Consider the following 55,831-nt stretch of genomic DNA (forward strand, 5'->3'; position numbering starts at 1 on the left):
GAGGTGGTGGCGCTGGCGCTGGTGCGGGAGGTGGTGGCGCTGGCGCTGGTGCGGGAGGTGGTGGCGCTGGCGCTGGTGCGGGAGGTGGTGGCGCTGGCGCTGGTGCCGGAGGTGGTGGTGCTGGCGCTGGTGCCGGAGGTGGTGGCGCAGGTGCTGGTGCCGGAGGTGGCGGCGCTGGTGCTGGTGCCGGAGGTGGTGGCGCTGGCGCTGGTGCCGGAGGTGGTGGCGCAGGCGCAGGTGGCGGCGGAGGTCCCGGTGGCGGAGGCGGTGGGCCCGGCGGTGGCGGTCCCGGCGGCGGCGGCCCTGGAGGCGGAGGTCCCGGTGGCGGCGGTGGTCCCGGCGGCGGAGGCCCCGGTGGCGGTGGCGGTGGACCCGGCGGTGGCGGTGGCCCAGGCGGTGGCGGTCCCGGCGGCGGCCCGGGAGGCGGTGGGCCCGGCGGCGGACCAGGCCGTTGACCGTTGAACACTGCCCGAGGCAGCCCTTCAACCCCTCGATCTCACGACCCCGCTTTCAGGCAAGCCACTGCACCTCAAAAACATGACAGCCCCATGCCGCCACGTCAAGAAACAGCCCCCGGTCGAGCAAATCATCCCCGGGCCGGTCATACACAGCCTGCCCGAGCAGATCCTTCAACCTCCACATACGACCAGCAAGCTGCGACAAGGGAAGGCTCACGAAGCACTGGCACTGCTGAGGCGAGTAGTTCACCACGCCCAGCAACCACTCGCCCGATGAGAGGTTCCAGCGAAAGGCGATGAAGCTGTCCCACGTCGGATTCCCGGCCCACGTCGGAACGCATTCCAGCAAGCTCCAGTTGCCATCCCGAAGAAGCGGCCGATGCAGGATCTCGAGGAGCCGGGCGTAGAACTGCGCGATGTCTTCGTCCACCGCCTCGACCGGCGCGCGGACCAGATGCGGCGAAATGCGTGCGCGCCGCCCCTCCAATTGCCCTTGGTGAAAGAACCTCATCCCGGGCGACATGAAGGTCACCACTGCCGCAGCCTTGTGAACTTCAGGCGCAAAGGCCGAGGCCGCGCGAGGCTCGTCATGGTTCTCCAGAAAGCGCGCCAGCTTGTCCTGATAGTCCAGCCCCGCCAGCAGATGCTCTCGGACAGGCCGCGCATGCTGCTCGCGCAAACGGTCATACAGGCGCTTGTCATAGGCGTCGTCGAATCCCTCCCGCTGCAGCGTCCACTCCATATCCCAATAAGCTTCCGCGATGAAGAGAAACGCAGGACTTCGAGCGCGCACCGAATCGATCGCGTGCCGCCAGAACGGCGCGGCGCGAATGCCCCAGGTGCGCTCGAAGACCTCCGGCAGCACGAGCATCGCCATATCGCAGCGCACGCCGTCGCATTGACTCGAGATTCGCTCCAGCTCGATGACCATCGCCGCCTGCAACTCCGCGTTGCCATAGTTCAGCTGCAGCGTGTCAGGCCATCCATCGAAGTACGGATCACGGCCATAGGCGAATACCGCCTCCCCGCTCTTCGTGGTCAAGCGGCAGTAGTTCTGCGGAGCGCGCGCCAGATCGGCTTCGCTGCCATGGACAAAGTAATCGGGATGTTCATCCACCCACGGGTGGTCCGGTGCCATGTGATTGGGCACGAAGTCAAGCATCAGGCGCAATCCTCGCTGGCGCATGCGCGCGCGCAATCTCGCGAGTGCGGCATCACCCCCGAGGCCCTGGTGCACGGTATAGCCGGTGATGGCAAAGCCAGAGCCTGCGATGTCTTCCTCGCGAAGGTCGGGCAAGGTCTGCTCGAATTCGCGGCGCCATTGCGGGTTGCTCCGCGAGATGCGTTGAGCGGCAGCGCCCGTCTGCCAGACGCTCAACAGCCAGATCCAGTCGAACCCCATCTGCGCCCAGCGATCGAGTTCGGCGTCCGCGATATCGTCCAGCGTCGCCGCGCGCCCCAAAGAGGCGGACAACCCCGTCAGCGTGACGCGCGTGTTGATCTGATAGAGGGCCGGGTAGCGAGGGTTGGCCACCGCATCACCGCGCTGAATTCTCTGGCCCCGCCTTGCCTCGAAGCGCCCGCGCCGCCGCGGCTTCAGCACCGGGCATCAGCAGCAGGTCTTTCGTCAGCACGGCGTTCGTCTGAATGATGCGCGCAACACAACCCGTCCAGCCGGTCTGGTGACTTGCACCGATGCCCGCTCCCGTGTCTCCATGAAAGTATTCGTAGAACAGCACCAGATCGCGCCAATGCGGATCGTCGCGGAACCTCTGGGCGCTGCCGTGCGCAGGCCGCTCGCCTTCGCTGTCTCGCACGAAGATCCGGCTCAGGCGCTCGCCCAGTTCCTTGGCGACTTCGAGCAGCGTCATCATCCGCCCCGAGCCCGTAGGGCACTCGACCTTGAAGTCTTCGCCGAAATAGGCATACAGGCGCAGCAACGATGTGTAGAGCAGGAAGTTGATGGGCATCCACACCGGGCCGCGCCAGTTCGAATTGCCGCCGAACATTCCCGAGTCGGAATCCCCCGGCACATACGCGACCCGATACGACTGGCCCGAGTGCTCGAAGACATAAGGGTGATCGCGATGGACCCGCGACAGCGCGCGAATGCCGTAGGGGCTGAAGAATTCGTCCTCGTCCAGCATGCGAGCGAGGATGCGGCGAAGCTTCTCTTCATTGACGATCGACAGCATCCGGCGATTTGCGACGCCGGGCTCCTGCGGCAGATGCACATTGGCCGCAAGCTCGGGATGGCGCATCAGGAACATGCGCGCACGTTCGCGAAACCTCGGCATCTTCTCGACGATGTTTTCCTCGAACACCGCGACTGCTGCGAGCGGCAAAAGGCCGACGATGGAGCGCACCTTCAGGCGCGTGGCGCTGCCGTCGGGCATTCGCAGCACGTCATAGAAGAAGCCATCCTCTTCGTCCCACATCTCGTCCTGGCGGTCTCCCACCCTGTCCATCGCTCCGGCAATGAAGAGTGTGTGCTGAAAGAACTTCTCGACGAACTCCTCGTAAAGAGGCTCGCTGAGTGCCAGTTCGACGGAGATGCGAAGCATCTGCTGGCTGAAGAACACCATCCAGGCGGTGCCGTCTGCCTGATCGAGATAACCACCCGTGGGCAGCGGCGCCGAGCGATCGAACACGCCGATGTTGTCCAGCCCCAGAAAACCACCCTCGAACACATTGGCGCCGGTGCGGTCCTTTCTGTTGACCCACCAGGTGAAGTTGGCCAGCAGCTTGGAGAAGGCGTACTTCAGGAACTCGATGTCACCGCTGTCTCCGCGGCGTTCCTTGTCGACCAGAAAGAGCTGCATCGTCGCCCACGCATGCACCGGCGGATTGACGTCGCCGAAGTTCCATTCGTAGGCCGGAAGCTGACCGTTCGGATGCAGGTAGTCGTTGCGCAGCATCAAGTCGAGCTGCTGCTTCGCGAAGTCCGGGTCGACCATGCCGAGCGGAATCATGTGGAAAGCCAAGTCCCAGGCGGCATACCACGGGTACTCCCACTTGTCCGGCATCGAGATGATGTCGTCGTTGAACATGTGCGACCAATCGACGTTGCGCACTTTGCGGCGCTCCGATTGCGGCAGCTGGCTGCCGGCGCCGTGCTCGTCCAGCCAGAGATCGAGGTCGTAGTAGAAGTACTGTTTGGTCCACAGCATGCCGGCCAGCGCCTGCCGCATGACGTTCGCCCGGTCAGGATCATCCTGAACGGTAGGAGGCGTCAGCGACGCGTAGAAATCGTCCGCTTCCTTCAGCCGATTCGCAAAGATGACGTCGAAGTCGCCGAAGGGCGCCGGCAACGCCTCGGGCCCTCGCGTGGTCAACCGCAGCCGGACCGACTTCGATTGGCCCGCAGCCACGCTGAGTTTGTAGTGGGACGCGACCTTGGTCCCCTGCCCTGCCAAATTGACTGCATCCGAGTCTGCGTTGACGACGAAACGGTGAAAGGCGTCTTTCACATAGGCCGAGGCATTGGTTCCGCCGAAGAGGCGCGCGTTGTTGGTTTCGTTCTCGGTAAAGAGCAGCGGGACTTCGGCGTTGCCATCACCATCGCAATAGAGGTAGTACTCGTCCAGCGATTCAAGAAAGAGCGGATCGGTATGGCGCGCATGAACCGTCGCAATCCTGCTTGAGGCAACACGCTCCAGGACCGGTTTGGAGCCGCCACCCGACTGCGTCCACGTGTTGCGGAACCACAGTGTCGGCAAGAGATGAAGGGGCGCCGCTTCAGGTCCGCGATTGAACGCAGTGATGCGCACCAGGACATCGTCGGGCGCCGCCTTCGCATATTCGACGAAGACATCGAAATAGCGGTTGTCATCGAACACGCCTGTATCCAGCAGTTCGTATTCAGCCTCCTGCTTGCCGCGCCCACGGTTGGTGGAAACCAGGTCGTTGTACGGGTAGGCCGCCTGCGGGTACTTGTACAAGTACTTCATGTACGAGTGCGTCGGCGTCGAGTCGAGATAGAAGTAGTACTCCTTGACGTCCTCGCCATGGTTGCCCTCGCTGTTGGCAAGTCCGAAGGCTCGCTCCTTCAGGATCGGATCGCGCCCGTTCCACAACGCCAGCGCAAAGCACAGGATCTGATGGTCGTCGCTGATGCCTCCAAGGCCGTCTTCACCCCAGCGGTAGGCGCGCGAGCGGGCCTGGTCATGGGTGAAGTAGTTCCAGGCGTCGCCGTTGTCGCTGTAGTCCTCGCGCACCGTTCCCCATTGCCGCTCGCTGAGATAGGGACCCCACTTCTTCCAGGGCGCACGCTTGGCATGCGCGTCATCGAGCCGTCGCTTTTCCGCAGGTTCAGTGCTCATGGGAGGTCTCCTGGAGGAACGACCACGATTGGGCCTCATCCCCGCATGTTTGATCAAGACAAACATGGAAGCACCGGAACAAGGTGAAACAAGCGAAGTCGGGTTTATCCCGTAGGCGCGCCCGTGTAGTGGCTTTTACCGTTGCCAGCCAACCTGGAGGAGACAAGCCCATGATGCGCAATGCGATACGTAGTGCCTGCTTTGTAGCCGCGTGTGCCGCGCTTCTCGCGCAGACGCCGTCCTGGGGTCGGGACGACCACGACGATCGCAGCGATCACGGCGATCACGGCAATCGCCCGGACCGTGCCGACATTGCCCGGCGCACCCACTTCGGCAAGATCGTTGGCGTGGACGACTCCAGCAACACCGGGACGCTCGCATGGAAGGGCGTGCCCTTTGCCAAGCCGCCAGTGGGCGACCTGCGCTGGAAGGCTCCGGTCGATCCCGATCCATGGAAGAAGCCCAAGGCGACCCAGCAGTTTGCCAATGCGTGCGCGCAATACGGCCGCATCTACGGCCCGGGCGTCAACAACCGCTACGACGCGACCATCGGCACCACGCTGAACCAGGCCGTGGGCAACGAGGATTGCCTCTACCTCAACATCTGGCGTCCGGCGAATGACCGGGACGACTTGCCCGTCATCGTCTTCGTCCACGGCGGAAGCGACGTGTCGGGCTATACGGCCGACCCGGTCTACGACGGCGCTGCGCTCGCCAAGGCGGCGCAGGCGGTCGTCGTCACGGTGAACTACCGGCTCGGCATCTTCGGCTTCCTCGACGTGCCGCAACTCAAGTCGGGCACCCAGCCGGAGGAAGACTCTGGCAACTTCGCCTTGCTCGACATCGTCAAGGCGCTTGAATTCATTCGAAGCGACATCGATGAATTCGGCGGTGATCCACGCAACGTCACATTGATGGGACAGTCAGCGGGGGCCATCAACGTCTATGCGCTCCTGGCTTCGCCCGTGGTCACGAACGCGCGCCACAAGCTCTTCCACCGCGCGGTGCCGCTCAGCGGCGGACTGTCGCTTGCCACGGACCTGCCTCCCGGCAGTATCCCGACGCTGAGCCCAGAGCCGGTGTATCTCGCCCAGGGCAATGCCCTGCTCACGAACCAGCTTATTGCCGACGGGCTCGCCAGCGACGCCGCCTCCGCCGCCGCCTATGTGGCCAGCCAACCGCCCGCGCAGATCGCAGCCTATCTGCGCTCCAAGAGCCCCGCGACGCTGTTCGGCACGCTGCTCACCAAGCTCGCGCCGCTCGGGCTCGCAGGCTCCGGCCCCATCCCCGACGGCGCCGTCCTGCCCGTCGATCCCATCGCCGCCATTCGCGCCGGGAACTATCTGCGGGTGCCCGTGCTCGCGGGCAACACTCGCGACGAGGCGAAGCTGTTCCCGACCTTCCTTGCGCTGTCCCCCGCGCTCGGCGGCGTCAGCGGCCGGCTCGTGAGCGATGCAACTTTGTTCTCGACCCAGTTCAGCTACAACCCCGACGCACCGCCCGCGGTGAGCATCGGCCAGTGGATTCCGGCGCAATACCTTCCGGTGACGACGCCCGTCACGGGCTTCAACGCAAAGACGGACTTGCTGAACCAGATCTTCTTCATCGCCAGCCGCGACAACATGCTCAACACGCTGAAAGCGCAGCAGCACGAGGTCTGGTATTACCGCTTCGACTGGGACCAGGAGCCGGCGCCCTGGAACGACATCTATGGCGCGGCGCACGCTTTTGACTTGCCGTTCATCTTCGGCACTTTCGGGCCCTCGCTCTTCTCGAACATCGCGAACTCGACCGCGAACAAACCGGGGCGGCTGCAACTGTCCGAAGCAATGATGAAAAGCCTGGGCGCCTTCGCCCGCCGAGGCGACCCGAACGCGCAGGTGCTGGGCGTCACCTGGCAACCGTGGCCTTCGATGCTTCTCTTCGACGCGACGGCGACCAGCAAGGCGATTTCCGTACAGTAGCGCAGGGGCCCAGGGTCCATTGAACCGTTTCCTCGTGGGCTGGAATGAACCGTTCCAACCCACGAGAAGCGCATGGGCCCACGAACACGTCCCACGAAGGCAGGCTGCCCCGTCCCGGAGCACGAGGAGTACAGTGCGCTGGAGCCCCTCTCTCATGAGCTTCCGATGCCGAGCATGCCCCTCGATGCCATCCGCACGCAGGCCGAGGAAGCGTCCTTGGCCGAGCGCGCGGAGGTGGGCTTGCTTGCCCGAACGACCAGGGGCGACCTGCAGGCTTTCGAGCAGCTTTATCGCGCCTATCACCCGCGCCTCACGCGCTTTCTCGATCGCCTGACGCGCCGCCCCGGCCTCGTCGAAGAAGTCCTCAACGACACGATGCTGGTGGTCTGGAACCGCGCCGCGACCTACAACGGCCGCAGCAAGGTGTCGACCTGGATCTTTGCGATCGGCTATCGCAAGGCCATGAAAGCGTTGAGCCGGCTGGATGAGCCCATTTCGGAAGAAGGCGACGACGATCAGCCGGCGCCGGCGGAGGCCAATCCCGAGTACCGCGCCGCGCAGTCGCAGATTCGCGAAGTGCTGGCACAGGCCATGGACCAGCTCTCGTTCGAGCAGCGCGCGGTCGTCCACCTGACCTACTTCCACGGCATCGGTTGCCGCGAAATCAGCGAGATCGTCGACTGCCCCGTGGACACCGTGAAGACGCGCATGTTCCATGCCCGTCGCAGATTGAAGAACCTGCTCGTCGGTCGATTGGAGGATTGGCTGTGAGCGGGCGCGTCGTTCCCCTCGGCACGGACGTGCATCAGAAGGTGCAGGCGCTGCTGCCGTGGTATGTCCGCACCGGCGCAAGCCCCGGCGAAGAAGATCGACAAGCCAGGGACGAACGCGCCTGCGTCGAAGCGCACGTCGCCGAATGCGCGCGCTGCCAGGCCGAACTGGCCTGGGAAAGGGAGATTCAGGCCGCCTGCGCCAGTTCGGAACCTCCGCCCATCGGCAACGCCGACCACGGATTCGCGCTATTGCGCGAGCGCATCGCCGCCGATGCATCGCCACCACGACGCCAGGGACTGCTGGCGCGCCTGAAGGCGCACTGGCGGGACACTCCCGTGTTGACTCGTTGGGCGCTTGCCGGTCAATGCGCGCTTGTCGCGGCGTTGAGCGGCGTGCTCGTGATGGCCGTGGTCCCGGAACAGCGCTTCCGGGCACTCGGCGGACCCGCGCCGCGTGGCGCCGCCACTCATGGCAACCTGATCGTGCGCTTCCGACCCGAGGCCACGGAGCAGCAAATGCGACGCGTGCTGCGCGAAAGCGAAGCCCGGTTGGTCTATGGGCCGACCGCCACCGATGCCTACCTGCTGGCGGTGCCGGCCGGCCTCGAAACAGCGGCGGTCAACCGTATGCGCAAGGAAAGCACGGTGATGCTCGTCGAGTCGCTCGATGGCCGGGCGCCGCCATGAAGCGCCTTCTCGTGGTGCTGGCATGGCTGCTTTCCCTCGCCGCAGTCCAGCCGCTCGCGGTAGCCGCGCCGACCGAGCCGACCGTCACGACGCCCGCTCCCGATCAGCAAGTGTTGCTGCTGTTGCGCCTTCCGCCGGAGCACTATCGGCCCGAGAGCGCCTATTCAGGCGGCTACGGCGACGGCCCGGCGCACGGTGCGCGGCGCCGCGTGGCTGCAGCGCTCGCACGCGAACATGGCCTGACACTGATCACCGACTGGGCGATGCCGCTGCTGGGTGTGGACTGCTTCGTGATCGCCGTGCCGGACGGCCAATCGCCCGAACGCGTCGCGCAGGACTTGTCGCGCGATCCACGCGTGGCCTGGGCGCAGCCGATGAACGTCTTCCAGGCACAGGCGGGCCACGACGACCCGCTGTACCCGCTTCAACCGGTAGCGCAAGCCTGGCACCTTCAAGACCTGCACGAGATCTCCACCGGCCGACAAGTGCGCATCGCCGTGGTCGACAGCGGCGTCGACGAACTGCACCCCGACCTGGTCGGCCAGGTGGTGCTCAGAGAGAACTTCGTCGTCGGCCGCCGTGACGTCGCCGAGGACCATGGAACGGCGGTGGCGGGCATCATCGCCGCGCGCGCAGACAACGGCGTCGGCATCGTCGGCATCGCGCCGAACGCACGTCTGCTTGCCTTGCGCGCATGCTGGCAGCAAAGCAGCGACAGCACCTTGTGTACGAGCCTGAGCCTCGCGATGGCGCTTCACTTCGCCATCACGCACGATGCCTCGGTCATCAACCTGAGCCTCAGCGGGCCGCGCGATCGCCTGCTCGACAGGCTGCTCGATGTCGCGCTCTCGCGCAGCATCAGCGTGATCGGCGCCTTCGACCGGAAGTTGCCCGACGGCGGATTTCCGGCATCGCACGCGGGCGTCGTGGCAGTCGCCGACGACACCGGCGAGCCTGCACTGCGCGGCACGCTGGTCGCCCCCGGTCGCGACGTGCCAACCACCCTGCCGGGTGGCCGCTGGAATCTCGTGTCCGGTTCATCGTATGCCGCAGCCCACGTGACGGGCTTGTTCGCCCTGATGCGCGAACGATCGCCGGCACCGGCAGCGGCGCCTTCCTTCGCCAGCGTCGTCGCCTTCCCCGGCGGAGACATCGACGCTTGTGCCACACTGGCACGCGTCGCAGGCGATGCTGCCTGCGTCCGCACCGTGACGCGATCCACGACACCCTTCAACATGCGTCAGTGACATGCCGACCGCCGGTCTGCGTGCCGCGCTCTGCCCCTCGCTCTTCCTCGCCTGCGGCGTCGCTTTCGCACAGGTCGGTGCAAGCGTCGCGCTCCTCTCCGACTATCGCTATCGCGGCATTTCGCTCAGCGACGAGCGGCCGACCCTTCTCCTGAGCGCCGCCTATGACGATCCGGGCGGCTGGTTCGGCGGCGGGTCGCTGACTGAAGTGATGCTGTATCGGCCGCGCTGGCAAGTGCAGGCGCTCGGCTATGCGGGGTACGCGAGCCGGCTTTCGGATCGCTTCGGCTGGGAAGCGGGTGTGACCGGCGTTCACTTCGGCACCGACTCGCGCTACGACTACTACGAGGTGTTCGCTGGGCTGAATGGCGAGAGATGGAACATGCGGGCGCACTACTCGCCCGACTATTTCGGCAGCGGCGCGCGTACGGTGTATGGCGAATTCAACGTGGGCGTGCCTCTTTCAGCCCTGATGCGCGCAACGGCGCACGTCGGCGCGCTGATGCGAGTCGGCGGCACCCGCACCGAAGACGCCAACGCGAGCTTCGATGCAAGCCTGGGGGCCGCCGTCGCGCGCGACGCGTGGGAAGTGCAGCTCGCCTGGGTGGCAGGCGGCCGCAGCGCCGTCTACCCGACTGCCTATGGACGCGCATCGCGCGGTGCGCTGGTGCTGAGCGCTTCGCTCGCCTTTTGAACGATGGCGGCATGAACCTTTCGGCGCCGGCCCGGAATACACCGAGCCCCGTCCCAAAGGAGATGCGCAATGAGAGCCAATCGCCTGAAGTTGTACGGTCTCGCCTGTGCGAGCGCGTTCCTGCTGGCCGCCTGCGGAGGCGGTGGTGGCTACTCTGGCAGCCCGTTCGTGCCAGGCGCCGGATCAGGGATGGGCACCGGCACCGCAACCGGCATGGGCCCAACCACCGGCATGAGCTATGCCGCGACCAACCTCGTGTCCGATCTCTCCGCGGCCAACAACCTGTACGGCAGCTCGAGCAGCGATGCACGCCTTGTCAACGCATGGGGCGTGGCCTTCAACCCCAAGGGATTCGCCTGGGTCGCGAACAATGGCTCATCGACCTCCACCCTCTACGACGGCAACGGCGTTGCGCAATCGCTGGTCGTATCGATACCGCCAGGCGCTGCCGGCAATGCGATGCCGACCGGCATTGTCTTCAACGGCCACCAGAACTTCATGGTCACGCAAAACGGCGTCACCGGCGCGAGCGCCTTTATCTTCGCGGGACAAGGCGGCACCTTGTCCGGCTGGTCGCCCAGTGTCGATATGACTCACGCGGTCACGGTTTTCGACAGCGGACCCGCGGGCGCGGTCTACACGGGCCTGGCCATCGCCAGCCAAGGCTCCGCGGACTTTCTGTACGCAGCGGATTTCCGCCACGCGAGAGTCGACATGTTCGATTCGACCTTCAAGCAGACCCGCGTCGCGGGCACCTTCGTCGACCCGGCATTGCCGGCCGGTTACGCGCCATTCGGCGTCCAGGCGATCAATAGCCTGATCTACGTGAGCTATGCCATGCAGGACGCGCAAGCGGCCAACCCCATCGCGGGAGCCGGTCTTGGAGCCATCGACGTCTTCGACACTGCCGGCCGGCTCGTCAGCCGCCTCGTTCCGCCGGGCGGCCCGGTCAACGCGCCATGGGGCATGGCGATGGCGCCGGCCGACTTCGGTCCCTTCAGCAACGCTTTGCTCGTTGCCAATGCCGGTGACGGGACGATCAATGCGTTCAACGCGACCAACGGTGCGTTCATGGGGACGCTCTCGACAGCGGCAGGAAGCCCTGTCGTCGTTGATGGCTTGAAAGGCATTGCCTTCGGCAATGGCATCGACAACCAGCCCACGAACACACTATTCTTTGCCGCAGGCCCCGGCGGAGGAAGCCATGGCGTCTATGGCCGCATCGACAACCGTTGAATCTCGTGTTGTGAAGGAGAAACTCACCATGAAACATGCAGTCGTGATGTTGATTTCCAGCCTGTCCTTGGCCTTCAGCCTTTCCGCGCTGGCGGCCGGTGGTGGTGGCGGCGGCGGAGGAGGCGGTGGTGGTGGGGGCAGCGAAGCCGTCAACGTCAACCCGGACCCGGACTTCCGTGCAGGAATGGCGGCGGTCGGCAAGGAGGACTGGCAGCAGGTCCAGACCCACATGACCGCCTACGTCGCGCGCAGTCCCGGCGACGCCGACGCGTGGAACGAGCTGGGCCATGCGCAACGCAAGCTGGGCAATACCGAGGGCGCGCTGAGTTCCTACGACAAGGCGCTGAAGATCAACCCGAAGCACAGGGGCGCGCACGAATACCTCGGCGAGGCCTATCTACAGATGGGTGACCTCGCACGGGCCGAGCAGGAACTCAAGGTGCTCGACAAGCTCTGCTTTCTCCCGTGCGAAGAGTTCACTGACCTGAAGGGCGAGATCGCGAAGTACCGGAGCCAGCGCGCGGCGAAGACCGGGACGTGATGCTTCCACTGCTCACGGCGACAGTCGGGGTACCGACGGACAAGACCGCAAACTTGCCGGTGCCGAGGACCTCGTGCAGTCGCTGCGGCGGCGTTCATCGCGTCCTGCATGCCGGTGTTCATGCCTTGACCACCGGCCGGACTGTGCACATGCAACGACGCGAAAGCGACCATGTCCGATCGGGAAGAACACCAGCGGGCTGCCCCGCGCCGATGATGAGGACCTGAGGGTTCATTGCATGTACTTGCTTGAGGCGCAGACAGCTTGCTCGGCTTGAGGGTTTACCCCAGCCATCCGCAACCCCGGCACTCGTTCGGGCCAGCTTCGGGTTAGCGAGAGCATCCTGTCACGCAGGCGAAGGCGTATCGTCCGTGGCAGGATTAAATTCGCGGCCAACGACACGAGTGAGGAGGCGGCGACGCGGAAACCGGAGAACAGGGCCGGGCGCGATCGCCACAGACAGTGAATAAGCTTCGAATCACTGGCCCTGGAGGGGCTCGGTACTGCCTGGGCGACCCGATGCTGGTCCTGGACGGGGAGGTCCTGGTTTGCACTGTCGACCCGGTGCCAGTCAGTTCGTCCGGCAACGAGATATGGGTCGAGCATTTCACGCCGCCCTTGTTCAGCCTGGAAGAAAGCCGGCATCTCAGCCGGCTCATCTTTCTCGAAATCTGCGCCTTCGTCGCCGAACAGGTCCAGCAGGTGCAGGCGGTGTCTTTTGCGTTCTCGCGCCCGGCGGGGCTTCTGTCGAACCCTTCGGCGGATCGCGTGGAGACCATGCACCGCATCGGCATCGAGAACGTTCAGGTCTCGCCGAAGCCATGTGCCATCCCTGGGCACTTCGTGGTCAGCGGCACCTGGCACTACAGCGAGCGCAACCTGGCGGCCCTGAACGAGGTACTTGCGGAGCTGCGTGGGCTGTACCGCGATCGGCCGATCGGCACCGATCCGGAGGGCAGCGCGCGCGCGATCAAGCGTCTCGTCGCGCGCTGGCGCAAGCAGTAGCGGCCCCGGCCGCTAGCGGCGCCCGCGCATCAGCGACAGCAATAGCGCCGTCAGGACCGCGCTGCCGGCTGCGGCATAGACCACGGCCTTCATCGGCTCGTCGGAGGCGAACTGCATGCCGCGCTGTTTCAGGTCGACCGCCTGCCCCTTCATGCTGTCGATCTTCTTGCCGGCCGCGTTGACGGCGTCCTTCGCATAGGCCTTGCCGGCTTGAGCTGCCGCGCTCGCCTTGGCCTGGGCATCTTGCAAGTAGCCCTGAGCCGCGTCCGCGGCCTTGCGGCCCATGCTGTCGGCGTCTTCCGTTGCCCGGCGAACGGGGTCCTCTTGAGTACCGGCTGCGCCCGTGGTCCCCATGGTCTCTGAGCGCGTGTTCGATGAATTGCTTTCCATGATGTCGTCCTGGTTGTGAGTGTGTGAGCGGCGGTCGTGCACGGTTGTGTATCGCTTCGTTAGCGCCGCTGATTGATCAGCCGTCATGCCCTGCCCGTGTAGGCGCCGGCTCGCTTGGATGTGCATGGGCCGGCCTCCGCGCACGGCGCGCGAGGCGCCTACGCCGATGCGGGTCGAGGGCTCACGCCCGTTGGCGGCTCGATGCGCTATTGCTGTTGAAAAGTGTTGCAATCCAATGGAAGAGCACTGTGATGACCATCAGCTTCGCACATCTTCAAAAACATCTTCAAAACCAGAACGGACTGGCGTTCGCGCCATTGTTCTTCGCCATGACGCTGGCGTTCGCCCAGCAACCGCCCGCGCCGGGAGCGCCATCGCAGCCCGCCGAGATCTCGAAGGAATCGCCTGCTCCGGCCCCGCAGCGGGCCAAGGACGCGGCGGCGCCAAAGGCGCCGGCATTGGAAACCCATCCGAGTCCGGCTGCAGCAGCCAACGCGCAACGTGCCGCGCGCCAACCGTACGATCCGGCCCATGCCGAGCCCAAGGAACCCGGCCCCTCCGACCCTGAACCGATCACGCATCCGGACAAGGCGCCTTCGCCAACGCCGCCGCGCTGACAACGACCTACTGTGAGGGCGCAATGCCTTGCATCAGCAGTGACAGCGCCTTCTGCACGCCCTGCGAAGACAGCGCTTCGCCCTTGTCGTAGCCCAGCCGCACGACCACGAGGTCATGCGAGGGAACGATGATCACCACCTGCCCGCCTGCTCCGAGCATGTAGTAGGCCGACGCGGGCACGGGCCACTGCCCCATTCCGTTGATCCAGAAGAAGCCGCCGTAGATGGGCCGCTTGTCGGCCGCCCACGCCGGCGCGACGGTGCTCACGAACTTGACGAATCCTTCGGGCAGGATGCGCTCGCCGTTCCACACGCCGTCCTGCAGATACAGATTGCCCAGGCGCGCCCAATCGCGTGCGGACATGAAGTCGTGGCCTTGCGTGAGGAAATTGCCGTAGGGGTCGGGTTCAATGCTCATCGAGCGCACGCCGATCTTGTCGAAGAGCGCGCGTTGCGGAAATGACAGGTAGTCCTCGCCGCGCGCTTCGACAGCAAGCCGGATCAGGTAGTTGGCCAGCACAGGATCGGTGTTGCGATAGCGGCCGATGGTGTTGGGCGGCCATTGCTGCGGTCGAGTTGCCGCGTAGTTGAAGGCGTCAATGCGGCCCGTGTAGAAATAGATGTGATCGGGGTAGGTGCCGTTCGGGTCGAAGTCCGGATCGTTGGGCGCCTTGATGCGCAGGCCGCTCGACATGTGCAGCAGGTCCGAGATGCGGATCTGCTGGCGCTTGTCGCCGGGGGCTTGCCATTCGGGAATGGGCGCGGGCTGGTCCAGCGTATAGACCCCCTGCTTAATGAGAATGCCCATCAGAGTGGCCGTGACGCTCTTGCCCATCGACCAGGATTCGAGCGGCGTCGTCGCAGTCGCGCCGTTCGCGTAGCGCTCGCCGATGATGCGTCCCTTATAGGTCACGACGAAAGCGGTGGTGTATGCGCCCGACGCCTCGAAGGGCGCGGCCATCGCCTGATCGACCTTCGCCGTGTCGATGCCCGTGGCGCGGTCGGTCGGCAGCACGTCGCCCATCGGCCACGGCTGCGTGGCGGGATCGGGCAGCGCGCTGGTCACGGTCTCGGGCTTGAAGGACACCTCCCTCGCGCCCGGCGCCAGCGTCACGCATCCCTGCGAGCCGTAATACCTGGCGGTCAGCGTCTTGCCGTTGGGCATGGTGATGCGCACTTCCTTGTTGGCGCGGTCGACCACCGGCTTTCCCACCTTGCTGCGCTGCGCATAAGGCCCGGTGAAATACCCGGTGGCTTCGGCAGCCACATCCGGATCCATGCCGGTGATGAAGACGTTGGAACACACCGTCTTGGCGAACCCGGCGGTGTTGTGCTCCAGCGGATCGCCCGGCGGCGGAACGTAGGGCGTGTCGATCTCGAAACTCCGGGCGCGTGCGATCAACGCGTCGCGCGCGGGCAGTTGGGAAGCGGTCGCTCCTGACCCGGCGGATCCCGCGCCAGCGAGCCCGCCGCCTCCTCCTCCACCACCACCTCCGCACGAAACCAACGCCAGCGCCATCAGCGCCCCTGCCATCGCCGCGAGTGCGATGCGCACCGGCCTTTTCATGAGCTTCTCCTTTTTGTTTCGACCGTGAGTCTCCACGACAACCGGGACATTGCTTCAGCGGAGGACTCAGGGTTTGCCCTCGCGGGCAGGGCCCTTGAGCAACACGCCCGCACCGGGGCTCGTTCAGCGCCTTCTGAGACGGGGGCGTGTCATCGTGCTTACATCGCGGCGTCACGGTCCGCGCCTAGTCTTGGCACGCCCAAGTTATGGAGTACCCCACTATGAACCCGTGGTTTGTCCTGCGCGCACCTGTCGCGCTTTCGATCCTGGCGTGCGCCCTGACCGCTTGTGGCGGCGATGGCGGCGGCAGCGCCCTTGGCGGAGCAACCGCTGCGACCGGCACCACCGCCAGCAGCAGCACGCCGAGCAAGACCGATTCCGCCGCTTCCTCATCCGACACCAGCCAGCCGAACGTCAGCTACGCCCCCTGACCCTCGCGCCATCACTCCCAAAGAAATCCAAGTCAAACACATGACGACACGACGCAAGTTCCTGCAAAGCACCACTGGCACCGGCATTGCCGCCGCTACCTTGGCGACCTTTCCGCCCAGCATCCGCCGCGCGTTGGCCATCCCTGCACACCACGAGACGGGCACCGTCAAGGATGTGAAGCACGTCGTGCTGCTGATGCAGGAGAACCGGTCCTTCGACAGCTACTTCGGCACCTTCAAGGGCGTGCGCGGCTTCGGCGACCGCTTTGCAGTCCCGTCGCCCAACGGCAAGAACGTCTTTTCGCAGACCTATACGAAGACGACGCCGCCCAGCACCTTCGTGCCCTATCACCTCGATGCGAGCAAAGGCAATGCACAGCGCGCCGGCAGCACGCCGCACTCCTGGTCCGACTCGCAGGCGGCATGGGACCACGGCCGCATGTACAAATGGCCCGATGCCAAGGGCCAATTGGCCATGGGCTACTACGAGACTGCGGAAGTCCCCTTCCAGCGTGCGCTGGCGGATGCCTTCACGCTGTGCGACCACTACCACTGCGGCATGCACACGGGCACGATCGCGAACCGGCTCTTCTACTGGAGCGGCACCAATGGCCCCAACGGCATCAGTCCGATCGATGGCAGCAAGGTCCGCGTCGCCGGGTTGAACAACCAGTTCAACGGTGGCAACGACATCGGCGCCTCGACGGCCGGCTGGACGTGGACCACCTATGCCGATCGCCTGGAGAAGGCCGGCGTGAGCTGGAAGGTCTACCAGAGCCTGATCGACAACTACGGCTGCAACGAGATGATGGGCTTTCGCCATTGGCGCGCCGCCATCGAGCAGATGCCGCCGGCGCGCCGTCCGGTTTACGTCGCGGCAACGGACATCACGCAGCCCGTCACCGCGGCCGGCCCGTTTTACGACCCCGTGGTCGACGACGCGCTCAGCCCGCTCGCCAAGGGTTTCGGCAACACCATGCCGTATGGCTTTCTCGAAACCTTTCGCGAAGACATCAAGAACGGCACGCTGCCGGCGGTGTCCTGGATCATTTCACCTTCCGCCTACAGCGAACATCCCGGACCGTCGAGTCCGGCAAAGGGCGGCTGGTACGTGCAGCAAGTGCTGGACGCACTGACCGCCAATCCGGAGGTCTGGAGCAAGACCGTGCTGCTGGTCAACTTCGACGAGAACGACGGCTTCTTCGACCACCTGCCCTCGCCTGCGGTGCCCTCGCGCAATGCCGATGGTTCCTTGTCCGGCGCGCACACGTTCGCGGAGGCGGACGTGGCGGTCGAATATCACGACTTCGCGCCAGCGACCACGAGCCAGCCCGCAGCCGACGGACGGCCCTATGGTCCAGGGCCGCGCGTGCCGATGTGGGTGGTCTCGCCCTGGAGCCGCGGCGGCTGGGTCAACTCGCAAGTCTCGGATCACACTTCGACGCTGCTCTTTCTCGAGAAGTGCTTCGGCGTGGTCGAGCCGCAGATCAGCAACTATCGCCGCGCGATCTGCGGCGATCTCACCAGCGCCTTCAACTTCGAACGGCCCAACGACGAGCCGCTGCCCACGCTGGCCGGACGCAAGACCAAGGAAGAAGCCGATGCGCTGACTGCCGAACAGCAGGCACTGCCGAAGATCGTGCCGCCGGCCGACCCCACACTGCCGGCGCAGGCCAGCGGCGTGCGCCCTTCGCGCGCGCTGCCGTATGAGCTGCACACGAGCGCGCGCAGCGATTCGGCCAATGGCCGGATCCAATTGCTCTTTGCCAACAGCGGGCGCGCTGCCGCCGTTTTCCACGTCTACGACAAGCTGCACCTGTCGGACCGCCTGCCGCGCCGTTACGCAGTCGAAGCCGGCAAGCAACTCAACGACTACTGGAGCGCGATGACCGACAACGCGGGCCTGTACGACCTGTGGGTGCTCGGCCCCAACGGTTTCCATCGCGAGTTCAAGGGCGACTTGAATGCACTGCGCGCGGCAGGCGCGCCGGCGCCCGAGATCCGCGTGGGCTACGACACGCGAAGCGGCAACATCCACCTGCAGCTGCGCAATGATGGCCGGCGCGATTGCCGCTTTACCGTCAAGCCGAACAAGGCCTATGCCCGGCCACAGGTCCTGGGCCCCGGCGGCGGGAGGGACGACCGCGGCGACCGTCACGATAACAAGGGCCACGGGCACAACAATCATGACGACCACGACGACCACGACGATCACGGTAACCACGGCGGAATCGGCACCAACCCCGACGGTTCATGGAGCGTTCGAGTCAAGGGCGGCGATGACGCCGGCATGCGCTGGAGCCTGGACGACAGCGGCCAGTGGTATGACTTCGTGGTGACCTGCGATGCGGACGCCAGCTTCTACCGGCGCTTCGCGGGCCGTGTCGAAACCGGACGTCACCTAGTGAGCGATCCAGCCATGGGGCTTGCAGACCGCTTCTGAGCGGCAACGCCGCCACGCCCGCGTGGTTGCAGCTCAGCGTGCCCGAATGACGTCGGAGACGACGCCGTTCTCGTTGACGGTGCAATTCACGTTGGGCTTGCCAGGGCCGATGCCGAGCGTCACGACGTAGAACCCATCGTTCATGGTCTGTGCATCGGTGATGGGTGTCACGCTTTCCTTGGGCACCTTGTACTCGCGGGACACGGCGTCGATGCAACTCGTGCGTGACACCAAGGGCGACATGAAGCCGCCGACGAGAGGCGGCAGGGGTTTGTAGTTGGCGCAACCGCTCGCAACTGTGATGAAGGCGATGACCGCCAGTGATGAACGACTGCGAACCCACATGCTGACTCCTTGGTATGCCGGCCGCTCCGGCGGAATGGTTTGCCGATGGCTCACTGGAAGGTGAAGTCGACGGCCTTCGGTGCGCCATCGATCGCCACGCGCTGCGACTTGGTCTTGCCCAGCGCTTGTCCTTCGACGGTGTAGCTGCCGTTCGGCAGCTTGACCAGGCAGATGGGTCCGGTCGAAGGAACACTCAGGACGCTGGCACCCTTGGCATCCTTGATCGTCAGATTGACGGAAGCCATGTATTCGCCATTGGACGATGCAAAAAGCAGCGACAGCGGATAGTCCTTCCGCGCAGCAAGCATCGCCTTGGAAGATCCCAGTCCGATGCCGCCACATGTGAAGCTCGCCGTGCCTTGTGTTTGGAGGGGCGGTATTGCAGGCGCATCCTGCGCCGGCACGGTGACTGACGCACAGGTCAAGACAACAGCGGCAATGGGAAGGGTCAAGAATGAAAGACGCATGCCAGTCTCCTTGAATTGAGGTGGGGTGTCGGACCGCTGCGTAGATTCTCAAAAAGCGGGGCCAGTTGCGCCATCCCGGCGCCCACCTAGCCGCACGTACGTGGCAATCACCCGAGGCCCACATAGACGCCGCGAACCAGCAACGCCGCCATGGCGGCCATGGTCAGGCCGACGAGCGCGTCCAGCACTTGCCATGCCTTGGGTCGCCTGAACATCGGAGCCAGCCAGCGCGCCCCGTAGCCCAGGAGCCCGAACCAGAACAAGCTGGCCACGCTCGCGCCGGCCACGAACCATCCGCGCATCGATGCCGGCTGCTGGGCTCCGATGCTGCCCACCAGCAGCATCGTGTCCAGGTAGACGTGTGGGTTCAGCAACGTGAATGCGGCCGCCTGCGCCATCGCGGCAGCCCGCCCGAGGCGCACGCCCCCTTCGGATGGCAACAACGCGTGCGCGTGTCGCGCGCGGCGCAATGCCTGCAGGCCGTAAACGGCAAGGAAGGCGGCGCCGGCCAATGCCAGTGCCCGAGTCAGCCCGGGGTGGTCACCCAGCGCGCGCGCCATGCCCGAAACCCCGGCGACGATCAGTACGCCGTCGGCCAATGCACAGAACAACACGATGCTGCCCACATGCTCGCGCCGCAGTCCCTGGCGCAAGACGAAAGCGTTTTGCGCGCCGATGGCAACGATGAGTCCCAGGCTCAGGAAGAGACCTTGCGCGAAAGCCGAGGACGCAAGCGAAGCGGAGTCAGAAAAGTTCAACATCAGGGAATCTTGCCTCCATGCATCAATGAAGACAAACTATCTTTACTAACGTCAATTTAGGATTGCTAATTTCATGCTGGACTATTCAGCGCTTTCGGCACTCGCTGCCGTCGTACGCGAAGGCAGCTTCGAACGCGCGGCCCGCGCGCTGCACGTGACGCCATCGGCCGTGTCGCAACGCATCCGGCTGCTGGAAGAGCGCGTCGGTTGCGCCCTGGTGGTGCGTGATCAGCCCTGCCGCGCCACGGAAACGGGTCGGCGCCTGTGCCAGCACGTCGATCGCGTCCGCCTGATGGAGCAGGAACTCGAAGGCGCCGTCGCGGCACTGGCGCCGGAGGGAGTCACGCGGGTGCCGCTGCCGGTGGCGGTGAATGCCGACAGCCTGGCGACCTGGTTCGCTCCTGCCGTGGCCGCCTTCGCCGCCGAAGCGCCGGTGCTCATGGAAATCGCCATCGACGACCAGGACCACACGGCCGAATGGCTGCGCAGCGGCACCGTGCTGGCAGCCGTGACCGGCACCGCGCGCCCTGCGGTCGGCTGCGACAGCCGTCCATTGGGATCGATGCGGTACGTGGCTGCCGCCACCCCTGCCTTTATGGGTCGTCATTTCGCGGATGGCGTGGGAGCCGGCAGCCTCGCGCGCGCGCCCAGCCTGGTGTTCAATGCCAAGGACGAACTGCAAGCACAGTGGGCGCGCCGCCTTTGCCATCGCCATGTCGAACTGCCCCGTCATACCTTGCCGTCCACGCAGGCTTTCGTGACCGCGACGCTGGGCGGCATGGGTTGGGGCCTGCACCCTCGGGCGCTGATTGCGCCGCACCTCAAGAACGGCTCGCTCGTGGAGCTCGTCCCCAAAACCCCGCTCGACGTCCCCTTGCACTGGCAGCAGGCCCGCGCAGCGTCCGCCCTTCTCGATGGACTCACGCGCCAACTGGTCGCGGCCGCGCAGCGCGCCCTCTTGCCGCACCAGTGAGCGAGTCTCCGGCGGGAGTCATGCGACATACTTCGGCTCGCATTTTTCGCTTTCGCCCATGTCACTCGCGCTGCTGCTCCTGCAACTCACCGTCATCCTGATCGTCGCCCGCGGATGCGGCCTCTTGCTCCGTGCCTTCGGGCAGCCGATGGTCATCGGCGAAATGACGGCGGGCGTGCTTCTGGGGCCGGTGGTGCTGGGTGCGCTCTTTCCGCAATGGCATGCGCAGCTGTTTCCGCCCGCCTCGCTGCAGGGTTTGTCTTCCCTGGCATCGCTGGGTGTCGTGCTTTTCATGTTCGTGGTCGGTGTGGAGCTTCGTGCGCCAGTGGGCGTCGCCGCGCAAGTGAAGGCGGCGGGGTGGGTCGGCGTCTGCAGCATGCTGTTGCCCATGGTTCTGGGCTTGTCGATCGCCCCGGTGCTGCATCCTTCACTGGCGCCAAGCGGGTTGCCTTTCTGGCCGTTCGCGCTTTTCCTTGGGGTGTCGCTGTCGATCACGGCCTTTCCGGTGCTGGCGCGCATCCTGAAAGACCGGAACATGACGCAGACGCGGATCGGGCAATTGGCACTGGGTGCGGCGGCCGTGGTCGACTCCCTGGCCTGGGTGCTGTTGGCGCTCGTGGTCGCTTTTGCGAGTTCGCACAGCGGTTTGGAGGGCTTCGTCCGGATCAGCCTTGGCCTCGTCGGACTGGTTCTGACAATGTTCGTGGTCGTCAAACCCCTGCTGGCGAGGGCACTGCGCCTGCATGCGCCCGAAGGCGAGTCGTCTCCGATGATGCTGGCGATCCTCATGATCGGGCTGTTCATCTGCGCGATGGTCACGGAGTGGCTGCACCTGCACGCGGTGTTCGGCGCTTTCCTGTTCGGCGTGAGCCTTCCACGCGACGATCGTCTGCTGAAGCATCTGGTCGACCGGCTCGAGCCTCTGTCGGTCGTCGTGCTGATGCCCATCTTCTTCGCGTTGGCGGGCTTGGGGACCACCCCGGGCGCGTTCGCCGGCGCGGGCCTGGGAGCGCTGGCGCTGATCCTGCTGGCGGCGATGTCCGGCAAGATCGCAGGGGGCGCGGCCGGCGCTAAAGTGTGCGGCTATGGCTGGCGCGAAAGCCTCGCGACCGGCACGCTGATGAACTCTCGCGGGCTGATGGAGCTGATCGTCATCAAGGTCGGTCTGGACGCGGGCTTGATCGGCGCCGAGCTTTTCACGATGCTGCTGGTGATGGCGCTGGTGACGACCGCCGCGACCGGTCCCTTGCTCACGCTCATTGCCAGACGCAGCCACGCCCCCGTGGGCACCACGAATTGAAAGAGAAAAGAGAAGGAGACTTCGCTCATGCAGGCAAACCAGGAACAGGAACGCACTCAGGACTGCGATGTTCTCGTCATCGGCGGAGGACCAGGGGGTTCGACCATCGCCGCACTTCTCGCGCGCGAAGGACGGCGCGTGGTGCTGCTGGAGAAGGAGCATCACCCGCGTTTCCACATCGGCGAATCGCTGTTGCCGGGCAACGTCGACCTGTTCGACAAGCTGGGCGTGCGCGCCGAGGTAGAGAAGATCGGCATGCCCAAGTTCGGCATTGAATTCGTGTCGCCGGACCTCGACTACTGCAGCTACGTCGATTTTTCCGAAGGCTGGGACCCGTCCAAGGATTCGGCATGGCAGGTCCGCCGTTCGGAGCTCGACGAGTTGCTCTTCCGCAATGCCGCCAAGGAAGGCGCGCTGACGATGGAAGGCGCCAGGGTGCGCGAAGTGGATTTCGACGACAGCGGCGCGACCGTACAGGCAGTGCTCGACGACGGCGGAAAGCGCACCTGGCGCGCACGCTTCGTCGTCGATGCCAGCGGCCGCGACACGGTGCTGGCCAACAAGTTCAAGTCCAAGAAAAAGAATCCCAAGCACAACAGCACGGCGCTCTTCGGGCACTTTCGCAATGCACGGCGGCTCGAGGGCAAGCGCGAAGGCAACATCAGCATCTGCTGGTTCGACCACGGCTGGTTCTGGTTCATTCCGCTGGCCGATGGCACCACGAGCGTCGGCGCAGTGTGCTGGGCCTATTACCTGAAGGCGCGCGACAAGCCGCTGAAGGACTACTTCTTCGACACCATCGCCATGTGCCCTGAACTGCACGACCGCCTGAAGGACGCGACGCTCGTGGACGACCAGGTTCACGCGACGGGCAACTTCTCGTACTCGAGCACGCATGCCGCCGGCGACCGCTACCTGATGGTGGGGGACGCCTTCACCTTCATCGACCCGATGTTCTCGTCGGGTGTTTTCCTGGCGATGCAAAGCGCCTTCGACGGCGCCCAGCTGGTGCAGACAGCGCTCGACAGGCCGGCGAATCTACCGAGGGCGCGCGAGGAGATGGAGAAACGGATGCGCGTCGGCCCGAGCGATTATTCGTGGTTCATCTATCGCGCCACGAACCCGACCATTCGCGACATGTTCATGCACCCGCGAAACATGTTCAACGTCAAGCAGGGGCTCATGTCGCTGCTCGCCGCGGACATTCATCAGGGGCGTGGCTACCGTCGTTCGTTGTGGATGTTCAGGGCGGTCTATTACTTCGTCTCTCTGATCAACTGGCGCCGGACGTACCAAGGATGGAAGCGGCACCACTTCAATGTCCGCGACCTGGGGCTCCTGCGCGGCGAGACCATCCAGAAAGCGGACTGAACGGCGGATCAGGCCTGCCCCGAGATCCTGGCCCAGGCCGCGCGCAGCCGCCTGGCCCGGTCTTCGAAGAGGAACGAGCCGGCGAGCGTGATCAGTCCCGAGATGACGCCCGTCACGATCGCCTCGGCAAAGGGAATGTCGTAGTGATTGGCGTGCGAGTAGGCATCGCCCAGCATCGTGAGGCAGCCGACCACCACCGCATTGCCGTACCGGTTCGAATAAAGCCTGGCCGCCGGCGTGAACGTCAACAGCAAGGCGAGTATTCCAGTGGCCAAGCCGGTCTGCAGCGCGGTCGCCCAATGCGCGAGGCTCATCAGGTTGCCCCAGCTGCCCGGCATGCAGGTCATGCAGGCGCTGGTCGGCTGCCAGAAGCGCTGGACGAACAGCCTGAAGCGCAGCTTCCAACTGACGGACATCATTCGTCTCCGGTCGCTTGGGTCACTTCTTCTCCCGCGCCTTGCGCTCGAACTTGCGCCAATACTGGAATTCGTCTTCATGGACTTCGATGTCCAGTTCGGAGATCCTCGCCTGCAGGCGCTCCTGAACGTCGGCCACGGCCCGGTTGTAGATGACCGGGCCGACTTCTTCAAGAAAGAAGCCCAGGAGAGCACCGGCGGCGATGTTGCCGATGGGTTCTTCCATGTTTTCGCGGAAGTACCTCTCGATGGACACGATGGCTTCCTTGCGGGCTTCCTTGTCCAGCTCGATGGTCATGATGGTTTTTCCTACTGCAGATGCGCAAGATCGCGCACGTCCGAACGCATCGCCGCCGCGTCGGCGCCATGCAGCGGAAGGCTGACCAGCAATTCGAGGCGTCGGCGCAGGGCGTGCAGCATCTGGATGGCCGCGTGCGCGGCTTCTTCGGCGTTGTCCAGCGCCGCAATGTCCGGAAATGCCCACAAGGCGGCGGCCGGCTGCCCCGGCCAGCGCGGCTGATAGGCGAGCGTCGCCTCATCGAGCGTGATCACGAAATCGGCCCGGTGCGAGCTCGCCCGCGCCAGTTCGTCCCAACCGCGAGGGTGAACCGGCGGGACCGGCATCCCCGCGCTGGCGAGGGCCCCGAGCGCGGCCGGATGCAGCTCTCTGCTCACCTGGCCCGGCTGGCCGCAGGACAGCGCCGTGAAGCGATCACCACCCAGCTGCATGAGGCACGCTTGCGCCAGGATGCTCCGCAACGAATTGCGGCGCGACACGAATATCACCTCAAAGCGCTTTGCGATCATTGAAACCCTGTGCGACCACGACAGCACGTAGCGTAGAGCCGACGATGCACTCAGCGCAAGGGCGCTGCATGCCGCCCCTTGCATTGGCGTGTCACTCGCCACAAAGCCCTCCTCCACTTCGAGATGTCGCACGGGATCGGCCTTCGCGACACCATTTCGTAATCAGCCTCCGGTCTGCGTCACTATTTCTGCCCCGACGCCCTTGGGTTGGCATGACGACCGATAACGAGAGGCAGCGGCTGCTTTGGCGCGCCAAGTTCTTCGGTGGCCGCCCCATCTCCGCTTACAGGGACCAGGTTGCTTGCAGGGAGGGCCGCTTCGAGTGCTCGGCGTACCAACTCGCGACGACAGGATGGCGATCGCGCCAGCCAACGTCACCGAAGCGAAGGTCCAGGTACCACAGGGCGCAGGCCACCGTCAGGGTACCGATGTCCACGCGTTGCGGCGCGATGAGCGTGGGGTTGGCCGACAGGTGGGCCAATGAGGTCTCGGCCTTGTCAAGCTGGGCGGCGCGCCACTCGCGCCAGCGTAGAGGCTCAGGTCGGGCTACGTCCTCATAGCGGGCGATCAATGCGCCGTCAAGGATGCCATCGCCTAGGGCCTGCAGCGTGAGCGCGTTCCAACGCGCATCGCCACTGCGCGGAAACAGCGCGCCGTTGCCAAGCATGTCAAGGTATTCGCAGATCACTCGGCTGTCATAGAGCACGGCACCGTCGTCGGTGATGAAGGTCGGCACCTTTCCCAGCGGGTTCTTCGCGATGATGTCTTGATCGCGCGCGACCGGATTGGCGTTCGACGGAAGCAATTGCACGCGGTCGGCAAGGCCCAGTTCATGTGCCACGACCAGGCACTTGCGCACGTAGGGGGAGAAGGGGGAGAAGTAGAGTTGCATGAATTTCACCTATTCATAGTTTGTTGGCTTATGCATGCGCCAGTTGGCGCCCGGCGATCCAGCCGAAAGTCAGAGCCGGGCCGAGCGTGATGCCGGGTGCCGGGTATTCGCCGCCCATCACCGAGTGCATGTCGTTGCCCGCCATGTACAGGCCCGGGATCGGCCGGCCGGCCGCATCGAGCGCCTGGGCGTGTTCGTTGCAGGCGATGCCCATCGCGGTGCCGATGTCGCCAGCCACCACCTTGACCGCGTAGAACGGCCCTTGGCGCAGCGGCCCTAGGCAGGGATTCGGCTTGTGCTCGCCATCGCCGAGGTAGCGGTTGTACTCGGTGCTGCCCTTGCCGAAGTCGTCGTCCCGGCCCTTTTCGGCAAGCGCGTTGAAGCGCGCGGCCGTTGCCTCGAGCGCCGCACCGTCGAGGCCCAACGATTCGCCCAGTGCACGCAGCGTCTGCCCCTTATGCAGGTAGCCAGCCTTCACCAGGTGTTCGCGCGGGCGGCCACCCGGCAGGGCCAAGCCCATTCCCCACTTCTCCATGAAGTCGTGATCGCACACCAGGTACGCGGGCACCGTCGGCACGGTCTCGTGCGAGCGGTACATGGCTCGTACGAACTCGTGATACGACGTCGATTCGTTCACGAAGCGCTGCGCGGCGCCGTTCACCGCCATCAGGCCTGGCTTGGCGCGGTCCCACACTAGGTGCGGGTAGCGGGTCACACTGCCGTCCGCCCGCTGCAGCACGGACACGGGCGCCCAGAAAGCCGGGTTGGTGTGGCCGTGACCGAGCACGGCGCCGGCATCCCGGGCCACAGCGATGCCTTCGCCGCGGTTGTCCTGGGGCGACATTGACCAGGGGCCGCTCGGCTTCGGGTAGTGCGTCCCGCGCAGCGCTTCGCCCCACGGGAACCCGCCGGTCGCGACGACGACGCCATGTCGTGCCCTGATCCGCGTGGGTCGGCCCTCGCGCACCACCGTGACGCCGTTGACAGCGCCGTCGGTGAGTTCGAGCTTCTGCAGCGGGGTGCTGAGCCAATAGTCGATCTTGCGGTCGAGCACGCTCTTGAAGAGCCGCGCCGCCAAGGCGTTGCCCAGCACGAGACGGGTGCCGCGGTGGTAGCCGCGCAGCCGGTCGGAACCAAAACGCAGCACAAGCTTCATGCCCTCGCGCCAAGAGGTGAACGACCGCGTGACCGCCAGCAGGTGATTGGCGTCCGTCATGTTGATCATCATGCCGCCGAGCACCATGAACTCGGGCAGCGGGTCGCGGAGTTCCTTGAACTTCGAGCCGAGTTCGCGGCCGTCGAACATCGCGGGGTCCAGCGAGCGGCCACCCATGGCGGCGCCATCGCGGTCGGGGTAGTAATCGGGCGAGAAACTGCGCGCGACCAGGCGCACGGCCGTGTGCTTCTCGAAGTAGTCCACCATACCGGCGCACTCGCGCACGAAGGCCTGCTGCAGCGCGGCCGGGGCGGCGTCGCCCACCGTGTTGCGCATGTACGTCCACACCTTCTCGAAGGTGTCGGGGTGACCAACTTTGGCCGATTGGGCGTTGAGCGGCGCCCAGACCGCTCCACCTGATACAGCGGTTGAGCCACCGACCTTGTCGGTCTTTTCAACCAGCAAGACGCTGCAGCCCTCGATCTTCGCGGTGAGCGCGGCGGCCATGCCCCCGGCACCTGCGCCGATCACGACCACGTCGTACTCGGCGTCCCAGGCAGAACTCGTCATGAACCCGAGCCTCCCAGCGATTTGCCACCGTCGACAAAGAGCACCTGCCCGGTGATGAAGCCCGTCTGCGGCGACACGAGGAAGGAAACTGCCTGGGCAATGTCCTGCGGCCGACCAGCCTTGCCGGTGGGCTGCAGCGCCAACTGCGCCGCCAAGCGTTCGGGTGTCAGCGCGCGCAAGATCGGCGTGTCGATGAGACCTGGTGCAATGGCGTTGACGAGGATGCCCCGATACGCAAGTTCCATCGCGCTGGCGCGCGTGTAGCCCACCACCGCCGCCTTGGAAGCGACATAGTGTGGGTGGTTCTTCGCGCCAAGGTAGGCGCGCGAGGCGATGTTCACGATTCGGCCGCCGTCCGGCATCGTCTTGGCTACCTCCTGCGTGAGCGTTGCTACGGCGATCAGATTGACCTCGTAGGCGCGCCGAAAGTCGGCATTGGTGACATCCATGAACTTGCGTTCGTCGAAGATGCCTGCGTTGTTGACCAGCGCGCTCACAGGCGGAAGCGACTGCACCAGACCGCGCACGGCGACTTCGTCGGTGAGGTCGAGCACGCGGCACTGCACGTCAAGGCCCAGGGCTTTCAGGCGTTCGGTCTCACGCGTGGCCAGCGCTTCGTCGCGGTCCACCATCACCACCGCGTAGCCGTCGCGCGCGAGGCGTTCTACGGTGGCCAGGCCCATGCCGCCGGCACCGCCGGTGACGAGCGCGATCGGTTTGCTGTTGTCGGTCATTTTTCCGAAGCTCCAATCAGGCCGAGAGGAAGCCGCCATCGACCGGCAGCACGACACCATTCACATAGCTCGCCATGGGCGAGCAGAGAAAGACCACGGGCCCGACGATCTCCTCGACCTCGCCGCCACGCGCCATCGGTGCGCGCTTCATGTACCAATCGGTGCCGCCGGCCACGGCCAGTTGAGGGGCGACCATTTCGGTCAACATCAGGCCGGGCGCGATGGCATTGGTACGCACCCCGAAGGCCGCGAGGTCGCGGGCCAGCACCTGGGTGAGCGAGCGCACGGCCCCCTTTGATGCCACATAGCCTGCCGACGAGATGCCGCTCACGAAGGCCACGATCGACGACAGGTTGACGATGCAGCCGCGGGTCTTCTTCAACGCCGGCACGAAAGCGTGCGTGACATTGAACAGGCCCTGCAGGTTGACCTCGATCAGGCGGTCCCAGACCTCGGTCGCCTGCGGATCGTCGATGCGGGCGCGGCCCGAGATGCCGGCGTTGTTGATGAGGATGTCGATCGGTCCCAGTCGGCCTTCGAGCTCAGCCGCGCAGGCCTGCACCGCGGCGCGATCGCACACGTCCAGCGCAACGCTCCAGGCCTCGCCGCCTGCGGCGGTGATCTTCGCCACAGTGGCTTCGGCGCGCTCCGCATCCACATCGGCCACGACCACGCGTGCGCCTTCTCTCGAGAAACCCAGCGAGATGGCGGAACCCAGCCCGCCGCCTGCGCCGGTCACCAGCGCGAGCTTGTCCTTCAACAGATCCATTCGAATACTCCTGACTAGGAAATGGGGCGCCTTCTAGACGCCGAGGTAGGCCCGGCGAACGGCCGGGTCGTTCATGAGTCGGGCCGATGCGCCCTGCAGCGTGAGTTCGCCGTTTTCCAGGATGTAGGCGTGGCTGGCCACCGTGAGCGCCAGACGTACGTCCTGCTCCACCAGCAGGATCGTCAGACCCTGTTCGCGGTTCAGGCGCTGGATCGCCTCGAAAATCTGCTCGACCAGCAAGGGCGAGAGCCCCATCGACGGCTCATCGAACATGATCAGCCGCGGGCGCGACATCAGCGCGCGGCCGATGGCCAGCATCTGCTGCTCGCCCCCGGACAGTGTGGCGGCACGCTGCTCTGAGCGCTCCTTCAGACGCGGGAACATGATGTAGACCTTGTCCAGGTCTTCGGCCATCGCGGCGCGGTCACGCCGCAGGAAGGCACCAAGTTCCAGGTTCTCCCGCACGCTCATCTCCTTGAAGACCTCACGGCCTTCAGGCACCTGTACCAGGCCGCGGCGAACGATCTCGTCGGAGGGCAGGCGGTGGATGGTCTCGCCCGCGAAACGCACCTCACCGGCCGTGGGGTTGATGAGGTGCGAGATCGCGTTCAGCGTGCTGCTCTTGCCCGCGCCGTTGCTGCCCAGCAGCGCAACGATGGCGCCCTCCGGCACGGACAGGCTTACATCCGACAGCGCCTGGATCGCGCCGTACGACGCGCTGATGCCGCGCACTTCGAGCAAGGGGCTTTTCGTCTGTTCAGGCATGCGCGGCTCCCTTGCCCAGATAGGCTTCAATCACCATGGGGTTCTCACTGATCTCCTTCGGGGTTCCCTCGGCGATCTTCTGGCCGAAGGACATGACGGTGATGCGGTCGGAGATCGACATCACCAGCTGCATCACGTGCTCGACCAGCAACACCGTGATGCCGTCCTTCTCAGCCAACTCGGTCAGCAGACGATCGAGGTTTTCGATGTCTCGGTTGCGAAGGCCCGCGGCTGGCTCGTCGAGCAGCAGCAGGCGCGGCTTGAGGGCCAGGGCGCGGGCGATCTCCAGCAACTTCTGGTGGCCGAAGTCCAGCTCCTTGGCACGAGTTTCTCGGTCGTGGGTCAGGCCTACGCGCTCGATGAGGCTGTCGACCAGATCGCGGATCTCGCCGCTCGGGCGGCGCATCAGGCGACCCAGCGTGTTGGCGCTGTGCGAATGGCAGCCCAGGAGTACGTTCTCGTACACGCTGAGGTCGCCGAAGAGCTCCAGGTTCTGGAAGGTGCGCGCGATGCCCATGCCGGCCATGCGTGTGGGCGCATGGTGCGTCACGTCCTCACCGTCGACCACAATGCGGCCGGCGGTCGGCTGGTAGTAGCGCGAGATGCAGTTGAAGGTGGTGGACTTACCGGCGCCGTTGGGTCCGATGAGCGCGTGGATGGAACCACGCGCGACCTCGAACGAGAGGCTGTTGACGGCCACCAGTCCGCCGAAGCGCACTGTGATGCCGGAGACCTCCAGGAAGGGACGTGCATCGTTCATGCCTGCATCTCCTTGTGCAGCACTTCGCGCGCCGCTCGGCGGTTGCGGTCGGCGAACAGTCCCTTCGGCTTGAACATCATGAAGCCCATGAGGATCACGCCGTAGATGATTTCCTGCACCGACATGAGCTGGCGCAGCAACTCCGAAATGAGGCCGAAGGCGATGGCGCCTGCCACAGCGCCTCGTACCGAGCCTATGCCGCCCACCACGACCATCGTGAGCACGAGAATGGTGGTCTGGAAGCCGAGGCTTTCGGGGTGGATGAAGGACGTGAACAGCGTGTACATGCCGCCCGCGATGCCGGCGAACGCCGCCGAGATCGCGAAGGCACTTTGCTTCGTGGCCTTGACATTGATGCCCATGGCCATGGCCGCCACGTCGCTCTCGCGCACGGCCCGCATGGACGAGCCGTACTGCGAACGCGCCAGGGCCACCGTGAGCCACAGCATCAGGCCGGTCAGCACGATCACGAAGGGGTATGCCTGCAAGTCGTTGGTGAGCTTGTAGCCAAAGAGTTCGGCCGGGTCCATCTTCATGCCGTTGGAGCCGCCAGTGACCTTTTCCCAGCTCAGGAAGCCCCATTGCATCGCCTCGCCGAAGGCGAAGGTGGCCAGGGCCAGGTAGATGTCGCGCATGCGTAGTGCGAGGTAGCCGATGAGGTAGCCCAGCACCGCCGACAGGAAGCCCCCCGCAATGATCGAGATGAAGAAGGGCGGGTGCCAGGCCGTGTTAATGATGCCGGCCGTGTAGATGCCGATGCCGAAGAAGGCAGCGTGTGCGAGGGCGAACTGCCCTGACTCACCGATCACCACGTGCATGCCCAAGGCCAGCACGACGAAGACCATCAGCAGGTTGACCACGTACAGCACGTAGCCCGACACCGTGAACGGCAGGATCAGCAAAAGGACGGCAGCGGCCACCAGGGCCCAGTGGTCGCGGGTCATGGTTTTCATACTTTCTTGACTTGAGGCTTGCCGCCCAGGATGCCCTGCGGCCGCAGGATCAGCGTGACGAGGATCGCGAGGAAGGGCGCGACCACGATGGCGTTGGTCGAGATGAACAGGCCCACGAGGTTCTCCACGATGCCGATGATCAGCCCCCCCAGCACGGCGCCGGGCAGGCTCGTGAAGCCGCCGACGATCGCAGCGGCGTAGGCCAAGATCGCGATGTGCGCTATGTCGGGCGTGATGAGGATCTTGGGCGTGATGAGCAGGGCAGCGAGCGCGGAGATCACGCCGGCCATGGCCCACACCATCATCCGGATGCGCGACAGGCGGATGCCAACGATCTGCGCCGCACGCGGGTTCATGCCCACGGCGCGCATTGCCTTGCCGATGCGCGTGTGGCTGAACAACAGGTAGATGAGGACCATCGCGACGAGCGACGCGGCGAAGATCGCCACGTCCAGCCGCGTGAGGAAGGCGTCGCCGATGATCACGGGGTCGTTGGACACGAGCGACGGCAGCGAGCGCGGCGTGTCGCCCAGGCCCGTCTGGCGCACCAGCCCCTTGAGCGTATAGGCCAGACCCAAGGTCGCGATCACGAGCTGCGGCCCGACGCCCTTGGAGTGCGTCACGCGCTCCATCACCACGCGCTGAAAGAGTGCCGCGCCTACGGCCACGGCGACCACGGTGACTGGAATCACCAGGGCGTACGACCAGCCGGCGATCAGCAGCAGGGACAACGCCACATAGCCGGCGATCATGAAGATCTCGCCCTGCGCGAAATTCGGCACGTCGGTGGTTTTGAAGATGGCCACGATGGCGATGGCCAGAAGCGCATAGACGCTGCCGGTCACCAGCCCCGAAAGAAGGCCCTGCTGCAGAAACAGCCAGATGTCACTAGTGTTCATAGCGTTGCCGGGAGCGCTCGCTCTCGCGGGCCGTCCTCTCGTCCTCGTTGGTTACTTGGGCTGGTACGTCCAGAGGCTGCGGTAGGCGCCGGGCACTGCGGCCATGTCGGTGCCATCGAACTTCAAGTAGATGGCCGACTTCTGGCCGGCGTGGTCTGTGGGGGTCAGCTCGATCGGGCCTGCCATCACGGTCGAGTCAAACTTGGTCTGCGACAGGGCGGTGAGGAACTTCTCACGCGTGAGCTGTGGGCCTGCAGCCTTCAGTGCGTTGACCACGGTCATCGCTGAAGGGATGCCGTAGGGCATGTAGGTCTGGGGGTAGCCAGGTTTGGCGGCCAGTTCGGGGTAGTAGCTCTTGTACATGTCGTACACCCACTTGAGCTTGGGGCCCCCCGCCACGTCGGCCATGACTTCCTGCAGGTACACATTCTTGAATGCATCCTTGCTGCCCACGTTCTCGACCAGTTGCTTCAAGTCGGCCGTGCCGTTGACGGCGATGACGATCGGCTTGTTCCAGCCCAACTCCTGAGCCTTCTTGACCAGCAAACTCACAGGACGGGCGTAGGTCGTGATCAAAAGCACGTCGGGGTTGGCCGCGCGGATCTTGAGCATTGGTGCGGTGACGTCGGTCAGATTCGGTGCCACCGATTGCACTTGCAGGTCCACGCCGAGCTTCTTAGCCTGAAACTCGGCCGCTTCGAGGTTCCAGCCGCCGTAGGCATCGTCGTGGTTGATGTAGCCGATCTTCTTAGCCTTGAGGTGTTCGGCCGCGAACTGCACCATCGAGCCGCCGACTGCGCGCTGCGAGATGGAGAACGCCCCGTAGATGTACTTGGACGGCGGGTAGAGCGCGCCGTCGCCCGAGGCGTTGAGCATCACCAGCGGAATTTGCGAGCGCTCGACGTATTCACGCGCGCCGACCACGGCGGCCGAGCACGAGCCTCCGTTGAGGGCGAACACCTTGTCCTGCTCGGTGAGCTTCTTCACCGCAGCAAGAAGATCGTTGGCGTTGCAGCGGTCGTCTTCGACCACCAACTCGATCTTGCGTCCGTGGATGCCGCCTTCCTTGTTGATCTTGTCGTAGTACATCTTCGCCGCGTTCATCACGTCGAAGCCGTAGGCCATCGAGTTGCCCGACAGCGGGCCAAACAAGCCGAGCTTGATAGTTTTGTCGGTCAGACCGGGATCGCTCTGCGCGTGCGCGCATAGAGTAGACAGAGCGGCCGTAACGGCCACGAGAAAGGACTTGACGGGTTTCAAGGGAGTCTCCTTTTGAATTGCGGGTGGGTACGGGGGGAACGGTTCAGGACACTGGCTGGGCAGCCGCGTCGCTCTTCTCGAAGCCGGGACGAGGGATAAGGCTGAGCCAGGCTTGTGTCAGGCCGCCGTCGACGAGGATTTCCTGGCCGCTGATATAGCTGGCACGATCGCTGGCCAGGAACAGGATGGCACCCACGATGTCCGACGGCGTGCTGATGCGGCCCGCTGGCACGATCTGTTGGCGGCGGCGGCGCACAGCTGGGTCTTGGTAGATGCCTTCGCTCATCGGCGTGCGGATCATGGCGGGGCTGACGACGTTGCTGCGCACGCCGTGCTCGCCCAACTCCACAGCCAGCAGTTGCGACAGCATCTTCACGCCTGCCTTGCTCACGCTGTAGGCGCCGCTGTAAGGCTGGGGAATGGTGGCGGAGATCGAGGCGATGTGAACCATCGAGCCGCCGCCAGCGGCGATCATCTGACGGCCGAAGGCCTGCGCGCACACCAGGTAGCCCGTGAGGTTGACCGAGAGCAGCAGGTTCCACTTGTCGACCGCAATGTCCATCAGCGCGTCGGCGTACAGAGAAGCCGCGTTGTTGACCAGCAGCGCGGCTGCCCCCCAAGCTCGCTCGACCTGCGTTGCAGCGGCCTGCACATTTTCTGCACTGGTCACATCGCAGGTGATCGTCAGGACCCGGCCTGTGTATTCGTCCAAGCCAGCGGCCAACTCCGCTAGTCGATGCGCATCCCGGTCAAGCAACGCCACGCGGGCGCCTGCGCCCAGGAGTTGCAACGCCAGTTCCGAGCCGATGCCGCCGCCGGCGCCCGTGACAACGCAGACCTGATTTGTCAAACCCAGCCAGCTACCACCTGCCTCTTGATGCGCCTTTGCCATTGCACACTCTGCCTTTCTTGAAATGGACCGCTATCTCGTGAGCAGCGAGTATGTATACATGAATGGCAAAAAGACTTGGTGAATACCCTGATACTGGTCATTTTAGGTCCACTATGTATACTTGTTACACGGCACAGGAGACACGAACATGAGAACGTTGGCGCAAGACGTGACTGAAACTCTTCGCAACTGGATCCTTCAGGGACAGATGCACGCAGGAGAGCGCCTGGAAGAAATTCCATTGGCGGAGAAGTTGGGTGTGTCGCGAACGCCGGTACGGAGTGCACTAAGCACGTTGACCGGCGAAGGTTTGATCGACCACCAACCTAAGCGCGGCTATCAGGTTCGGGGCTTCGACATGGAGGAGATCGCGGCCGCGTACGACGTTCGAGCCGTACTGGAGGGTCTAGCCTGCCGCAACGCAGCCAGTCACGGCTTGAACGATGAGCAATCGAAGCGATTACTCAGCGCTCTGGCGGACGGCGATCGCATCTTGGCGTGCGGCGAACTTCGTCCGGAAGACCATGAGCCCTATCAACAAATGAATGTGACCATCCACGATACGTTAGTTGAGGCGGCCGGCAATCCTTGGGTCACCCGCTTCGCAGAGCAAGCGCAAAACATTCCGTTCGCCTCGGATCGGATCATTCTCTGGGATGACCATGCGATCATCCTGCGTTCTCATGTTGATCACCATCGCATCGTTGAGGCGATCATGGCTCGTGATTCGGTTCGTGCCGAGCAGTTGATGCGCGAGCATGTTTACTACGCCGGGCTGATCCTGCGGCGCAACTATGAGAAATTGCTGAGCCAAGGCGCCGATGCACCCGGAGCGAAGCCACCCAGGCGCAGTGAAGCTTGAAAATCATCCGCGGCGATCACGAGCAAAGACTTTCCGGTATCAACAGCCTAAAGGCAGGTAGGAGTTGCAGATTGAGCGATTCCAAGTTTCGAACTTCGCGGCACGCAGTTCGGTTCACCCGGGTCCGGCCGCGGGCTCGCCGACATTTGATGACAAGGTCGGAACAACCGCGATCAGTCTCAAAGTTGCCTCTCAGCGCCTCGCCTTCAACGACCGCACATCGCCGAACTGTGCCACACGACGCAATGCCCAAGACAGCGCCCCGAACCTCCTACGCTGACACCGCGAGTGCGGCAACGACTGCGGAGCCCAAGGCCTCGTCGGAATCAACGTAGCGACTGCGTCGTTGCTCGTGTCGACCTCCACACATTTGGCCGACTTCACGAACGTGCCCCAGGAATTGACGGCTGCAAGTTCAAGCACCGGTTCGAAGAAGTTCGGACTGCCACGATGATCAGGCCGAATAGCCGCCGTCCACACTGACACTGGTGCCCGTCACGAAGGCCCGAAACTGGACCCTTCGCAATGGCGATGCGCACGAGGGCCTGGCCGAGACACGTCCGCGCTTGGTCCTCAATGACCCCGAGGCCATGTGTCAGGCCGCGGAGATGGCGCTGGGCGTTGCGCTGAAGGCGACTTCCGCTTCTCAAGCCGTGAATACCGGTTGAGTGCTCGTCTTGAACGACGGCTTCTGGACCGCGAGCACCAGTTCGTCGGCCGTGCCTGGGAGGCGACCTTCGGCGTGATCGCCCGGTTGGCCAAGGCCTGCTATCGGCGAGTTTGGCGAACAGGCAGTCCCGGCCAACTCCCGTCGGTCGCGCGTCTTGCCGTGATGGCCGGTCGCGAGATCCCAAGCGGACATTGACTGACGCGTCATCGCTTCCGATGACGCGTCGGCCACGCGACACACCTAATCTCATGCAGCAGCTCAGTCTGCGCGAGGAGCCCCTATGGAAGAGCGCACCGTCCGATGGCAAGTCTCGCTGAACCACCTGTCCGCCACGAAGGAATCGACCATGCTTGCCAACCTGGATCTCATCGACTGCACGGAACCGCCGAACATCACGGTGCCGCGTGGAGGAATGATCTGCCTCGACAACGTGCGCGGCATGAATCTGCGGGTCATGCGCGGACTGGTGTGGGTCACTCAAGATGGTGGCAGCGAAGACGTCAGTCTGAGCGCCGGCGAGTCGTTCTGCATCACTCGCAGCGGCCGGACGCTGGTGAACGCATGCCAATACACCCCGTTGACGCTGGTGATGCTTGAGCCGTCGGTCGCCATCGAGCCGAAGCTGATTGAGCGCCTGCGCCGGCTCTTCGCACCCATGAATGCAAACCACCGCGGCCGCCATCAAGGCCAACGCGGTGAAGTCGGGCAGCGCGAGCACCGGCCACAACCCGTTCGACTGTAGCTCTGGGAGATCGCCATGAAGTCAATCAGCGCAACTCGCGCGGGATGTTTGTCTGCATTGCGTTCGCCGCGTCCGACCCGGAGCCAACGCCGTTCGGGGACTGAAACGAGGCGTGCGGCGCGGAGCGAGACATGAACTGGTTGGGGGCAGCCCTGTTGCTGGCCGGCGTCGTGATTGTCGGTCCGGCCCGAGCCGATGGCGAGTGCCGCCCGCTCAAGCAGGTCGTCAAGGAAAGCTCGGAAGCCGGCTACGCCCGCTTTCTCTATGCGAACGAGATTGCCAACGAGGACAGATCCTCCAACCGGATCGCGACGCGCAGCGCAGGCGCGTCGCGTGTCCGGAAGGAGCTCGAGCGGATGGTTGAGGTCTCGCTCGACGCCGGGACGTTCGCCGAACAGGCGGTTGCCAACGGCGTCATCGATTCCGGCGGTGAGGAGCAATTCGTCGCCCAGGCTCGGCAACGGCTGTATGCGAGTCTGAAGCGCAACTACGCGGATGCGGCCTGGCTCGTGCTGATGGTCAACCCATCGACGAAGAAGGGCATCGTGCTGGTGCGGAAATATGAGTTTCCGCGTCAAGGGCTCGCTGGCGTCATGAATGGCGCCGACCAGGTCTGCATACGAGGCCGGCTCGATCAAGTGACTCGCTGGTCGGCCGAGCAGCCCGCGACGACGCTGATGCTGCTCGGTGGCCGCGAGCAGCCCGACTGCGGATTCGCTGTCGGTGTAGGCGTGAGCTGCTCAGGCCTCGGCAGCCAACTCGAGTTGGCTGCGTTGGACGGCGAATCGGTGTTCGCGACGGCAAGAAGCAGATCGGTGCTGTGGGTCTACACGCTCAATCCGCGGACCGGAAAAGGCCGGGCGCTACATGTGAACCCCAACGACGGCACAGCACTCCTGGACACCTGGCTATTCAATATCGACGCGCCACCGCCTTGATGCGCCGCCGGACGAATCGGTGCATCGCCTGCTTCAATGCACCTGGGTGTCCGCTCGAATTGGTGGCGTCGAGCGATGCAGGAGACTCAGCAGCTCGGCCTGCTTTGACGTTCCGGTCTTGGAGAAGATGCGCTGCAGGTGGGTGCGAATGGTCGGCTCGCTGATGCCAAGCATCTCTGCCGACTCGATCCCGCCCAGCCCTTGCGAAAGCGCCAGCAACACGCGCAGCTCGCCGCCGGTCAGCCCGTGCAGCCTGGCAAAGGCCTCGCCCGGCATGAGTGATGCCTGGACGGGGTCCTGCATGAACACGGCGACCGAGGCGGCGAAGGGTGCAAGGATGCCGCCGCGCTGACCGCTCTCGATCGGCAGCAAGGTCGCAACGTAGCCGCCTCCGACACCATCCGGAATTGCCACGGAGTGTTCGCTCCAGGGTGGCCCGGCGTCGTCGCGCGTCGCTGCGTCGATGTTCCTCGCGAGTGCCGCCCGGGCTGCGGGGTCGACGGCAAAAAGCCGGTTGTGGACGAGGCGAATCGAATGGCCGGCCCTGACGTGACGTTCGGCTGCAGCATTCATGTAGACGACGTGACCATCACGGGCTGTGAGGAAGACACCGGTGGCAAGTCCGTCCAGTGTCTTCTCGAGCATCTCCGACCTCAGGGCTCGGATGTCGAGCACATCGGAGATCGCGAGCGCCCGGCACACATGCGGAGATAGAAGCTTGAACAGCCGCACGTCATGCTGCTGGTAGTGCGGCCCCTTCTCGCTACGCGAGGCATGCAGGGAGGCCATGCGGCCGCCGGTTCGCAGCGCCGGAAACCAGATCATGTCCACCAGTCCGAACGGCTCCAGCACGTCGCGATAGAACCGGCTTTCAAGCAATTGTTGGGACTCGGTCGAGAGGGCGCTGACATCGCCGACATTCGAGACGATGTCTGCGACCGCCATCGGGCTTTCAGAGAACTGGCTGCCCAGCTTCTCCAGGAATTCAGGCTGGTATCCGAACACGAACAACTGGTCGTTCTGCACCTGCTTTAGATCATGAACGCAGATTCCGCCCGCCGTGCTTGCGCAGAGGTCCGCGATGCTTCGGCAGGTGGCCGGCCAGCGCTCAGGGTCAAGCGCGCAGTCGTAGATCGCGCCGATCAGGTCGGAAAGTTGTTGAGCGGGGATGCCCTCCAGGCCGATCACTTCGAATTCCTGTCCATGAGAAGGCCGCTTTATCGTGTGAAAGAGCCTGGACGGTATCAGCACAAGGCGATGTCCGCCAGAGATGGCAAGCCCTTTCATCATCTCTTCAGATGACGCCGCGTCGAGGGCAAACGCCTAGTCTCGCGCACCGGATTGTCCCGAAGGAAGGTGTCACCGATGTTCGACCGCACTGTCCGATGGCTGTACGCAGGCGCAAAGACAGCGTCCGTGCGCTTTTACGTGACGCTGATCGCCTGCATTCCTCTGGCGTTCATCTGGAACAGTCCCGCCGGGCATGTCCAGGCGGCAATGAAGCCTGCGCCGGCGAGAGGGACCGCCGCATCCACTCCCGCAGACCCCTCGAGATTCGATTCCCTGCGCAACGAAGCGGCGAGCGGAGACGAGCGCTCCAACCGCAAACTCGCCGGCGCCTTGCTGGACAGGTACGACCTGACTGGCAACTCGGATGACCTCTACGAGGCCATGGTTTGGGTCGATCGGCGGTGGGACAACTCCGGCGAGGCGGAGTTGGCTGCGCGCGTTATCGCGCAATACTGCGGGCAGCGCGTCATTCGTTGGCACCGGATCTGTGCTTTGGGGGAATGATCGCGCCCCTGCGCCGCATCCCGCTGTCTAAGCGCTTGGCGGCGCTTCCGCCCAGGGCACTTCTGGTGTCGGTGTTGACAACGGGAATCAAGGCGTGCTCGCTGCCGAATGAGGACCCGATGACCTACGACAACGTGATGGATACGGTCCACTCGATCGCTTACGAGCCGGATCAGCTGGCCGACCTGCTCGGACACCGGGTGGTGCTCGATCTCAGGCGGTTCGGTACGACCGCCGGCTACTACGTCGACGAGGCGCATGAGATCAGCTTCGGATGCCGCGACGAGGACCGCGAATTTCGGACTGGACGCCATGTGACCGCCAAGGTCGTCGACTTCAACGCCTTGCCAAGCGGCTTCACGACGATCACTCTCGACAAGTGCTCAGCGGACAAGGGCTAGTCGCCGCGCATGAAGAAATCAGCGGGCCGCGGGCTGGACCAAGCTCAGCATTTTTCTGGCAACAACCGGGACTCGTCTGTCCCAGCGGCTGAAAGCCTCCTTCTCGATCCCCATCATCCCGTCGCCTTCGTGTTCGACGTAGACCTTCACAACCTGCGAGCCTTCGCGCTAGCCGGTCGATGCTTTGAACCTCAAAGCCATCGCTACTTTGAAGTGCCTATTCAAGTGAACATTTGGGCTTCATCCTGGAATGGCCGGTCCTGGGCCGGAGGCGGCTGTCTGCCCATTGTGGTCTAGCGAGTGATCAGTGCTGCCCCGTGCCTGACCGAGGCGCCCTGCTCTGCCCTGCCCGCCCTGCTCTTTTTGGTGACTTCGGGGCCATGCTCGAGGAACTCGGTGGAGCCGAATCAACAACTTGCGCGCGCCGTCGTCAAAGTTAGGCCTTAAATTTGATGGAAATCCGGCCTAACTTTGAACGAACTCATTGAGTCCTCCAAGGTTGTCGCACTTGGTTACCCAGGAAAATCAACAGGTTGTGAGCGCCCCTTTCAAAGTTGTGCGGCCCGCTTTTTCAAAGTTTTTGGCCGTTGGGATCTGACATTCAACGACGGCTTCCGGTCAGGTTCGACGTCCGCTGTAAGCCCGCAATGGGCCCTGAACAGACGTTCGCCTGAGCCACAAGCGGAAGTTGCCCGCTCTGTGCCAGTCACTCGTGAACGTTGTTGTGCGATCCCCAACCCCAGCTCAGGCAGGAAAGGATGTCGCCTTCAAGACGTCCGCGAACACGCTGTATTGCGTACGGAAGGCCCGCGGGCTGTAGTCTTGGTAGTAGCCCGCCGTGACGACGACTACCAAATCGAGTTCGGGGACGATGCGGATCGCCTGGCCACCCCGGCCGAGCGCACCGATCCAACCTACGGTGCGCCCATGCGCTGCCGAGCGGCCAGTCCACCACAGATAGCCATAGCCCTGGTCATCCGTCGCTTGAACCAGGGGCGCGGTCGAACCATCGATCCACGCTTTGGACACGATCTGGCGACCATTCCACCGCCCGCCATCGAGGACGAGCTGCCCGATCCGGGCCATGTCGCGCGGGCGCAGGCGCAGCCCGCCGCCGGCGTCGGTGTCGCGGCCGAAGCGGTCCCACTGCTCGCCCGCGATGCCGAGTGGTGCAAGGAGGGTCGCCCGTGCGAATTCATCGAGTGGCTGCCCGGTCGCCTTGTGCATGATCGCCGAGACGAGGGCCAGCGCCCCGGTGCTGTAGAAGAACTGCTGCCCGGGCGGGGCGACGGCCGGGCGGCTGAGCACGTAGCGGCAGGCATCACCCGAAAGGTACATGCGCATCTCGTCGTTGGCGGTGCCGGTCGCCGGTGTCGCTTCGATCCATTGGAGACCCATCGTCATGCCGAGCGCATGGCGCAGGAGGAGGCTATCCCTCTCCGGCGTGCGCATGTCTGCCAACTCTGGAAAGAAACCGAGGATCGGCTCGTCGACGCCGTGTATCAGGCCCCGGTCGATCGCGATGCCGACGGCCAGCGACGCGACGCTCTTCGAGACTGATTTCTGCGCGTGGAGCGTGTAGGCGTCGAAAGCGACGTTCGCGACTCGGGTGCCAAAAAAGCTGAGCGGGACTTCGTCCTTGCCCGCGAAGTAGCGCTCGAACACCAGGCTACCGCGATGAACGACGAGGACGGAATGGATGTTGGCGCCCGATCCCACGAGCTGGTCCGTCATCGTCCGCAAGGCACCGCTATCGACCAGCCTGTCGCCATCGGCGGCCGGCACCGCCCAGCCGTCGTCGCGGGTCTGCTGCGTTGCGCAACCCGATATGGAGGCGGCGGACCCGGCGAGTGGCCCCAGTACCGTGCCTCCGAGGAGCGAGGTGAACCTGCGTCGTCTCAAGGTCGTTCCCTGGATGCGTTCACGAATGTCGGCTATTGGGCCGGATTCTGCCTCAGCGCTGAGTGACTGCTTCTGGCCGTCAGAAGGCAGTGGCAATGCGGGCCTCGCTTGAACTACAAAGCATTCTGCGACAGGCAACGCGCTGCGGATGGGCCACGGATAGCTGCGCACGCTCAACTCCGTGACCAGCCATCGCGGCACTCGTCCTTGCCATTTCGGTAACGGTCTTTGCGGTCAGGGCCTTCCGCCTTGAGATAGACCTCCACGCGTCCTGCCCACGGGAAATATGGTTGAGTCGCCCCCTTGGCCTCGCTAACAGCGCGACCTTCTGGAACCCCAAGTTGGCGCAGTAGCTGCCGCACATAAGCAGCGCGAGCTTCTGAGAGCTCAAGCCGCGCTCGGGAAGAGTCTCCTTCGGATGGGTCCGCATGACCGGTGACAAAGGCAAACTCAAAGCCGCACCAGGAACGGGCCAGGTCGACGGCGGCCGCGAGTCGGCTTCGAGACTCAGCATCCAGAGCAACTGCGTGCCGTTCGAAATCGAGTTGAAGTGTGCTGTCCGCGTAGGTTGACATTGATGCGCACGTCAAGTGGTGTGCTGCAAGAAAGATGGCAATTGCGGCCCATCGGCCGCCTTGTCGGCGCGGCGCATTGAGCACCATGGCCCGGCCCGTTGTCGACGGTATGGGCACACACTTTGTCGAGCATGGACGGCTTTCGGCTGACACGTCGTAATCCCGGTGAAACCTAGGCAGGCAGGTTAATTTCATTCGCGCTGAGCCGTAGATGGGAAGGTCCGCGATTGGTTGCGGATTGTTGACCGCCGGTCGGTCAGTGCGCACACGCTCACGATGGCTTCGTTGTGAGCCGACGACGAAGGTCTGCTCCTGGCCGGCTAAGGCAGTTGGCCGACTTTATCTGGCCAGGGCCATGACGGTCATTCGGGGTGTGCCTCGGAGGCGGTGTTTGAGTCTTTCTTGGCACAACAGCGCTTCATGCCTCATTTGCCGAGAGGCGGTATCGGAATCATCCCTGGGAAGACATACGCCTGCAACATGGCGATCACCCCGATCACCGCGGCCCCGGCAATCGAATGCCAGAGCACAGTCCGGAAGATCGGGCCCAGCGCGTACGACCGCTCCTTCGGGTCGTCATAGCAGGCGGCGCACGCCACCATGATGGATTGAGCGTCGATCATCTTGCCCATCACGCCGCCGGTCGAGTTCGTGGCCACGATCAGGATCGGATTGAGGTTGAGTTGCTGCGCGGTGATGCGCTGCAAGCTGCCGAACAGCGCGTTGGACGCCGTGTCAGAGCCCGTCAGGAAGACACCGAGCCAGCCCAGGTACGCGGCAAAGAATGGGTAGAAGAATCCGGCGCCGGTGAACGCGAGGCCGAGGACCGCGTCGGTGCCTGAGTAGCGGGTCAAGAAGCCGAGGCCCAGCACCTGGGCGATGACCAGCACCGGGATCTTCATCCGGTGCATGGTCTGCAGGAAGGCGTCCTTCCACTGGGTTGCATTCAGCTTGAGGACGAGCCCGGAAAGGAGTGCCGCCACGAAAACGCCCGTGCCTGCGGCGGACAGCCAATTGATCGTGAATCGCGCTGCTTCGGGCTTCGCGTTGACCGGCGCCACCGGCGGCATCCGCTGGACCAGATTGTGCAGCGAGGGCATGTCCCAGACGGGCAGCGACAGGGTACCGCCGAACGTCGAGCCGAGCAGCGTCGTGGTGAATGTGATCCCGGAGAACAGGTTATTGAGGAACGTCTTGAACTCCGGTATGCCCCACAGCGCGCAACAGGCGATCAGGATCACCCACGGCAGCCACGCATAGGCGGTTTCGGCGGCCGTGTACTTGTATTTCCATTCGGTGCTGTCCGTCGTCGCAGTCGCGATGTTCTTGCCGGCCTGGGCCAGCGCCTCGCGCTCGGATCTGAGCAGGAAGCGCGTCTTCGGGTGCCAGACGAAGCGCAGGAACAGCGCTGTGCAGATCACCGAGAACACGCCCGACACCACGTCGGTCATCAGGTGCAGCGCGTTGGTCCCGGATGCGTAGAACTGCATCAGCGCGAACGATCCGCCGGCGCACAACGTCGCCGGCCAGACTTCGAAGACTTCCCTCCAGGTCCCGCCTTCCATCTTCACGAACGTCGCGACCAGCCAGAAGGGCACCAGGACCGAGACGAATGGCAGCTGGTGGCCCGCCATCGAGGACAGTGTGAGCTGATCGAGGCCACTCACGGCCGCCAGCGTGATGATCGGCGTGCCGATCGCGCCCCATGCGACCGGCGCGGTATTGGCGAGCAGGTTCAGCACGGCGGACTGGAACGGCTTGAAGCCCAGGCCCACCATCACGGCGCCGGCGATTGCTACCGGCGTCCCAAATCCGGAGGTGCCCTCGATGATCGCGCCGAACGAGAAGGCGATCAGCACGCACTGCAGCCGCCGGTCGAACGAGATGTGGACGATCGATTCCTTCACGATTTCAAATTGGCCGGCAACGACGCTCATCGTGTACAGGAACATCGCGGCCAGAACGATCCAGATGATTCCCAGGAACCCCGAGAGGGAGCCGAGCGCGAAGGCCGATACGGCCGACGTGACCGGCATCCTGAAGACCAGGCAGGACACAAGGAACGCGGCGATGACGCCAAAAAATGCCGCGTAGGGCGCGGAGATGCCCAGGTGCACATTGCCCTGCGCATCGCGGTGGCGGTGCAAGGCAATGAAGTAGAGCAGCGTCAGGATCGGGACGGCCGCTACGACTGTGGAAAGGAACGCATTTCCCAATGGGTCATAGGTCTGCTGGAACATGGCTTCCCCTCTTCTCTCAGGCGCTCCGTGAAGGTATTTGAGCTTCGGACGTCGGAACAGGCGCCGACGAGGCCCTAGATATCGACAAAGTCAGAACCGCCGTTGAGGCGTTTCGTGCGCCAGGTCAATGAAAGCGCGTGAGCGGCCGGAAAGCGATGCGATTGCGCTCCCACCGTCCTCGTGCTCCCCGCTCAGGGCGATCCGGCATTTGTGATCGCCCTTCCACCGAAGATCCGCGTGCCCCGAGATGACCCCGTCAAGAGTCGAACCGTTGAGCTCAACCAAGACATTCCAGCCGTCGTACTCGAACCGATGCACTGCAGAGTTGGTCATCGCCAGGGTCCTCCAAGTAGTGCTACCGCTCCCTCGATAAAAACTAGCCCGCGTACTCCCGGCCAACAAGCCCACGGCCAATCCACAGTACGCCACGATGGGCCCGTCGAGCGCCCTCAGGCGACCGTCCTTGCGGCAATCCACCGTGATGAATTCGCCGTGGACAGCCGCAAGCACGCCAATGGCTTCAAGGACATAGGCACTTCGCAAATAGGCACGGTTTTCCCTGACACGATCAAACACGCAGACGGGACGCAGCCTGCGATTGACGATCGCATGCATGGCCGTGTACCGGAACTGCGTTCGATCGTTCAGAAGTTCGAGCGCCGCCGAAAGACCCCGCTGTGCCAGGCACGCCGTGAACACCAACAACTGCTCCTCGAAAGGGAGGTCGACGGATGACACGCTGGGCCTCGAATTGTTCTGATTGTCCAGAGGGGCGAGACTTTCAGTATAGATAGGCAATCTATCAAAATGCTACTTTTTTCTGAACGCCATCAATTCGTCGCGCGCGTGTTCCGACGGCGCCGGTTCGAAGCTGACCAGTGACTGACGGCGCCAGCCGGCGGCCCTCTCCCATCACGTCAGTGGTGCATTTTCCGATTCGCAATTCCGGCGATCATGGCCTGCAGATTGAAAGGGAAGCATGCCCGGCCGGGCGCTACCTACGCGGAGTTGCGTGGCGGCCAAGCTGCGAACTTCGGTTGCCGGTCCTCAACTGGACGGCGCGGTTCAATGACCGGTTCTGGCGCATTCTGCCCGCCGACCCGAGGTGCAAATGGCTCGTCGATGTCGAGTCGCTCTGCCATCAGCAGTGCGAACAAGCGTTCAAACGAGCCGCCCTCTCTGTCTGCGACCGACATCATCGATGGCGGGATATTGAGTCCGAGCCGCGTTGGAAACAAGCTGCCCAAGACGCTGATCCGGAAAGCGTTTCCAGAGCTCGCCAAGCAATTCGAGCATTTCAGGGATTCGAGCGGGGTCGCGCATGAAACGTCCTACGGAACAAACGCGGCCGGAGCGGTGAGCTCGGCAGAGAGTTTCTTCTTCGGATCTTTTGCCCTTGTGTAGTTAAACGGCGGATATTCAAAATGGTTTTCGTAGTACCACCAGAGCAGTTGATTTTCTGCCTCGAGCAACGTTTTTCCGAAGACTGAGTAGTCATTACAAACGGAGAGGCGAATGGGTCCATACAGTTCGATCGCGTGGGCGTTGCGTTTGATGGTGGCGTGCTTCCCAGCCCACTGTTCATAACGACGCTGGAAAGTTGTACCCGTTTGACCAATGTAGAGAATGTCGCTCTCCTTGACCAACCGGTTTACCTTCTTCGCGGACCGAAAGAGGTAGACGACCTTCTCGGGCTCCGTTGCTGACGCCTCTGCGCGCCTGCGGCGCTGCACTCCTGGTTGCCTCCCGGGGGGACGGCCTTTCAAGCCCTCCCCCGCCGCGCGGCAGTTTCGGTTGCGCGTGGCCGATACCAGAGCATGCGTCGCGGTAACAACGGGCCAAGCTGGTCATCCTGCGAGCAGCAGGCTTCACGCGTTACATGGAACTACTGTGTCGCACGACAGGCGGGGCCGGCGTGATGGCTTAGCGTCACTGCCAATGGCGGGCAGTTGTACTGCGAGAGACAATCCGCACATGACTTCGACCGCAGCGGACAGCACCTCCACCTTCACCATCGAGCGTTTCGACGTTTTCGTGTTCCGGGCACCAGCCGACCCGCCGGTGCAGACCTCTTTTGGAGTGATGCGCGATCGTCCCGCGGTGCTGGTGCGCCTGACCGACACCGAGGGCGCCGAGGGCTGGGGTGAGATCTGGTGCAACTTTCCGACCGTGGGCGCGGAGCATCGGGCGCGCATGGCGCTCGCGTATTGCCGCCCGGCAGTGATGGGCCGCGCGTGGTCGCATCCGCGCGAATGCTTCGACGAACTGACGCGCCGCTTCGCCGTACTGGCATTGCAGACCGGCGAACACGGCACGCTCAACCAGATCGTCGCGGGCGTCGACACCGCGCTGTGGGACCTCTACGCACGCCGCAAGGGCAGACCGCTGTGGCAGGTGCTCGGCGGCGTCGAGCCCCAGCCGGTGCAGGTCTATGCCTCCGGCCTCAATCCCACCGATCCCGAATTGCTCGCTCTGCAGAAGCGCGAAGAAGGCTATCGGGCATTCAAGCTCAAGGTCGGATTTGGCGCCGAGCGCGATCTCGCCAACCTGCGCACGCTGCGGGACGCGCTGGGCGACGATGCGACGCTGATGGTCGATGCCAATCAGGCGTGGGATTTCGACGAAGCGTGCAAGGCCGGCGAGCGCATGGAAGATTTCGACCTGCTGTGGCTCGAAGAGCCGCTGCGTGCCGACCAGCCCGCCCATCGCTGGAAAGAGCTGGCCGAGCGCCAGTCGCTCACCCTGGCGGGCGGCGAGAACCTCGCCGGCTTCGCGCAGTTCCGCGAATTCATCGCGGCCGAAGGCATGGCGATCATCCAGCCCGATCTGGGCAAATGGGGCGGCTTCAGCGGCTGCCTCGAAGTGGCGAAGCTCACTCTCGCCGCCGAGAAGTGGTACTGCCCGCACTGGCTGGGCGGCGGCATCGGGCTTGTCGCGTCGATGCATCTGAAGACTGCTGTCGGCGGGCCAGGCTATGTCGAAGTCGATTCGAATCCGAACCCGCTGCGGGAACTGCTCGCGGTCCCCAACTTCACGGTCAACGACGGCTGGGTGCAACTGTCGAACGAACCCGGGCTGGGCGTCGTGCCGGACCTCGGGGCATGCAGGGGCTTCTTGGTCGAACTGCCGCTCGTCGGTTTGTAGGGTCGTCGGGTTTGAGTCGGGTTTGAGAATGGGACGGCTGCCGGGCCATCAATAGATCGGAGGCTCCGGCGTCGGTGCGTTGCCTTCGAGACTCAGGAAGTCGCAACCCAGGTGCGCCTGCGTCACCTCGTGCTGGAAGATCTTCGTGTAGCCGCGCACATAGGCTGGCGCGGGCGGCTTCCATTGCATGCGCCGCTCGGCCAATTCTTCATCGGACACCAGCATGTCGAGGCTGCGGGCACCGATGTCCAGACGCACCATGTCGCCGGTCTTCAGCAAAGCCAGCGGCCCGCCGATCGCGGACTCGGGCGACACATGCAGCACGCAAGTGCCGTAGTGCGTACCGCTCATGCGCGAATCCGAGATTCGCACCATGTCGCGCACGCCTTCGCGAAGCAGCTTCTTCGGGATCGGCAGGTTGCCCCACTCGGGCATGCCTGGGCCGCCCACCGGACCGCCATTGCGCAGCACGAGCACGGTCGACGCATCGGCGTCGATGTTCTCGTCGGCCATCGCCGCCAGCATCTCGGCGTTGGAGTCGAACACCAGCGCGCGACCCGTGTGCCGCAGCAACTCGGGCGTCGCGGCAGAAGGCTTGATGACCGCGCCATCGGGGCACAGGTTGCCACGAAGCACGGCAAGTGTGATGCCGGCTTCGGGGCACTCGGGCGTGCCCTGCTTGAGGGGCATTGCCGGATCGAGGATGGTTCCATCGTCGTTCGAAGGCCAACCGGCGATGTCTTCCCCGAGCGTGCGGCCGGTGACGGTGCGCGCCGAAAGATCGAGATGCGCCGCGATCTTGTTGAGCACCGCGGGCAGACCGCCTGCGTAATGAAAGTCTTCCATCAGCTTTTCGCCCGACGGATAGAGGTTGGCAATGACCGGAACGCGCCGCGCGATGGCGTCGAGTTCGTCGATGCCCAGGTGGATGCCCGCGCGCCCCGCCATCGCCGGCAGATGCACCGCGGCGTTGGTCGACCCGCCCAGTGCCATGTAGGCCGCCACTGCATTGAGGAACGAAGCCTTGCTCACGATGCGCGAAGGCTTGAGGTCTTCCCACACCATAGCGACGATGCGCTCGCCGCAGCGCCACGACATGCGGCTGTGCTCCGAATCGACGGCCGGGATGCTCATTGCACCCGGCAAGGTCAGGCCCAAGGCTTCGGCGATGGCCGTCATGGTGCTGGCCGTGCCCATGGTGTTGCAGGTGCCCGGCGTGCGCGTCATGCGCGCTTCCAGGTTCACCCACTCTTCTTTGCCAACGTTGCCGATGGTGTATTCAGCCCAGAACTTCTTGGTATGGGTGCCCGCACCCACCGCCTGGCCCTTGTAGCGGTCGTTCATCATCGGCCCGGCGGGCAGGAAAATGGCGGGGATATCCATCGACAGCGCACCCATGATGAGCCCCGGCGTGGTCTTGTCGCAGCCGCCCATGAGCACCGCGCCATCGATCGGCAAGCTGCGCAGCAGCTCTTCGCACTCGATGGCAAGCAGGTTGCGATAGATCATCGTGGTCGGCTTGACCATCACTTCGCCCAGGCTCAAGGCCGGCAGTTCGAGCGGATAGCCGCCGGCCTGCAACACGCCGCGCTTGACGGCCTCGGCACGCTCGCGCAAGTGCGCATGGCATGGCGAGAGTTCGCTCCAGGTGTTGATGATGCCGATGACCGGCCGCCCCATGAACTCCTCGCGCGCGAGCCCTTGCTGCTGCATGCGCTGGCGGTGTGCGAATCCGCGAATATCGTCGCTCGCGAACCAGCGTTGGCTGCGCAGGTCCTGGAGGGTCTTCGCGCGGGTGGCTTCGGTCGACATGCGTTGTGTTCTCTGGGGGTTGCTTCAGTAGGTTGCGGGCGCTGGCGCGGCATTCGGTGCGCTGCGCTGCTTGAATCGCGCCGCCACGTCGTCGGCGCTCTTGCGAAGCAGCACCTGGTCGTTGGCGACGGCCACGAACAGTGCGCCTAAATTAAGCAACTCCTGCGCGCGCGGCTCGTCGTTCATGAGAATACCCGGCGCCTTTCCGCACGCCAGGATGCGCGCGATGGCCTTGTCGATGGCTGCGCGCACAGTCGGGTGGTTGACCTGCCCCGCGACACCCATGCTCGCCGACAGGTCGCCCGGGCCGATGAACACGCCATCGACACCATCGACATTCGCAATGTCTTCCAGATGCTCGAGCGCTTCGGCCGTCTCGACCTGCACCAGCACGCAAAGCTCGTTCGCGGCGTTGGCGACGTAGCCCGCGTCGCGGCCGAACTTCGACGCGCGTACCGTGCCGCCCATGCCGCGGATGCCGCTGGGCGGATAGCGCGTTGCAGCCACTGCCGCCTCGGCTTCGGCGCGGTTCTGCACGAAAGGAAGCAGCAGCGTCTGCGCGCCGATGTCGAGGTATTGCTTGATCAGGACCGGGTCATTCCACGGCGGCCGCACGACCGCCGAAGTCGGCCGGTCGCGCTCGGCCTGCACTGCCTGCAACTGCCGCAGCATGGTCGTCGGATCGCCGGGCGTGTGTTCGGCGTCCAGCAGGATCCAATCGAAGCCGGCACCCGCGAGCAGTTCGGAGATGTAGGGGTCCGGCAGCGTCGACCAGATGCCGATCTGAGGGATGTTCGCCGCAAGGGCGTGCTTGAATGCGTTGCGTGTGGGCATGGACTTCAATTCGGGTTGTTCATTGGCTGCCGCGCCAGAAGGCGATCTGCGCGGCGACCTGGTGATCGATCATGGTCTTGCCGCCGACGACTTGCAGCCCGCGCGCACTGCATGCGGCCATGAGTTCGGTGTCGCGGGCGGCGATGATGTCGAACAGCGCCGCATCCGCGGGCAGCAGCGTCGGGTCGAACGGCATCGGGTCGCCCGCATGCAGGCCCAGAGAGGTCGCGTTGATTGCAAGGCCCGCGCTGCTCAGGCTCTCGGCACGTGTGTCGATGCGGACATCCGGAAAGGGCTTGCGCACTTCGGAAGCGAGATGCTCCGCGCGCTCGGGCTCTCGATTGATCACATGAAGTTCTCGCACACCGGCTGCCGCCAATGCAAACGCAATGGCCGTGCCGGCACCGCCCGCGCCGACCAGCACCACGGGCCGATCCGTCCACAGGATGCCGTTGGCACGCGCGGCCTCGACGAAGCCGACGCCGTCGAAACTCTCGCCCGACCATTGGCCGTCGGCGTCGATCCGCATGGTGTTGACCACGCCCGTGCGCCGGGCCTCCGGCCCGTGCCGTACGCACAATGCATGCGCTGCGGCTTTGTGCGGAATCGTGAGATTGAGCCCCTGGAGATTGCCGACGCGCGCAAGTTGCGCCACCGTGGCTGCGAAGTCATCCGGATGCACGCCCATCGGCACGAGGCACCAATCGAGCCCCGCCGCCGCAAAGGCCGGGTTGTAGATGCGCGGTGCGCGCACATGGTCGACCGGATGCGCAAGGATCGGAACGAGGCGCGTCGCGCCGCTGAGCGATGCGGGAACCATGGCGTCAACCCTTCACAGCGCCGGCGGTCAAGCCGCTCACGAGATAGCGCCGCACCAGCATCGAGAAGACGAGCACAGGCGCCATGACCAGCGACCCGCCTGCCGCGATCTTTCCCCACTCCCATCCTTCGTAGTTCATGAAGTTCACGACCGCGACGGGCGCGGTGCGCGCGTCGGTTCGCGTGAGGATGAGCGCGAAGAAGAAGTCGTTCCAGGCATACAGGAAGCACAGGATGGCCGTGGCCGAAATGCCCGCCGTTGCCATCGGCATCACGATTTCGAGGAACACGGTGCCGAAGCCCGCGCCGTCCATCAACGCCGCCTCTTCGAGCGATGCGGGCACGGCGTCGAAGAAGGGTTGCATCATCCAGATGACCAGCGGCAGGTTGAAGGTCATGTAGATCATGATCAGCCCCGTGCGCGTGTCCAGCAGCCCCAACCAGCGATAGGCAAGGAAGAACGGAATCGTGAAAGCGATCGGCGGCGCCATGCGCGTGAGCAGGATGCCCAGCCCGATCCCGAAGCGTCCGCGCCCGGTCCAGCGAGAGAGCGCATAGGCCGCCGGTATGCCGAAGATCAGCGCAAGCAGTGTCGACACGATGCTCGTGATCAGACTGTTGACGAAAGATTCCGGAAATCCCGCCTGCCAGAGTCCCACGTAGTGTTCGAGCGTCGGCATGAAGATCACGCGCGGCGGAAACTCCAGGATCATCGGCGTCGGCTTGAACGACATCTGCAGCAGCCACAGGAAAGGCAGCAGCATGACAAACAGGATCAGCGGCACGGCCCAGCGCGCGACGGGCCAGCGTTTGCGCCAGGGCGATTTGTGCAATGAAGTCGTCGTCATTCCGCCGCCCCCGCATTGCGGCTCAGGCGCATCGCACCCCAGCTGATCAGCACCGTCGCGGCCAGCAGCACCACGGTGATGGCACTCGAATACCCGAGTTCGCCGAAATTGAATGCCACGAGATACGCGTAGTAGTTGGTCACCTCGGTCACCGAGCCCGGTCCGCCGCCGGTCAACAGAAAGATCAGGGGAAACGCCTTGATGCTGTCGATGAGCCGGAAGAGCGTGCACACCAGCAGCACCGGCGCGATGTAGGGCAACACGATGTGGCCGAACACCCGCCAGGCGTCGGCGCCATCCATGCGCGCCGCTTCGACGTATTCAGCGGGCAGCGTCTGCAGTGCGGCCAGCACCATCAGGAAGGTAAAGGGCGCCCATTCCCATGTGTCCGCAATGACGATCGACCACAGCGCGAAGTCGACGTGCGTGGTGAGCGCGGGCAAGGCGATACCGAGCGCGTGCGCGGCTTGATAGATCGGGCTGATGTCGGGCGTGTAGACCAGCTTCCAGATCACCGCCACGACGATCGGAGGCAGCACCATCGGGATGACGAAAAGATGCCGCAGCGATTTCCAGCGCTCCTGGCCCGAATGCACCAGCAGTGCGAGCCCGGTGCCCAGCAGCACCTGCAGCACCACGGTGTAGAGCGACAACCGCGCCTGCACGGCCAGCGAGCCGACGAAGCGCTCGTCGCCGCCCAGCAGCTTGTAGTTGCGCAGCGGGTCCGAGAAATCGCCCAGCGAGCCGGGATTGACCAGCGCGCCCGGCGTGAGACTCGTGACGAGCAGGAACAGCGTCGGCAGCCCCGCCACGATCAGCAGGAAGATGAGGCTCGGCGCAATCGCCATCCGCGTGAAGCGGCGGCGCTGCAGGTCGTAAGACTGCCCACTCATGTGATCAAGCCGGCGTTCACACCTTCGCGCCCGAGCGACGCAGCGCCGAGACGGCGGATTCCTGCGCCGCCTTCATCGAGTCGGCCGCACTCTGCTGCCCCGAGACCACGCGTTCGACCGCCTTGTTGACCACATCGCCGACGAGCGGGAATTCCTTGACCGTGCGATAGGCCATGTAGTTGTGCGTCTTGCCCGGCTGCTCCAGCACTTCGAGATAGAGCTTGCCGAGGTCTTGCCCGTTGATGGTGTTGATGCGCTTGTACTCCGCGCTCTCGATGATCGAGCGGCGGCAGACGGAAGGATGGCCGGTGTCCTTCACGATGCGGGCGGTGAGCTCGGGGCTCAACGTCCACTTGATGAACTCCCAGGCGGCTTCCTTGTTCTTCGCGTTCTTCGGAATGCCGAGGCCCTGGCTGTTCGATGCGGGGTAGTCGCCCTTGGGGCCGGCGGGCATGCGCATGACGCGCGCCGTGTCCTTCACCTTGCTGTCGGGCGCAGTCAGCATCGCGCTCACCCATGAACTCGAATGAATGAAGATGTTCGAGCGCCCGCTGATCAGCGCCGCACGCGCCTGGTCTTCGGTGTAGCCGAGCACGCCCTGCGGACTGTATTTGGACAGCAGCTTCGAATAGAACTCCGTCGCCTGGATGGAGGCGGCCGAGTCGAGCGCGGGCGTGATGTCGGTTGGCGGTTTGACGAAAAGGTCGCCGCCGTAGCCCTGGATGTACGGCGGCAGGAACCAGTGATGCAGATTCGAGCTGACGAAGCCTGTGACGCCGTCCTGACCGTTGATGGCTTCGGCCACCTTCATGAGTTCGTCGAAAGTGCGAGGTGCTTCCACGCCGCGCTTCTTCATGAGGTCGGTGCGGCTGACGCCCATCAGCATCGCCCCGCCCTCCCACGCGAAACCGTAGGCCTTGCCGGCCTTGTCGAGATACGGCAGCTGCGCGCCCTTCACGAAGTCGTCAGGGTTCCAGTTCGCCGGCGTGTGCTTGGGGTCCGTGGCGAAGTCGCTCAGGTTGGCGAGCAGGCCCGCGGCAACCCAGCGTGCGGCCAGGATGAAGGTGACGTTGCAGAAATCCCAGGCGCTGCCGCCCGACGACAGCTCCAGGTCGGCCTGCTGGTTGTAGACCGGGAAGGCCGACAACTGCAGGTCGACCGTCATGCCCGTCTGCTGCTCGAATTCGGGGATGTACTTGCGCAGGATGTTGAAGAAGCCGTGCTGGTAGGCCGCACCGCGCAGCTTGACGCCGGCAAAGGGCTTGGCCTGCGCGATGGCCGGAAACGCCAGCAGGCTGCCTGCGCCGACCGCCGCACTGGCGGCCGCGGCCTTCAGGAGGCTGCGGCGTTTCGGGTCGATGTCGAGAGAGTGCGGGAGGCTCATGGTCGTTTCTCTTTCTTCCGGTTCATCCGTGTGTCGGCTGTGTGGTCGGCTGATGAAGAATATGACAGACAAATAAATTGATCTTTCTCATGGTAAACCCGGAAGTTAGGCCTGTTTCAGGTCGGATAACCTTATTTTCGAAAACAATATGTCCGACGATAAACAAAAACATGAAGCGCCGAGCGCTGCCCTGCGGCGCGGCCCGATGGCCGTGACCGAGGCCCTCGCGAGCCGCGTCATCGCCGGCGAATGGGGAGATGGATCACCGCTGCCGACTGAGATGGAGCTGGCCGATGAGCTCGGCGTGGCGCGCACGTCGGTACGCGAGGCGCTCACCCGTCTCAAGGCCAAGGGCCTGATCGCGTCGCGCCAGAAGGCCGGCACGCGCGTGCTGCCGCGCACGCAATGGAACATGCTCGATGAAGACGTGCTGCGCTGGGCGTGGTCCGGCAATGACCGCGTGCAGATGGCGCAGCACCTGATGCAACTGCGGCGCATCGTCGAGCCGGCGGCCTGCGAGATCGCAGCGGCATCGGCGCCCGATTCGGCCATTGCCGCCATCGAGCGCGCCTACCGCATGATGGACGCGGCCGGCATGGACGCGGTCGCCTATGCCGGCCCAGACCTCGAGTTTCATCACGCGATCCTGGCGGCGACTGGCAATCCGTTCCTCGTCGCCTTCGGTGCAACCATCCAGGCCGCGCTGCGAACCTCGTTCGAGCTCTCCACACGCCAGCCCGGCGCGCCTCGCAAGAGCTTGCCGCTGCATCGCGAGGTGCTCGACCAGATCTGGGCGCGCAAGCCGGCCGCCGCCCGCCGCGCGATGGAAGAGCTGCTCGGTCTCACTGAAACGAACATCCAGCGCGGCGTGGCGAGATCCGCCGCCGCGCCATCGACCTGACTTCCGATCTGCAATCTCCAATCTTTGACCTCCGACCTCCAGGGACGCCCCACATGGCAGACATTCAACTGAAATCCATCAGCAAGCGCTTCGGCGACGTCGAAGTCATTCCGGGCCTCGATCTCACGATGCCCGACGGGCAGGTGACGGTGCTTCTCGGCCCATCGGGCTGCGGCAAGTCCACGTTGCTGCGGATGATCGCGGGGCTCGAAACACCCAGCGGCGGCGAGGTAATCATTGGCGGTCGCGTGATGAACGACGTGCCGCCCGCCGAACGCGGCTGCGCGCTGGTGTTCCAGAACTACGCGCTCTATCCGCACAAGACGGTGCGACAGAACCTTGCGTTTCCGTTGCGCATGGCCAAGGTCGACGCCGCGCGGCAGCAGCAGAGCGTCGATGAAATCGCCCGCACGCTCGAACTCACGGCGCTGCTCGACCGCTACCCGCGCCAACTCTCGGGCGGCCAGCGCCAGCGCGTCGCCATGGGCCGCGCGATGATCCGCCAGCCCGAAGTCTTTCTCTACGACGAGCCGCTGTCGAACCTCGACCTCGAATTGCGCGTGAAACTGCGGCTGGAGATTGCGCGCATGCAGCGCTCGCTCAAAGC

56 protein-coding genes and 1 pseudogene (2 of these 57 only partly in view) are annotated in these 55,831 nt (G+C 64.4%); 24 read left to right on the plus strand and 33 right to left on the minus strand.

The genetic code is table 11. From position 1 onward, the window contains the following. Positions 1–462 carry the 3' portion of a hypothetical protein gene (locus tag AC1DSF_RS21670; protein ID WP_478183411.1) on the plus strand. Its footprint begins 180 nt before the window's first position, so the window shows 462 of its 642 coding nt (coding positions 181–642); its start codon lies beyond the left edge, outside the window; the stop codon is at positions 460–462. Between the two features lie 48 nt (positions 463–510). Here AC1DSF_RS21670 and AC1DSF_RS21675 read toward each other — a convergent pair whose 3' ends face one another. Further along, positions 511–1,992, minus strand: coding sequence for an alpha-amylase family glycosyl hydrolase (locus AC1DSF_RS21675; protein WP_478127687.1), 1,482 nt, complete (start codon positions 1,990–1,992; stop codon positions 511–513). A gap of 4 nt (positions 1,993–1,996) precedes the next feature. After that, the gene (locus AC1DSF_RS21680; protein ID WP_478127688.1) at positions 1,997–4,780 is read right to left on the minus strand and encodes an MGH1-like glycoside hydrolase domain-containing protein; all 2,784 of its coding nucleotides are present in this window, start codon (positions 4,778–4,780) and stop codon (positions 1,997–1,999) included. A gap of 170 nt (positions 4,781–4,950) precedes the next feature. On the opposite strand from AC1DSF_RS21680, the gene AC1DSF_RS21685 reads away from it, so the two are divergent. The 7 genes from AC1DSF_RS21685 (at position 4,951) to AC1DSF_RS21715 (ending at position 11,922) form a co-directional block, all read left to right on the plus strand. After that, the gene (locus tag AC1DSF_RS21685; protein ID WP_478127689.1) at positions 4,951–6,744 is read left to right on the plus strand and encodes a carboxylesterase/lipase family protein; all 1,794 of its coding nucleotides are present in this window, start codon (positions 4,951–4,953) and stop codon (positions 6,742–6,744) included. Positions 6,745–6,909: 165 nt separating this feature from the next. Continuing rightward, on the plus strand, positions 6,910–7,515 hold the full coding sequence (locus tag AC1DSF_RS21690) for an RNA polymerase sigma factor (protein ID WP_478127690.1): 606 nt from the start codon (positions 6,910–6,912) through the stop codon (positions 7,513–7,515). Continuing rightward, a complete protein-coding gene (locus AC1DSF_RS21695) occupies positions 7,512–8,204 on the plus strand; it encodes an anti-sigma factor (protein WP_478127691.1) in 693 nt (230 codons plus the stop codon). The genes AC1DSF_RS21690 and AC1DSF_RS21695 overlap by 4 nt, the downstream gene beginning before the upstream one ends. Next, positions 8,201–9,451: a S8 family peptidase gene (locus tag AC1DSF_RS21700; protein ID WP_478127692.1), complete on the plus strand. Its 1,251-nt coding sequence runs from the start codon at positions 8,201–8,203 to the stop codon at positions 9,449–9,451. Before AC1DSF_RS21695 ends, AC1DSF_RS21700 begins: the two co-directional genes overlap by 4 nt. 1 nt (position 9,452) lies before the next feature. Then, entirely contained in the window at positions 9,453–10,145 is a 693-nt protein-coding gene (locus tag AC1DSF_RS21705; protein WP_478127693.1) for a TorF family putative porin, read from the plus strand. A gap of 69 nt (positions 10,146–10,214) precedes the next feature. Beyond that, positions 10,215–11,381: a TIGR03118 family protein gene (locus tag AC1DSF_RS21710; RefSeq protein WP_478127694.1), complete on the plus strand. Its 1,167-nt coding sequence runs from the start codon at positions 10,215–10,217 to the stop codon at positions 11,379–11,381. 28 nt (positions 11,382–11,409) lie between these two features. After that, the gene (locus tag AC1DSF_RS21715; RefSeq protein ID WP_478127695.1) at positions 11,410–11,922 is read left to right on the plus strand and encodes a tetratricopeptide repeat protein; all 513 of its coding nucleotides are present in this window, start codon (positions 11,410–11,412) and stop codon (positions 11,920–11,922) included. 83 nt (positions 11,923–12,005) lie between these two features. On the opposite strand, the pseudogene AC1DSF_RS21720 reads toward AC1DSF_RS21715, so the two are convergent. Then, a pseudogene (locus AC1DSF_RS21720) lies at positions 12,006–12,095 on the minus strand (FAD-dependent monooxygenase); the annotation flags it as partial. A gap of 346 nt (positions 12,096–12,441) precedes the next feature. On the opposite strand from AC1DSF_RS21720, the gene AC1DSF_RS21725 reads away from it, so the two are divergent. Continuing rightward, complete coding sequence (locus AC1DSF_RS21725) at positions 12,442–12,927, plus strand: hypothetical protein (RefSeq protein ID WP_478127696.1); 486 nt, start codon at positions 12,442–12,444, stop codon at positions 12,925–12,927. 12 nt (positions 12,928–12,939) lie between these two features. On the opposite strand, the gene AC1DSF_RS21730 is transcribed toward AC1DSF_RS21725, so the two are convergent. Further along, complete coding sequence (locus AC1DSF_RS21730; RefSeq protein WP_478127697.1) at positions 12,940–13,317, minus strand: hypothetical protein; 378 nt, start codon at positions 13,315–13,317, stop codon at positions 12,940–12,942. Positions 13,318–13,568: 251 nt separating this feature from the next. On the opposite strand from AC1DSF_RS21730, the gene AC1DSF_RS21735 reads away from it, so the two are divergent. Beyond that, positions 13,569–13,934: a hypothetical protein gene (locus AC1DSF_RS21735; protein ID WP_478127698.1), complete on the plus strand. Its 366-nt coding sequence runs from the start codon at positions 13,569–13,571 to the stop codon at positions 13,932–13,934. Positions 13,935–13,941: 7 nt separating this feature from the next. On the opposite strand, the gene AC1DSF_RS21740 is transcribed toward AC1DSF_RS21735, so the two are convergent. After that, complete coding sequence (locus AC1DSF_RS21740; RefSeq protein ID WP_478127699.1) at positions 13,942–15,501, minus strand: serine hydrolase domain-containing protein; 1,560 nt, start codon at positions 15,499–15,501, stop codon at positions 13,942–13,944. A gap of 221 nt (positions 15,502–15,722) precedes the next feature. On the opposite strand from AC1DSF_RS21740, the gene AC1DSF_RS21745 reads away from it, so the two are divergent. Together AC1DSF_RS21745 and AC1DSF_RS21750 are read left to right on the plus strand one after the other, a co-directional pair. After that, a complete protein-coding gene (locus tag AC1DSF_RS21745; RefSeq protein WP_478127700.1) occupies positions 15,723–15,932 on the plus strand; it encodes a hypothetical protein in 210 nt (69 codons plus the stop codon). A 40-nt stretch (positions 15,933–15,972) separates the two neighbouring features. Beyond that, positions 15,973–18,375 carry a phosphocholine-specific phospholipase C gene (locus tag AC1DSF_RS21750; protein ID WP_478183412.1) on the plus strand — a complete coding sequence of 801 codons (2,403 nt, stop codon included), beginning with the start codon at positions 15,973–15,975 and terminating at the stop codon, positions 18,373–18,375. 33 nt (positions 18,376–18,408) lie between these two features. Here AC1DSF_RS21750 and AC1DSF_RS21755 read toward each other — a convergent pair whose 3' ends face one another. The 3 genes from AC1DSF_RS21755 to AC1DSF_RS21765 form a co-directional block, all read right to left on the minus strand. Next, complete coding sequence (locus AC1DSF_RS21755) at positions 18,409–18,720, minus strand: hypothetical protein (RefSeq protein ID WP_478127702.1); 312 nt, start codon at positions 18,718–18,720, stop codon at positions 18,409–18,411. A 50-nt stretch (positions 18,721–18,770) separates the two neighbouring features. Beyond that, positions 18,771–19,187 (minus strand): carboxypeptidase regulatory-like domain-containing protein, encoded by a 417-nt coding sequence (locus AC1DSF_RS21760; protein WP_478183413.1) that lies wholly within the window; start codon positions 19,185–19,187, stop codon positions 18,771–18,773. Positions 19,188–19,294: 107 nt separating this feature from the next. Next, entirely contained in the window at positions 19,295–19,948 is a 654-nt protein-coding gene (locus tag AC1DSF_RS21765) for a LysE/ArgO family amino acid transporter (protein WP_478183414.1), read from the minus strand. Between the two features lie 73 nt (positions 19,949–20,021). On the opposite strand from AC1DSF_RS21765, the gene AC1DSF_RS21770 reads away from it, so the two are divergent. Genes AC1DSF_RS21770 through AC1DSF_RS21780 form a run of 3 tightly spaced genes read left to right on the plus strand, consistent with a single transcriptional unit; the run spans position 20,022 to position 23,592 of the window. Then, positions 20,022–20,921, plus strand: coding sequence for a LysR family transcriptional regulator ArgP (locus AC1DSF_RS21770; RefSeq protein ID WP_478127705.1), 900 nt, complete (start codon positions 20,022–20,024; stop codon positions 20,919–20,921). Positions 20,922–20,979: 58 nt separating this feature from the next. After that, entirely contained in the window at positions 20,980–22,221 is a 1,242-nt protein-coding gene (locus AC1DSF_RS21775; protein ID WP_478127706.1) for a cation:proton antiporter domain-containing protein, read from the plus strand. Between the two features lie 27 nt (positions 22,222–22,248). Then, the gene (locus tag AC1DSF_RS21780; protein ID WP_478127707.1) at positions 22,249–23,592 is read left to right on the plus strand and encodes an NAD(P)/FAD-dependent oxidoreductase; all 1,344 of its coding nucleotides are present in this window, start codon (positions 22,249–22,251) and stop codon (positions 23,590–23,592) included. Positions 23,593–23,600: 8 nt separating this feature from the next. Here the strand turns inward: AC1DSF_RS21780 and AC1DSF_RS21785 are convergent, their stop codons facing one another. From AC1DSF_RS21785 to AC1DSF_RS21845, 13 genes are all read right to left on the minus strand, one after another. Beyond that, complete coding sequence (locus AC1DSF_RS21785) at positions 23,601–24,008, minus strand: hypothetical protein (RefSeq protein ID WP_478127772.1); 408 nt, start codon at positions 24,006–24,008, stop codon at positions 23,601–23,603. A gap of 22 nt (positions 24,009–24,030) precedes the next feature. Further along, a complete protein-coding gene (locus AC1DSF_RS21790; RefSeq protein WP_478127708.1) occupies positions 24,031–24,306 on the minus strand; it encodes a DUF2164 domain-containing protein in 276 nt (91 codons plus the stop codon). An 11-nt stretch (positions 24,307–24,317) separates the two neighbouring features. Beyond that, the gene (locus AC1DSF_RS21795; protein ID WP_478127709.1) at positions 24,318–24,785 is read right to left on the minus strand and encodes a low molecular weight phosphatase family protein; all 468 of its coding nucleotides are present in this window, start codon (positions 24,783–24,785) and stop codon (positions 24,318–24,320) included. Between the two features lie 313 nt (positions 24,786–25,098). Then, positions 25,099–25,707: a glutathione S-transferase gene (locus AC1DSF_RS21800; protein WP_478127710.1), complete on the minus strand. Its 609-nt coding sequence runs from the start codon at positions 25,705–25,707 to the stop codon at positions 25,099–25,101. Between the two features lie 28 nt (positions 25,708–25,735). Further along, positions 25,736–27,433 (minus strand): FAD-dependent oxidoreductase, encoded by a 1,698-nt coding sequence (locus tag AC1DSF_RS21805; RefSeq protein WP_478127711.1) that lies wholly within the window; start codon positions 27,431–27,433, stop codon positions 25,736–25,738. Beyond that, a complete protein-coding gene (locus AC1DSF_RS21810) occupies positions 27,430–28,167 on the minus strand; it encodes an SDR family NAD(P)-dependent oxidoreductase (protein ID WP_478127712.1) in 738 nt (245 codons plus the stop codon). The genes AC1DSF_RS21805 and AC1DSF_RS21810 overlap by 4 nt, the downstream gene beginning before the upstream one ends. A 16-nt stretch (positions 28,168–28,183) precedes the next feature. Next, a complete protein-coding gene (locus tag AC1DSF_RS21815; protein WP_478127713.1) occupies positions 28,184–28,936 on the minus strand; it encodes an SDR family NAD(P)-dependent oxidoreductase in 753 nt (250 codons plus the stop codon). Between the two features lie 33 nt (positions 28,937–28,969). Beyond that, positions 28,970–29,701, minus strand: coding sequence for an ABC transporter ATP-binding protein (locus AC1DSF_RS21820; RefSeq protein ID WP_478127714.1), 732 nt, complete (start codon positions 29,699–29,701; stop codon positions 28,970–28,972). Then, a complete protein-coding gene (locus AC1DSF_RS21825) occupies positions 29,694–30,461 on the minus strand; it encodes an ABC transporter ATP-binding protein (protein ID WP_478127715.1) in 768 nt (255 codons plus the stop codon). Before AC1DSF_RS21825 ends, AC1DSF_RS21820 begins: the two co-directional genes overlap by 8 nt. After that, positions 30,458–31,414, minus strand: a complete 957-nt coding sequence (locus tag AC1DSF_RS21830) for a branched-chain amino acid ABC transporter permease (RefSeq protein ID WP_478127716.1) — start codon at positions 31,412–31,414, stop codon at positions 30,458–30,460. The genes AC1DSF_RS21825 and AC1DSF_RS21830 overlap by 4 nt, the downstream gene beginning before the upstream one ends. Then, positions 31,411–32,313 (minus strand): branched-chain amino acid ABC transporter permease, encoded by a 903-nt coding sequence (locus tag AC1DSF_RS21835; RefSeq protein ID WP_478127717.1) that lies wholly within the window; start codon positions 32,311–32,313, stop codon positions 31,411–31,413. The genes AC1DSF_RS21830 and AC1DSF_RS21835 overlap by 4 nt, the downstream gene beginning before the upstream one ends. A 51-nt stretch (positions 32,314–32,364) precedes the next feature. Then, complete coding sequence (locus AC1DSF_RS21840; protein ID WP_478127718.1) at positions 32,365–33,573, minus strand: ABC transporter substrate-binding protein; 1,209 nt, start codon at positions 33,571–33,573, stop codon at positions 32,365–32,367. 43 nt (positions 33,574–33,616) lie between these two features. After that, positions 33,617–34,465, minus strand: a complete 849-nt coding sequence (locus tag AC1DSF_RS21845) for an SDR family NAD(P)-dependent oxidoreductase (protein ID WP_478183415.1) — start codon at positions 34,463–34,465, stop codon at positions 33,617–33,619. A gap of 148 nt (positions 34,466–34,613) precedes the next feature. On the opposite strand from AC1DSF_RS21845, the gene AC1DSF_RS21850 reads away from it, so the two are divergent. The 4 genes from AC1DSF_RS21850 (at position 34,614) to AC1DSF_RS21865 (ending at position 37,677) form a co-directional block, all read left to right on the plus strand. Then, entirely contained in the window at positions 34,614–35,327 is a 714-nt protein-coding gene (locus AC1DSF_RS21850; protein WP_478127720.1) for a GntR family transcriptional regulator, read from the plus strand. Positions 35,328–35,991: 664 nt separating this feature from the next. Further along, positions 35,992–36,192, plus strand: coding sequence for a hypothetical protein (locus AC1DSF_RS21855; RefSeq protein WP_478127721.1), 201 nt, complete (start codon positions 35,992–35,994; stop codon positions 36,190–36,192). Positions 36,193–36,277: 85 nt separating this feature from the next. After that, positions 36,278–36,739, plus strand: coding sequence for a DUF2917 domain-containing protein (locus tag AC1DSF_RS21860; RefSeq protein WP_478127722.1), 462 nt, complete (start codon positions 36,278–36,280; stop codon positions 36,737–36,739). 131 nt (positions 36,740–36,870) lie between these two features. Beyond that, on the plus strand, positions 36,871–37,677 hold the full coding sequence (locus tag AC1DSF_RS21865; RefSeq protein ID WP_478127723.1) for a hypothetical protein: 807 nt from the start codon (positions 36,871–36,873) through the stop codon (positions 37,675–37,677). Positions 37,678–37,710: 33 nt separating this feature from the next. Here the strand turns inward: AC1DSF_RS21865 and AC1DSF_RS21870 are convergent, their stop codons facing one another. Further along, positions 37,711–38,865 carry a helix-turn-helix transcriptional regulator gene (locus AC1DSF_RS21870; RefSeq protein WP_478127724.1) on the minus strand — a complete coding sequence of 385 codons (1,155 nt, stop codon included), beginning with the start codon at positions 38,863–38,865 and terminating at the stop codon, positions 37,711–37,713. A gap of 177 nt (positions 38,866–39,042) precedes the next feature. Here AC1DSF_RS21870 and AC1DSF_RS21875 point away from each other — a divergent pair, with 177 nt between their 5' ends. Beyond that, positions 39,043–39,471: a hypothetical protein gene (locus AC1DSF_RS21875; RefSeq protein ID WP_478127725.1), complete on the plus strand. Its 429-nt coding sequence runs from the start codon at positions 39,043–39,045 to the stop codon at positions 39,469–39,471. Then, a complete protein-coding gene (locus tag AC1DSF_RS21880) occupies positions 39,468–39,872 on the plus strand; it encodes a hypothetical protein (RefSeq protein WP_478183416.1) in 405 nt (134 codons plus the stop codon). Before AC1DSF_RS21875 ends, AC1DSF_RS21880 begins: the two co-directional genes overlap by 4 nt. 744 nt (positions 39,873–40,616) lie before the next feature. Here AC1DSF_RS21880 and AC1DSF_RS21885 read toward each other — a convergent pair. The 5 genes from AC1DSF_RS21885 to AC1DSF_RS21905 all read right to left on the minus strand — a co-directional run bounded on the left by AC1DSF_RS21885 (position 40,617) and on the right by AC1DSF_RS21905 (position 46,322). Then, positions 40,617–41,774 carry a serine hydrolase domain-containing protein gene (locus AC1DSF_RS21885; protein ID WP_478127727.1) on the minus strand — a complete coding sequence of 386 codons (1,158 nt, stop codon included), beginning with the start codon at positions 41,772–41,774 and terminating at the stop codon, positions 40,617–40,619. A 173-nt stretch (positions 41,775–41,947) separates the two neighbouring features. Then, on the minus strand, positions 41,948–42,544 hold the full coding sequence (locus tag AC1DSF_RS21890) for an OmpA family protein (protein ID WP_478127728.1): 597 nt from the start codon (positions 42,542–42,544) through the stop codon (positions 41,948–41,950). 230 nt (positions 42,545–42,774) lie between these two features. Next, positions 42,775–44,589 (minus strand): L-lactate permease, encoded by a 1,815-nt coding sequence (locus AC1DSF_RS21895; protein WP_478127729.1) that lies wholly within the window; start codon positions 44,587–44,589, stop codon positions 42,775–42,777. Positions 44,590–44,679: 90 nt separating this feature from the next. After that, on the minus strand, positions 44,680–45,327 hold the full coding sequence (locus AC1DSF_RS21900) for a hypothetical protein (RefSeq protein WP_478127730.1): 648 nt from the start codon (positions 45,325–45,327) through the stop codon (positions 44,680–44,682). A 593-nt stretch (positions 45,328–45,920) separates the two neighbouring features. Then, complete coding sequence (locus tag AC1DSF_RS21905) at positions 45,921–46,322, minus strand: hypothetical protein (RefSeq protein WP_478183417.1); 402 nt, start codon at positions 46,320–46,322, stop codon at positions 45,921–45,923. Between the two features lie 241 nt (positions 46,323–46,563). On the opposite strand from AC1DSF_RS21905, the gene AC1DSF_RS21910 reads away from it, so the two are divergent. Further along, positions 46,564–47,733 (plus strand): mandelate racemase/muconate lactonizing enzyme family protein, encoded by a 1,170-nt coding sequence (locus AC1DSF_RS21910; RefSeq protein WP_478183418.1) that lies wholly within the window; start codon positions 46,564–46,566, stop codon positions 47,731–47,733. Positions 47,734–47,781: 48 nt separating this feature from the next. Here AC1DSF_RS21910 and araD read toward each other — a convergent pair whose 3' ends face one another. The 6 genes from araD to AC1DSF_RS21940 are packed head-to-tail and all read right to left on the minus strand — an operon-like array spanning position 47,782 to position 54,323. Further along, positions 47,782–49,545: an L-arabinonate dehydratase gene (gene araD / locus AC1DSF_RS21915; RefSeq protein ID WP_478143433.1), complete on the minus strand. Its 1,764-nt coding sequence runs from the start codon at positions 49,543–49,545 to the stop codon at positions 47,782–47,784. Positions 49,546–49,569: 24 nt separating this feature from the next. After that, positions 49,570–50,379 (minus strand): HpcH/HpaI aldolase family protein, encoded by an 810-nt coding sequence (locus AC1DSF_RS21920; protein WP_478127734.1) that lies wholly within the window; start codon positions 50,377–50,379, stop codon positions 49,570–49,572. A gap of 19 nt (positions 50,380–50,398) precedes the next feature. After that, positions 50,399–51,199: a shikimate dehydrogenase family protein gene (locus AC1DSF_RS21925; protein WP_478183419.1), complete on the minus strand. Its 801-nt coding sequence runs from the start codon at positions 51,197–51,199 to the stop codon at positions 50,399–50,401. Positions 51,200–51,203: 4 nt separating this feature from the next. Then, positions 51,204–52,046, minus strand: a complete 843-nt coding sequence (locus AC1DSF_RS21930; RefSeq protein ID WP_478183420.1) for a carbohydrate ABC transporter permease — start codon at positions 52,044–52,046, stop codon at positions 51,204–51,206. Further along, a complete protein-coding gene (locus AC1DSF_RS21935) occupies positions 52,043–52,939 on the minus strand; it encodes a carbohydrate ABC transporter permease (RefSeq protein ID WP_478143436.1) in 897 nt (298 codons plus the stop codon). Before AC1DSF_RS21935 ends, AC1DSF_RS21930 begins: the two co-directional genes overlap by 4 nt. Positions 52,940–52,955: 16 nt before the next feature. Continuing rightward, complete coding sequence (locus AC1DSF_RS21940; RefSeq protein ID WP_478183421.1) at positions 52,956–54,323, minus strand: ABC transporter substrate-binding protein; 1,368 nt, start codon at positions 54,321–54,323, stop codon at positions 52,956–52,958. 148 nt (positions 54,324–54,471) lie between these two features. Here AC1DSF_RS21940 and AC1DSF_RS21945 point away from each other — a divergent pair, with 148 nt between their 5' ends. Next, positions 54,472–55,224: a FadR/GntR family transcriptional regulator gene (locus AC1DSF_RS21945; RefSeq protein WP_478183422.1), complete on the plus strand. Its 753-nt coding sequence runs from the start codon at positions 54,472–54,474 to the stop codon at positions 55,222–55,224. Positions 55,225–55,277: 53 nt separating this feature from the next. Continuing rightward, a protein-coding gene (locus AC1DSF_RS21950; protein ID WP_478183423.1) for an ABC transporter ATP-binding protein crosses the window boundary here: on the plus strand, positions 55,278–55,831 show its 5' portion. It continues 556 nt past the right edge of the window; the window shows 554 of its 1,110 coding nt (coding positions 1–554); the start codon lies at positions 55,278–55,280; the stop codon falls past the right edge of the window.

It is taken from the genome of Variovorax sp. 01N429, assembly GCF_056399425.1.

Bases quoted from the DNA above. Each gene is read 5' to 3' on its own strand.
- AC1DSF_RS21680 (WP_478127688.1), bottom strand. From the start codon at position 4,780: ATGAGCACTGAACCTGCGGAAAAGCGACGGCTCGATGACGCGCATGCC.
- AC1DSF_RS21685 (WP_478127689.1), top strand. From the start codon at position 4,951: ATGATGCGCAATGCGATACGTAGTGCCTGCTTTGTAGCCGCGTGTGCC.
- AC1DSF_RS21690 (WP_478127690.1), top strand. From the start codon at position 6,910: ATGCCGAGCATGCCCCTCGATGCCATCCGCACGCAGGCCGAGGAAGCG.
- AC1DSF_RS21700 (WP_478127692.1), top strand. From the start codon at position 8,201: ATGAAGCGCCTTCTCGTGGTGCTGGCATGGCTGCTTTCCCTCGCCGCA.
- AC1DSF_RS21705 (WP_478127693.1), top strand. From the start codon at position 9,453: ATGCCGACCGCCGGTCTGCGTGCCGCGCTCTGCCCCTCGCTCTTCCTC.
- AC1DSF_RS21710 (WP_478127694.1), top strand. From the start codon at position 10,215: ATGAGAGCCAATCGCCTGAAGTTGTACGGTCTCGCCTGTGCGAGCGCG.
- AC1DSF_RS21715 (WP_478127695.1), top strand. From the start codon at position 11,410: ATGAAACATGCAGTCGTGATGTTGATTTCCAGCCTGTCCTTGGCCTTC.
- AC1DSF_RS21725 (WP_478127696.1), top strand. From the start codon at position 12,442: ATGCTGGTCCTGGACGGGGAGGTCCTGGTTTGCACTGTCGACCCGGTG.
- AC1DSF_RS21730 (WP_478127697.1), bottom strand. From the start codon at position 13,317: ATGGAAAGCAATTCATCGAACACGCGCTCAGAGACCATGGGGACCACG.
- AC1DSF_RS21735 (WP_478127698.1), top strand. From the start codon at position 13,569: ATGACCATCAGCTTCGCACATCTTCAAAAACATCTTCAAAACCAGAAC.
- AC1DSF_RS21740 (WP_478127699.1), bottom strand. From the start codon at position 15,501: ATGAAAAGGCCGGTGCGCATCGCACTCGCGGCGATGGCAGGGGCGCTG.
- AC1DSF_RS21745 (WP_478127700.1), top strand. From the start codon at position 15,723: ATGAACCCGTGGTTTGTCCTGCGCGCACCTGTCGCGCTTTCGATCCTG.
- AC1DSF_RS21750 (WP_478183412.1), top strand. From the start codon at position 15,973: ATGACGACACGACGCAAGTTCCTGCAAAGCACCACTGGCACCGGCATT.
- AC1DSF_RS21755 (WP_478127702.1), bottom strand. From the start codon at position 18,720: ATGTGGGTTCGCAGTCGTTCATCACTGGCGGTCATCGCCTTCATCACA.
- AC1DSF_RS21760 (WP_478183413.1), bottom strand. From the start codon at position 19,187: ATGCGTCTTTCATTCTTGACCCTTCCCATTGCCGCTGTTGTCTTGACC.
- AC1DSF_RS21765 (WP_478183414.1), bottom strand. From the start codon at position 19,948: ATGTTGAACTTTTCTGACTCCGCTTCGCTTGCGTCCTCGGCTTTCGCG.
- AC1DSF_RS21770 (WP_478127705.1), top strand. From the start codon at position 20,022: ATGCTGGACTATTCAGCGCTTTCGGCACTCGCTGCCGTCGTACGCGAA.
- AC1DSF_RS21775 (WP_478127706.1), top strand. From the start codon at position 20,980: ATGTCACTCGCGCTGCTGCTCCTGCAACTCACCGTCATCCTGATCGTC.
- AC1DSF_RS21780 (WP_478127707.1), top strand. From the start codon at position 22,249: ATGCAGGCAAACCAGGAACAGGAACGCACTCAGGACTGCGATGTTCTC.
- AC1DSF_RS21785 (WP_478127772.1), bottom strand. From the start codon at position 24,008: ATGTCCGTCAGTTGGAAGCTGCGCTTCAGGCTGTTCGTCCAGCGCTTC.
- AC1DSF_RS21790 (WP_478127708.1), bottom strand. From the start codon at position 24,306: ATGACCATCGAGCTGGACAAGGAAGCCCGCAAGGAAGCCATCGTGTCC.
- AC1DSF_RS21800 (WP_478127710.1), bottom strand. From the start codon at position 25,707: ATGCAACTCTACTTCTCCCCCTTCTCCCCCTACGTGCGCAAGTGCCTG.
- AC1DSF_RS21805 (WP_478127711.1), bottom strand. From the start codon at position 27,433: ATGACGAGTTCTGCCTGGGACGCCGAGTACGACGTGGTCGTGATCGGC.
- AC1DSF_RS21810 (WP_478127712.1), bottom strand. From the start codon at position 28,167: ATGACCGACAACAGCAAACCGATCGCGCTCGTCACCGGCGGTGCCGGC.
- AC1DSF_RS21815 (WP_478127713.1), bottom strand. From the start codon at position 28,936: ATGGATCTGTTGAAGGACAAGCTCGCGCTGGTGACCGGCGCAGGCGGC.
- AC1DSF_RS21820 (WP_478127714.1), bottom strand. From the start codon at position 29,701: ATGCCTGAACAGACGAAAAGCCCCTTGCTCGAAGTGCGCGGCATCAGC.
- AC1DSF_RS21825 (WP_478127715.1), bottom strand. From the start codon at position 30,461: ATGAACGATGCACGTCCCTTCCTGGAGGTCTCCGGCATCACAGTGCGC.
- AC1DSF_RS21830 (WP_478127716.1), bottom strand. From the start codon at position 31,414: ATGAAAACCATGACCCGCGACCACTGGGCCCTGGTGGCCGCTGCCGTC.
- AC1DSF_RS21835 (WP_478127717.1), bottom strand. From the start codon at position 32,313: ATGAACACTAGTGACATCTGGCTGTTTCTGCAGCAGGGCCTTCTTTCG.
- AC1DSF_RS21845 (WP_478183415.1), bottom strand. From the start codon at position 34,465: ATGGCAAAGGCGCATCAAGAGGCAGGTGGTAGCTGGCTGGGTTTGACA.
- AC1DSF_RS21850 (WP_478127720.1), top strand. From the start codon at position 34,614: ATGAGAACGTTGGCGCAAGACGTGACTGAAACTCTTCGCAACTGGATC.
- AC1DSF_RS21860 (WP_478127722.1), top strand. From the start codon at position 36,278: ATGGAAGAGCGCACCGTCCGATGGCAAGTCTCGCTGAACCACCTGTCC.
- AC1DSF_RS21865 (WP_478127723.1), top strand. From the start codon at position 36,871: ATGAACTGGTTGGGGGCAGCCCTGTTGCTGGCCGGCGTCGTGATTGTC.
- AC1DSF_RS21875 (WP_478127725.1), top strand. From the start codon at position 39,043: ATGTTCGACCGCACTGTCCGATGGCTGTACGCAGGCGCAAAGACAGCG.
- AC1DSF_RS21880 (WP_478183416.1), top strand. From the start codon at position 39,468: ATGATCGCGCCCCTGCGCCGCATCCCGCTGTCTAAGCGCTTGGCGGCG.
- AC1DSF_RS21890 (WP_478127728.1), bottom strand. From the start codon at position 42,544: ATGAAATTAACCTGCCTGCCTAGGTTTCACCGGGATTACGACGTGTCA.
- AC1DSF_RS21895 (WP_478127729.1), bottom strand. From the start codon at position 44,589: ATGTTCCAGCAGACCTATGACCCATTGGGAAATGCGTTCCTTTCCACA.
- AC1DSF_RS21910 (WP_478183418.1), top strand. From the start codon at position 46,564: ATGACTTCGACCGCAGCGGACAGCACCTCCACCTTCACCATCGAGCGT.
- araD (WP_478143433.1), bottom strand. From the start codon at position 49,545: ATGTCGACCGAAGCCACCCGCGCGAAGACCCTCCAGGACCTGCGCAGC.
- AC1DSF_RS21920 (WP_478127734.1), bottom strand. From the start codon at position 50,379: ATGCCCACACGCAACGCATTCAAGCACGCCCTTGCGGCGAACATCCCT.
- AC1DSF_RS21925 (WP_478183419.1), bottom strand. From the start codon at position 51,199: ATGGTTCCCGCATCGCTCAGCGGCGCGACGCGCCTCGTTCCGATCCTT.
- AC1DSF_RS21930 (WP_478183420.1), bottom strand. From the start codon at position 52,046: ATGACGACGACTTCATTGCACAAATCGCCCTGGCGCAAACGCTGGCCC.
- AC1DSF_RS21935 (WP_478143436.1), bottom strand. From the start codon at position 52,939: ATGAGTGGGCAGTCTTACGACCTGCAGCGCCGCCGCTTCACGCGGATG.
- AC1DSF_RS21940 (WP_478183421.1), bottom strand. From the start codon at position 54,323: ATGAGCCTCCCGCACTCTCTCGACATCGACCCGAAACGCCGCAGCCTC.
- AC1DSF_RS21945 (WP_478183422.1), top strand. From the start codon at position 54,472: ATGTCCGACGATAAACAAAAACATGAAGCGCCGAGCGCTGCCCTGCGG.